Below are 57,032 nucleotides of genomic sequence, written 5' to 3' on the forward strand. Positions count from 1 at the left end.
AGATGTGTATAAGAGACAGGATTCGGCGGGGCGCAGGGGCTGGCCGACTGGCTGCGTGCTCATGACGTGGCCGCCGTCGTCGACGCCACCCACCCCTTCGCCGAGGCGATCACGGCGAACACGGCGCGGGCCGCGGCCCTGACCGGAGTGCCCGCCGCGGTGCTGCGCCGACCGGGCTGGCGGCCCGGGCCGGACGACGACTGGCATCCGGCCGCCGCGCTGCGCGACGCCGCCGACCTGCTGCCACGGCTCGGCCACCGGGTCTTCCTCACCACCGGACGTCTCGGGCTCGCCGCCTTCGCTCACCTGACGGAACTGCACTTCGTCGTACGGACCGTGGAACCGCCCGAGCCGCCGATGCCGCCGGACGCGGAACTGGTGCTGGCCCGCGGCCCGTTCACGCCGGCCGGCGAGTCGGCGCTGCTGCGTGAGCACCGGATCGACGTGCTGGTCACGAAGGACAGCGGGGGAGCGGCCACGGCGGCCAAACTCACGGCGGCCCGTGAACTCGGCCTGCCCGTCGTGGTCGTACAACGCCCCCCACTGCCGGACGGCGTGACCGTCGTACCCGACGCCCCCGGGGCCATCGCGCTGCTCGGCCTCGACTGACGGCGGGTCACAGCACCTTGCGGTGGACCAGGGCGGACAGCACCAGCGCCCCCGGCAGCAGCGGCACCCACACCGTCACCACGCGGTAGCCGATGATCGTCGCCGTGGCCAGGCCCACGGGCGCGCCGAACGCGGCCATGGTGAACACCAGCGCCGCGTCCACGGGGCCGATCCCGCCGGGCGCGGGTACGGCCCCGACCGCGGTACTCGCGATGAGCAGCGCGAAGACCACCTGCGCCCAGGACAACGGCAGCCCGAGCGAGAACCCCACCGTGGCGATCACGCTCCCCTGCAGCAGCGGAGTGGCGGCCGCCCCACCCCAGAGGGCGAGGACACGGCTGGGCCGGGTGTGCAGGATCCGTGCGTCGGTCAGGGCGGTGCGCAGGAAGCCGAGGGCAGGTGTGCGCAGCACGCGTACGGCCGCCAGCAGCGTGGCGGCCACGGCGAGCGCGACCGCCACGCCCAGGGCGACCAGGAGCAGCGTGCGGTCGTCCGGGACCAGCGCGCCGAGATGCAGCATGTCCGGGAAGGCCACCAGGAAGACGAGCAGCACCACCGTCTTCGCGACCGGTTTGACCAGCGAGTACAGGGCGAGCGACGCGGTGCCCCGGGCGAGGGATATCCCCTGGCTCTGCAGGAAGCGCAGGGTGACGGCGTGGGCGCCGATGCTGGCGGGGAGGACATGGTTGGCGGCGCCGGCAGCGAACTGGGAGGCCAGCAGCAGCCCCGGCGGGAGGCGTTCGGGGACGGCTCCCTGCCGGACCAGCGCGGCGGCCACCCAGCCCATACAGGTGAAGAACAGGGCGGCGAGCAGCCAGCCGGGGTCGGCGGAAGCCAGGCGGGCGGCGCCGTCGCGTACGGTGCGCCAGTCCACCACCGCCCATGCGCCGATCAGCAGAAGCGGGAGCAGGGCGAGCGCATGGCGGGCGAGGCGTGAGAGGCGTTCGGCGGCGGGTGAGCGGACGGGGGCGGCGGGAGCGGCGTGGGGAGCGCGGCCGCGGGCCGGAGCAGGGACACGGCGTACGTCGTCCTTTCGCATCGCGGCCCGTGGGGTGCGGGGCGGACGGATGCAGGGCGAGGCAGGTGGGGACGGCTGAAACGTGCCCGTCCGGTATGACGCTCCGGTGTCCGGCAACCGACGCGATGCCAGCGGGCAGCGCAAGAAAGACGCCGCGACGCCGGCGGGCGCGGTCCGCCGAGGTGCAGACCGCAGGCCCTAGCGGTCCTTCGGGTTGCGCCGCAACAGGTACGTGTCCATGATCCAGCCCTTGCGCTCCCGTGCCTCGGCCCGCAACCGCTCGATGCGTGGTGCCGCCTCGGCGATCGGGCCGGAGGCGAGGATCTCGTCCGGTGTACCGAGGTACGCGCCCCAGTAGATGTCGATGTCCTGGTCGGCGTACTGCCGGAAGGTCTGCCGGGCGTCCAGCATGACCACCACGTCGTCCACGCCCTGAGGGAAGCCCTCGGCGAGCCGCCGGCCCGTGGTGATCTGCACCGGCCGGGCGACCCGGTTCAGGCCCGTGCGATGACGGGCGACCAGGGCCGAGACACTGCTGATGCCCGGCACGACGTCGTACTCGAAGGCCACCGTGCCGCGCAGGAGGACCTCCTCCAGGATGCCCAGCGTGCTGTCGTACAGCGCGGGATCGCCCCACACCAGGAACGCGCCGCTCTCCTCCTCGCCCAGCTCCTCGACGATGAGCCGCTCGTAGATGTCGGCGCGGGCACTGCGCCAGTCGTCGACGGCCGGTGAGTACGCCGCGCCGCCCGCGCTGCGGTCCCGCTCCGGGTCGCGCGCCTCCACCAAGCGGTACGTCCCCTCCGGTATGTGCGTGTCGAGCAGGTCCCGGCGCAGTTGCGTGAGGTCCGACTTCACCTCGCCCTTGTCGAGGAGGAAGAACACGTCCGTGCTCCGCAGCGCCCGGACCGCCTGCAGGGTCAGCTGGTCGGGGTCGCCCGCGCCGATACCGATGACATGAATCTTTCGCACACCCAGAGTCTGCCGCACACCACTGACAGTGGGTGCACCGCCCGGACGATCACGAGCCCCGTAGGCGCGGCGCCCACTCCCCGGCATCCACCGCGGCACCGCCCTCGACAGCCCCGGCCAGCTCCCGCGCCCAGCAGGCCAGCCCCGCCACATCCATGCCGTACGGCCGCTGCCGCCCGGCCCGCCCCGCCCACTCCTCGACCGCGCCCGCCCCGCGTCGCAGCAGCCGTGCACCGCCCGTCGCGTTGCCCCGGGCCGAGTGGGTGAGCCCCACGGCGAGCTGGGCGAGCCCGCGCCACAGTGTGCGTTCCTGCTCGGGCCCCGACTTCCAGGCGTCCTCGAACACCTCGTGCGCGTGGAACGGCTTCCCCTCGTCCAGCAGCGCCTGCGCCTCGGCGACGGTCTCCTCCGGCGTCCGTGCGACCCCCTCGGGCTGCCGTGCCACGCCGTCGGCGCCGTACGGCAACGGGCGTCCGAGCCCGTCCCGCGGCCGCGCGTTGCGCGCCCGGCCCTCGCTGTCCCGGTCCCGTGCCGCGACCGGCCGGCTGCCTTCCGATGTGCTGCCCATACGACGATTGTCCTGCCTCCGGTGCCCCTTCGGCGCGCCCGGGTACGTGAGGTAAAGTACTGCCCGCGCGATCACGCGGTTCACCGCGACGGAGCGCATCGGGACGTGGCGCAGCTTGGTAGCGCACTTGACTGGGGGTCAAGGGGTCGCAGGTTCAAATCCTGTCGTCCCGACGGTGCGAAGGGTCTTCGCAGGCGAGAGCCTGTGAGGGCCCTTTTCCTATGGTCGGTTCCGATCTTCGAGGTTGAGCATGCGCTCAGCAGCATCCCGATGTGGCCGCGACACGCAGTCCGGCGGTTGCAGGTATGGCGGCACTCGTGCGGTGTAATCCTGGAGCGCTTTGCCCATCACATGACGAGGTGGATATGGGACGGACCGTAGTGATCCTCGCCCTGGGGTCCCGCGGGGACGTCCAACCGTGTTTGGCGCTGGGTCGAGGACTGAACCGGCAGGGCGATGTCGTGCGGGTCATCGCCAGCCGCCGGTATCACGGCCTGATCACGCAGGCGGGCCTGGAATTCCACTCGCTCTCACTGGATCCCGCAGAGATCATCGCATCGCCCGAGGGCCAGGAACTACTGGCCGGTGGACGCAGCGCGGGAAGGTTCATCCGCGGTATCCACCGGATTCTCCAGCCGCTGATGGCGCGCATGCTCGCAGAGATCGAGACAGGCGCCCAGGGAGCCGACCTCATCCTGACTCCCGGTCTGGGTTTACTGGGCCTCCATTTGAGTCAGTACCTGGAGGCCCCGTGCGCCTTCATCCACTTCCAGCCGAGCCACCCCTGCGGGGAGTTCCCGCATCCCCTCCTTCCCGCTGCGCGCCTCCTGGGCGCCTTTGGCAATCGTCTGAGCTTCTACGCGGTCGATCTGGCCTCCTGGCTGGTATGCCGCGGGGCCGTCAACACCTGGCGGCGCGAGAAGCTCGGTCTTCCCCCCATGTCCCCCCTCGGCCCTTTTCGGCACACCCGTAGCGCCCCCGTGCTGTGTGCGTTCAGCCCCGTTGTCGTACCCCGACCGAACGACTGGGGAGCGAACGTCCATCTGAGCGGCTACTGGTTCCACGAAGAGCCGTCCTGGACCCCGTCGCCGGACCTCCTCGACTTCCTGGACAGTGGGCCGCCGCCTGTCTACGTGGGTTTCGGCAGCATGGGCACCGGTGATTGCGAGGCCACCGGCCGCATCGTGCGTGCGGCACTCAGGCGTGCCGGTCTGCGCGGCGTGCTCACGGGAGAGCCTGCGACGAGCGAGGACGATGTCCTGGTGGTCGGGGACGTCCCCCACGGCTGGCTGTTCCCGCGCATGGCGGCGGTGGTTCATCACGGAGGGGCGGGCACCACTGCCGCGGCGCTGCGGGCGGGAGTGGCCTCCTTGGTCTGCCCCTTCTTCGGAGACCAGCCTTACTGGGCCGAGCGTGTGTACCGTCTGGGCGCGGGCCCGAAGCCGCTGCCGGCTCGGCACTTGTCGGTCCCGCTCCTGACCGAACGGCTGCGCGCCGTCGCCGGGAACAACGGGTACACCGGGACTGCCCGGCGGCTGGGCCGGGCACTGAACGCCGAGGACGGCGTGGCACATGCCTGCCGGGCTCTTGAGCGGCTTGCCAGGTGACGGTCGGCGTCCGGGCGACCAGAACCATCAGCGGGGCCGTTCCAACGGCCCGTCTAGGGCCTGTCCGGCGGATCAGGTCGCAGGGAAGCAACGGCGACTGATCGGCGCAGGTGAGCGGGGTCTGGTGCGTCCAGCTGCAAGGCGGAGGAGGGAGTCGACGCGATGGGGGTCCCCCCGCTCGAGCGAAGCCGAGAGTGGGGGAGTCGGCGACCGACGACAACGCCGCAGATGGGCGTGCCAGACCCCGCGTCTGCGGCATGATCCGCCGGACAGGCCCTAGCCCGGGAGTTCGTCCATCACCGTGGGCCAGATGAGATGCAGTTCGCGTTTCCAGTAGGGCCAGGAGTGCGTCCCGGGCTTGTAGATGTGCGTCGTGACGTCCACACCTGCCGCGCGCAGTGCCCGGGCGAACCGATTCTGGCTGGGTGCGAGAATTCCTTCCGACATCGACGGGAGTACCGAGGCGGCGTCCCGGCCCTCGTCCAGCGGACCCAGGTCGCCGGTCCCGGCGGACAGGTGGATTCTCATGCCGCGGTAGGCGGTCACCATGGCGGACGGGTTGTGCGAGTTCCAGATGTCCGCATGCTCTTCCGGGTCACCCCAGGCCTTGATCAGCTCATTGTCATGGGAGGCGTTGTAGAGCCAGAGGAAGGCGCGAATCACCGGGTCATCGAGGTCGACGATTGCGCTGAAACTGGCCGCGTAGCGAAACATGCCGGGGTTTCGGCCCGCGTAGTTCAGTGCGCCGAGCCCCCCCATTGAAAGGCCGATGACTGCTCGGGCCGAATTCGCTCGGAGCTTCCGTTCCATGAGACGTGGCAGCTCGCGAGTGTGAAATGTCTCCCAACGGGGCCGGCCGAATTGCCAGTCGGAATACTGACCGTTGCGGCCGCCGTCCGGCATCACGATCAGCGCTTCGGAATCCTTCGCCAGATCCTCGACGTCCGTCTCGCGGGTCCAGGAGGTGTAGTCGTCCTCCCCGCCGTGGAGCATGTAGAGCGTGGGGTAGGTACGCGTCGGCTCGGTCCGCCAGCTCGCGGGAAGGATGACACGGACAGGCACCCTGCGACCCATGGCAGGTGATCGCACCGTCAGATCCAGAGTCCGGGCATCAATTCTCTTTACGCCCGTGATCCGGGCGTCGGTGTCCGCCGGGGTCGTGCGATCGGAGGCGGATGCGGTGGGCCCGGCAACGAACGGCAACGTGACAAGGATCAGCAATTCAAGGATGGAACAGCTGATCGGCTTTGTACGGCCGACGCTCTTCTTGACGTGACATGGCATGGGCTGGAGGACCGCCTTGGAAAGTTACCGACGAAACGAGAGCCCCCATTGCGCGGTCGCGCGAGCCGGGTTTCCCTTTATCGCGGAGGCCTCGGAGCGCATCGTTGCACGGCGTGGCGGAAAAGTTCGGCCGAATTCTGTCGATCATCGTAAGATTGACTCGTTCGGCGGCAGTTCCTGTCGCCGTCGCGGAGGATGGCACGGGCGGCTGCGAGGCGGCAGAGCCAGGACGCGTCGGCGATTGTGCAGCGCGCCGGTCGAGTCCTGCGACGACCTGCCTCTCAGCGGGCGCTTCCCCCTCCTTCGTGAGGGTGGCGCAGCGCCCAGAGGGCTACGGGAGCTCCCATGCCGACGAGCGTCGCCGCGATGCACAGCCCGGCTTGATACCCGGCCAGCGAGGCTTCGGCGCGCGAGACCTGCTGGGCCAGGCACAGGTGCCGCACGAACGTCACCACAGCGCCTACGAGCACGATGCCGAACACTCCGGACAATTCGCGTGTGGCAGCGAAGAGGCCGGCCGCGAAGCCGGACAGATGGCGGGGGGAGGACGCCAGCGCCCGCGTGGTCAGGGGGATGGCAAGCGAAGACCCCACACCGACGGCCGCCAGGCCGGGAATCAGGTCGGCCGGCCCGCCGTGCGCACTGCCCAGCGCGACCAGCAGCAGCCCCAGGGTGATCAAGAGCAGACCCGTTGCGGAGGTGCGCGCCTCGCCCCACCGCCTGGCCACGGCGGTGACGAACGGGGCTGTGAGGAACAGCGCCGAGAAGACGGGAGTGAATGCCAGGCCTGCCTGTGTGGGGCTGAGCCGTAAACCGCTCTGCAGAAACTGACAGGTGTAGAAATACACGCCGCTCACTCCCAGGCCCCACAGGAGCTGGGTGACGAGCCCGCCGCTGTAGGCGCGCTCCCTCAGCAGCTGTCCCAGGGCCGGATGACGACCGAGTCTGCCCCGGCACAATCCGACCACGCTCGCTGTGGCCGCCACCCCGCAAAGGACGACGGGTGGCCTGGTGAATCCGTGCGCGGGCCCCTGGATCAGGCAATAGACGAGGGAAGCCAGAAAAATGCAGGCCAAGATGATCTGGCGGTTCGGCACGGGAGCCGCGGTGCGCAAAACCTGGCGGTTTGGACGGCCGGAGGGACCGGGAACGGCCATGGCGCCGACAACGAAAGCGGAGACCCCCAAGGGGATGTTCATGAGGAAAATCCATTCCCACCCCAGGTGCTGCGTCACCACACCGGAGAGCACCGGCCCGAAAGCCAGCGCACAGCCCAGAGCGGCAGTTGTCGCACTGAATGAGGCCGTGCGGATCCTGGGTGGCAGGTCGTGCGCAATCAACGCCAGGGACGCCGGCAGGATGAATGCCGCGCCGATGCCCTGCAGACCCCGGAAAACGACCAACATCACCCCGGTGGTCGACAGCACACAGCACGCCGACGACACGGTGAACACGGCCACTCCGGTGAGCAGGGCCCAGCGCCTTCCTTTGCTGTCCGTCAACTGACCGGCTCCAAGGAGAGATCCGGCCAGTGCCAACGGGTATGCGGTCCCCACCCATTTGAAGTCGGTCTCCGTCAGGCCCAGTCGGGCGCGGATCTGAGGCAGGGCGACATTGACCGCGGTGTTGTCCAAAGCCGTCAGGAAAGTGCAGCACATGACGGCCGTAATGATGCTCCACAGACGCAGCCGACGCATGACTGTGAAACCTACGCCTTTCCACATTCAGGAGGTGAGCGCACGGGCTCCGACATCGGCGTGTCGACATAAGAGGACGACTGCTCCGTGTTTTGCTGCTTCCTGCCGCCTGTTTCCGGGACCGCGTCGAGCCGCGGCGCGTACAGCCCATATGGCCGTCGCGGCGGTTCTTCACACCAAGCCATTTCCGACGGGCCCGCTTCTGCACGCTGCAAAGAAGGTTCGGTGAGTCAGTGCCATCATCGGTGACAGATACACTCAGCCACCATCTCGCTCACATCACTGCTCTTGCACCGGACGAAACCGCCTTCACGTTCGTCGACTACAGCGCTCATGTCGAGGGAGCGGTCTCCTCGCTGAGCTGGCGGCAGTTGGAGGACAGGGTTCGTGCCGCTGCCACCGGACTGCGTCGGCTGGCAGCGCAGGGTGAAAGAGTCGCCATCGTCGCGCCGCAGAGTCTCGACTATGTCGTGGGCTTCCTCGGCGCCGCCTGTGCCGGAACGATCGCGGTCCCTGTGTTCTCCCCGTCGCTGCCGGGTCACGAGGAGAAGCTGGCGGCGGTCGTCAAGGATGCCGCCCCCACGGTGCTGCTGACCGTCGAATCCCAAGGCCGGATCCTCGCGGACTTCTGCGCGAGGCACGGTCTGGCCTCCGACAGCCGCATCGTCACCGAGCGGGACTTGTGCGAGCAGGCGGCGCACTCTCAAGCCGGGGTCGTCCGGCTGCGGCCCGACGACGTGGCGTACCTGCAGTACACCTCGGGCTCCACCCGTGTTCCGACCGGTGTGGAGATCACGCATGCCAATGTGTGCGCCAACGCGCGCCAGGCGCTTGAGGCCTACGACCTGCGGCGAGGCCGCAACTGCACCGTGGGGTGGCTTCCGCTCTACCACGACATGGGCCTCGTGCTGGCGATCGCACTGCCGGTCATCGGACACATCCCCTCGGTCCTCATGGATCCCCTGGCCTTCCTCCAGCAACCGGGGCGCTGGCTGCGCCTGCTGAGCCGACACCCCGGGGCCCTGACCGCCGCTCCCAATTTCGCCTACGACTACTGCGCCCGGCAGGTGGACGCCGATGAGCGTGCCGGGCTGTCGCTGGGGGCGGTTGCCGCCATGGTCGACGGCAGCGAACCCATCACACCGGACACCCTCGAACGCTTCCAGGCGGCCTTCGCCCCGGCCGGCATGCTGCGCACGATCATGAGACCGTCCTACGGGCTGGCCGAGGCGACCGTGTTCGTGTCCGCCTCTCCCGCGGGCGAGGAACCGACCGTCATCGCCGTCGACCGGGAGGCGCTCGGCCAAGGCGTGGCCCGCCCCCTGGAGATGGCCGACCAGGCAGCGGCGGTCGAACTGGTGTCATGCGGCCGGCCGACCGGTCAGGAGATCGCGATCGTCGATCCGGCCACATGTCAGCGCAGGGAAGACGGTCATATCGGCGAGATCTGGGTGCGCGGCCCCAACATCGGACGCGGTTACCGGGGCCGCCCGGAGCAGAGCGAGGCCACCTTCCGCGCGGTTCTCCACGGCGAGGAGCACGGCGGACCCTGGCTACGCACCGGAGATCTGGGCGTGTGGCACGACAAGCAGCTGTATGTGACCGGCCGGTTGAAGGATCTGGTGATCATCGACGGCACCAATCACTATCCGCATGACATCGAAGAGTCGGTCCAGGACGCCCACCCGGCCATCCGGCCTCACCACATCGCCGCCTTCGCCGTGGCCACCGGCGACGGCGAACGCCTCGTCGTCGTGGCCGAGCACCGCCGCGATGCGAGCCCCAGCGACGTCGCCGTACAGGAAGTGACGAGCGCGGTGCGGTCCGCGGTCGCCGGCAGACACGGAGTCGCCGTCCACGACTTCGTGCTGGTGCCGCCCGGCAGTGTGCCGCACACCACCAGCGGCAAGGTCGCCCGCAGCGCATGCCGGGAGCAGTACCTGGCGGGCGCCTGGAACACGGCCGCCAGAACCTGAAACGCCAGGAGTCGGCACCATCGCAAGGGGCGGGCAGGGAGAGAGCCAGATGGAACCAGACAGGGAATCGGCCGCAGCATCCGGGCAGACGCCGGCCGGCGCCGCCGAGCTACGGGCAACCCTGCGCACACTCATCACCGAGACCTGCGGTATCCCCGAGGAAGAACTCGACGACACCCGTCCCCTGGTCGACCACGGTCTCAGCTCGCGTGCCGCCGTCGGCCTGACCGGACGTCTGGAACGTGCACTGGGCCGGCCGCTGCCGGCCACGCTGCTGTGGGAGCATCCGACGGTCGAACAACTCGTGCAGCTCCTGAGTCCCCCCCAGCAGCCCGCGCCGGAGGACAGGCGGGAGAACCAGGAGCATGCCGCGCACTGCGACTCCCGCAGTACTGCGGCTTCCGCCACCGGCGGCGACTGCCGGAAACCCGCCCCGGTGGTGTGCCCCGTCGCCGTGGTCGGCATCGGCTGCCGCCTTCCCGGTGGCATCCACGGGCCCGAGGAGTTCTTCAGACGCCTCCTGGCGGGCAGCGACCTCGTCGGTCACGTCCCCGCCAGACGGTGGCGGGACTTCGCCACCGGCCCCGGCGCCGGTGCGCTCCTGGAGCGGACCACCCGCCAGGGGGCCTTCCTCGACGACGTCGAGGCCTTCGACGCGGGCCACTTCGGCATCACGCCGCGCGAAGCCGACGTCATGGACCCCCAGCAGCGCCTGCTGCTGGAAGTCGCCTGCGAAGCGCTGGACCATGCCGGACGCCCCGCTTACAGCCTCGAAGGCAGCAATACCGGAGTGTTCGTCGGCATCAGCGCGCTTGAGTACGGGCAGCTGACCACCGCAGACCCCGCGCGCCTGACCCCGTGGACCAGTACCGGGGCCGCCGGCAGCATCGCCGCCAACCGGCTGTCGTACGTGTTCGACCTGCACGGTCCGAGTCTGACCATCGACACGGCCTGCTCCTCGTCCTTGGTGGCGGTGCACCAGGCGTGCCGGAGCCTGGGCAGTGGCGAGTGCGACACCGCGCTGGCGGCGGGTGTCAACGCCCTGCTCTCACCCGTGGTCATGGCGTCGATGGGGCAGCTGGGGGCGCTCGCCGCGGACGGACGCTGCAAGCCGTTCGACGCGTCCGCGAACGGCATCGCCCGCGGTGAGGGCTGCGGTGTCGTCGTACTGAAACGACTGGTCGATGCCCAGCGCGACGGCGACCGGATCCTGGCCGTCATCAAAGGCACAGCCGTCAACTCCGACGGCCGCTCGGCGGGATTGATGGCCCCCAACCCCGCTGCTCAGGAGAGCCTGCTGCGCAGCGCGCTCAGCAACGCGCAGGTCGACGCCGCCGACATCGACTACGTCGAGACACACGGAACCGGGACACTGCTGGGAGACCCCATGGAGGCATCTTCCCTGGGGGCCGTCGTCGGCCGTGGCAGGCCGGCCGACCAGCCACTGCTCATCGGCTCCGTGAAGAGCAATCTGGGCCATCTGGAAGGCGCCGCGGGCATCGTCGGCCTGATCAAAACAGCCCTGGCACTGCATCATCGGCGCCTCCCGCACAGCCTTCACTTCCACACGCCCAACCCGCACATCGACTTCGAAGCGCTGCGCCTGCGGGTCGTGACCGCGCCCACTGCCTGGCCCGAGCGGGGCCACCCGCCCCGGGCCGGGGTGTCCGCCTTCGGCTTCGGCGGCACGAACGCACACGTCGTCCTCGAACAAGCGCCCGCGAGCCCGCCCGGCGGCAGCGTGCCCCACAGCGGCGACGGCCAGGCAGTACGCCCGCATGCGCTGGTCGTCTCAGCGCGTTCCCGGCATCGCATCGGCGACGTCGCGGCCGGTCTGGCCCGGCAGACGGTGGCCGACGACGCGCCGGCGCTGAAAGATCTCGCGCACACCCTGGCCGGTCACCGAAGGGGCCCGGTTTGTGCCGCCGTCGTCGCACGCACCCGCCAGGAGGCGGCCGACCGGCTCGCCGCGCTGGCAAGCGACCAGGAAGGCCCCGGCATCGTCGCGCCCTGCACCGACAACCCCGCTGCCCGCTCGTCCGGCACCCGCCGCCCCGTGTTCGTCTTCTCCGGCCACGGCTCGCAGTGGCAGGGCATGGGTGTGCGCCTCCTCGAAGAGAACCCCTTCTTCGCCGCCGCCGTGGACGGACTGGACCCCGTCTACCAGGAGCAGGCGGGCGTGACGCTACGGCAGATGCTCACCCGGCCGGCCCCCGGCAGCGGCTTCGAGCACCTCCAGCCTGCGCTGTTCGGGATGCAGATCGCCCTGGCCCGGACCCTGCAGTCCTACGGAGTGCACCCTGCTGCTGTCATCGGCCACTCGGTGGGAGAAGCCGGCGCCGCGGTCATCGCCGGAGGCCTCGACCTGGCCGACGGCCTGCACGTCGTCCTCAGCCGGTCGGCGCGACTGGCCACCCTCGACACCGAGGGCGCCGGTGCGATGGCCGCGGTGGAGGTGGCCGTCGAGGACCGTGCAGAGGTTCTGTCCCGCTTTCCCGGCGTGGAGATCGCCGTGGATTCCTCCCCGCGCCGATGCACCGTCACCGGCCCCGGACCCTCCGTGCGTCGGCTGGTCGACGAACTCGCCGCCGAGGGTCGTCTCGCGCGGCTTCTGGAGATCGGGGCAGCCGGCCATTCCCCCGCAGTCGACCCCCTCCTGCCCGAGGTGCGGCAGATCCTGGGAACGCTGAGCACCCGTCCGGCCGCTGTCCCCTGGTACACCACCGTGCTCGACGACCCACGAGCCGACGTGACCGCCGACGCAGCCTACTGGTGCGCCAATCTGCGCCGTCCCGTACGTCTGCACCAGGCGGTCGCAGCCGCGGCGGCCGACGGCCATGATCTCTTCCTGGAGGTTTCGCCCCATCCCATTGCCCTCATGCCCGTCAGTGAGACCCTGCAGACGGCGGCAAACGGCTCTGCGGCGGTCGCCGTGTCCACCCTGCGCAAGCAGGGCGACGAAGCCGTCGACCTGTGCACGGCACTGACGCGGCTGCACTTCGCCGGGGTGCGGGTGGCGGAGGACCAGCTGTGGCCCCGGGGCACCCGGATCCCGCTGCCCAGCCCTCTCTGGCGCCACGAACGCCACTGGTTCGGCCGCCGCGGCCCGGCAACCGGCGCCATCGGCCAGTCCCACGCCGTGCTGGGTCGCCGTACCGACGATCCCCGCTCGGGCGCCGTCCTGTGGCAGACGGACCTCGGCACGGGCGATGCGCAGGCCGCCGGACGCCGGCTGCACGGTCGGCCCGTCCTGGACCTGCCCGTGGCCGCCACACTCATGATCACGGCGGCGCAGGAGATCCACGGGCGGGACGGCATCGCAGGCCTGCGCATCGAGGAGCTCGCCGTTCACCGGTGGCTGCCGCTGTCCCGCAGCACACCCGTCACCATCACCTGGGAGCCCATGGACGCCCATGCGGCCGTCGCCGTCAACGCCCGGGCCACGGACGGCACATGGCACTGCTACGCATCGGCACGAGTGCACACCGACCTCGAACCGATCAAGGACGACATCCCGGACACCCCGCCCGCCGTCGTGACACGCTGGGCCCCTGCCACACCGGAGGAGTCGGGCCCGCCCTCGTACGAGGAGCTCCTCGCCGCCGTGCTGCACGCACCCGCCGAAACCGGCAGGGCCGCCTCCGACGTCGTCCCCGCCCTCGTGCAGAGCCTGCAGCTCGAGGACCTCACCGCAGTCGGCACGGAGTGCACCATTCAGGCCTTTCCCACCCCGCTCGCGGCCCACGAACTCGCGTCCGGCGCACCCACCCCAAGCGATGACCAGGGCCTGAGCTGGACCGTTGTGGCCGACGGGGCACAGTCGAGGATCACCGCAACAGGGGTGCAGCCGGGTCCGGCCTCGCGTTGCGACGTGCCCAAGCCCTTGGAAGCACTCACCTACGAGATCGAGTGGCAGAAGTCGCCCGTGCCGCTGCCCGGCCGGCTCGGCAGCGCCCTGCTCCTCGTCGACGAGCCCACAGCCGGGACAGGCAGCACCCTGGCCACCGCCCTCGGTGCGGCGCTGAAGGCCAGGAACGTGTCCACCACCACTGAGGCCGCTGCGGCAGCCCGCTCCGGGCAGTTGGTCGACGACTGGCTGCAGAACACCGCGCCGGAGGGTCCCAGGGCTGTCGTGCTGCTGCTGACCCGGCCGGCCGAGACCCATGACCTCCAGGCTCTGTACACCGCCACACAGACCGCCCGCCGCCTCGCCTCCCGCCCCGGCGGAGTGCAGCCGCCCCGGCTGTGGCTGGTGACCGAGCGGTCCCGCTGCGCCGCACCGGGCGAACCCGGCCGGCCGGACCTGGCCTGCCTGCGCGGTCTGGTACGCACACTCGCCATCGAGGAGCCCGCACTGCGGGCCTGCCTGGTCGACATCGACACCCAACCCGAAGCCGTCGAGAACCTCCTGCAGGAACTGCTCGGCGACAGCACCGAAGACGAAGTCGTCTGGCGAGCCGGAACCCGCCTCGTCGCCCGTCTGACCTCCGCCGACCTGTCGGGACAGCAGTACGAGGCGCCGTTCGTCCGCTGCGACGGCGCCTACGTCATCACCGGCGGCCTGACCGGTCTCGGCCTGGAAACGGCCCGCCGCCTGGCCGAACAGGGAGCAGGCCGCCTCGTCCTCAACGGCAGGCGGCCCCCCACCCCTGCAGCCGAGACGGTCATCTCCCGGCTCGGCGCCGGCGGAACCTCCATCGCCGTGGTGCAAGGAGACATCGCCGACGCCGGTGTGGCCGAGCGCCTGGTGCAGGCCGCGCTCAGCGAGGGACACACCTTGCGCGGAGTCGCCCACTGCGCGGGCGTCCTGCGCGACCGTATGATCACCGATCTCGACACCGCCGACCTCGACACCGTGCTGCGGCCCAAGGTCACCGGCGCGCTCAACCTTGAGGCCGCCCTGGCCCACCACGACATCGACTGGTGGGTGTTCTACAGCTCGGCAGCGGCTCTGCTCGGGTCACCCGGGCAGGCCGCACACGCGGTCGCCAACGCCTGGCTGGACGCGATGGCGCAGCTACGCAGGGCGGAAGGCAAGCCCGCCATGTCCATCGCCTGGGGTCCCTGGCGTGACGCCGGTGCCGTCGCCGACGATCGGGTCCTGGCTCTGGACTCCCTCACCGTGGACGAGGGACTGGATGCCCTGCAGACCCTCGTCGTCCACAACCGCACGCACACCGGCGTCCTCCATCTGGACCCCCCGCGCCTGTTGGAGGCGTTCCCCGGCTTTTCCGGCATCCCCTTCTTCGCCAACAGCCTCCGTACCGACGACCTGTCCCCGGAGGAGGACTGGAGGGGTCCCGCCGGCATCGACGCTCTCGGTGACGGCGCGGCGGACAAGGTGCGCCGGCGCCTGGCCGAACGCGCTGCCGCCATCATGGGCTTCAGCGCATCGGGCCTTGACGAAGCCGTGCCGCTGCCGCAGCTCGGCCTGGACTCGCTGATGGCCGTGCGCATCCGGAACGCGGTCCAGCAGGACTTCGCCGTCGACCTGCCCCCGGACCTCATGCTGCGCGGCGCGACCCTTCGCGACCTCGGCGACACCGTCCTGCGAGCACTCGGAATCCGACGGGAGACAGCCGACCCGGCCGTGTCACCCGCACCGCTCGACGCATCCGACGACACCACGCCCCTCGGCCCACCCGCCGTGACAATGCCGTCCACCATCCAGCCGCGCGATGCCGCCGAGCGCGTGGTGGCCGGCGCCTGGGCGGAGGTCCTGCGGCAGCCCCCCACCGACGTCCGCGCCGACTTCGTCTCGGCCGGTGGCGACCAGCGCGCGGCCGAAGACCTCGTGGACCTCATCCTCCGTCGGCTGGGCTGCGCCCAGCTGGGCCTCACCGCCCAGGCCGTGCTCGAGCAACGCACCGTCGCCGCCATCGCCGAACTGATCCGCCCGGTCGTCAACCACTCCGGCGACTGCCTGGTGAATGTCCTGCGTCCGCCTCGAGCAGGTTCCTCCAGGTCCCCGCTGTTCACCTTCCATCCGGGTGGCGGTCCCACGTCCGTCTACCAGCCCCTGACCCAACTCCTGCCGTCGGACCAGGCCGTGTACGGAATGGAACGGCTGGACGCGCTGGGCACCATGGAGGAAAAGGCCGCCCACTACATCGCCCTCATGAAGGATCTCCAGCCGCAGGGGCCCTATCGGCTCCTGGGCTGGTCCTTCGGCGGCTTCCTCGCCTACGAGACGGCGCAGCAGCTGACGGAAGCCGGGAAGACCGTCGACTTCCTCGGCCTCATCGACACCATCCTGCCCGCGTCCCGACCGGCCCTGAACGCGTCGCAGGTGCTGCTCGAACGCTTCGGCCGTTTCGTCGAATACATCGAGAAGACCTACGGCCACCACGTGCAACTTCCCTACGAGGAACTGGCGGCCACACCCGAGGACAAGCAGATCGACGTCGTCATGGGTCTGGTGGCCGACGCCGGCCTCGACATGAGCCCGGGGATCATGGAGCACCAGCGGACGTCCTACATCGACGCCCGTGTCGGTGAGCGTTACCGGCCGCGCCCCTACCCCGGCCACGTGGTGCTCTACCGCGCTCGGCAGGCCCACAGACTCATCAGCGCGCTCGACCCGCGCTATCTGAGGACGGAAGCCGACCTCGGCTGGGCGTCCTTGTGTCCGCGCCTCGAAGTGGTGCCCGTCGAGGGCGATCACCTCTCCCTCATCGACCCGCCCCATGTCGCCACGATCGCCCACCACCTCGAGCAGTCCTTCGGGGCGTGACCGCCATGCCGCCGGCGGCGCAGCCGCGGCTGCGCCCGTACGGCCCTCACGGTCGTACGAGAAGCTGGAAGTCGAACGCGTACTGAGACGCGCGGCAGGTGTGCGTCCCGTACTCGACGGCCCGGCCGGTGTCGTCGTACGCCGTGCGCTGCATGGTCAGCAGTGCGGCGCCCTCCTTCTCGTCGAGGCAGAGGGCTTCCTCGGGGCCGGCGGAGCGGGCACCGATGGTCTGGCGGACGGTGGGCCGGACAGGTTCAGGCGTACGGACAGGTGAAGGGCACGGACAAGCCCGCCTGCGTCGCCTCCGCGGTCTACCGCCCCTCCGCGCACATGAGGTGAACCGGGTTCGGGCAAGGTCATCGCATGCACCGCTCGACCACTGCCGCGACCCGTTCTGTGGCCGGCGAGTTCTGGCGTGCTCGGCGTGCGAGTCCCAGTCGGACGGTCTCGGTTTCGGTGAGCGGGGCGTAGGTGACACCGTCGAGGCGGAGGCTCTGGACCGACTCCGGGACCAGGGCGACACCGTGTCCGGCCGCGACGAAGACGACCAGGGTCGAGGTCTCGCCGACCTCGATCAGGGGTGAGGGCTCGAACCCGGCGCGAGCGCACGCGTCGAGAATCCGGTCGTGCATGGAGGAACGGCTCCGGGACGGGTGGACGACGAACGGCTCGCCGGCGAGTGCCGCCAGGGGGACCGTGCGGCGGCCGGCCAGCGGATGGCCGGTGGGCAGGACGGCAACCAGTCGTTCGGACCGGAGCGCGGTGACCTCGAAGTCGGCGCCCACCGGAGCGTCGGTCCGCAGCAACGCGAGGTCGTAGGTGCCGTCGAGCAGGCCTTCGACGAGTTCGGGGTTCAGCAGCTCACCGTGCAGTTCCAGCGCGATGTCCGGGAGCTGCGCCCGTACCGTACGGGCGATCCGCGGCAGGACGTCATACGTGGCGGTTCCGACGAACCCGATGGACACCCGGCCGGCCCGGCCGGTGGCGAGCAGGGACATCTGATCTTGGGCTCGTTCCACTTCGGCCAGGATCGACCGCGCGTACGTGACCAGATGCCGGCCGGCCTCGGTGAGTTCGACGCGCCTGGTCGACCGCGTGAACAGCGTCGTCCCGAGCTCCTTCTCCAACTGCTTGATCTGCTGGGAGAGGGCCGACTGCACCACGTGCAGACGCTCGGCGGCGCGGCTGAAGTGGCGTTCCTCGGCGAGCGCGAGGAAGTAACGGACATGCCGGAGCTCCATGAGCGCATCTTATCTGGATCAGTGATTAATTGAGCAGAACTGGACATTGGACGAGATCAGTCCTTGAATCTACGTTGAGTCCCATGGTTACCAGCTTCGTTTACGACGCGGTGCGAACGCCCTTCGGACGGTTCGGCGGTGCCCTCGCCGACGTCCGGCCCGATGACCTCGCCGCCCTCGCTGTCTCAGGAGTCCTGGCCAAGGCTCCGTCACTCGACCCCGCCCTGATCTCGGACGTGGTCTGGGGCAACGCCAACGGCGCGGGTGAGGACAACCGCAACGTCGGCCGGATGGCCGTCCTCCTGGCGGGGCTGCCGACCTCGGTGCCGGCCACGACCGTCAACCGGCTCTGCGGCTCCTCCCTCGACGCGGCGATCATCGGCTCCCGTGCCGTCGAGACCGGCGACGCCGACATCGTCCTCACCGGTGGTGTGGAGTCGATGACTCGCGCCCCGTGGGTGCTGCCCAAGCCGTCACGCGCTTACCCCGCCGGCCATGTGACCGCCGTGTCGACCACCCTGGGGTGGCGGCTGGTCAACGACCGCATGCCGAAGGAGTGGACGGTCTCGCTGGGGGAGGCGAACGAGCAACTGGCCGAGAGGTTCCCCATCCCCCGGGAACGGCAGGACGAGTTCGCCGCCCGCTCGCACAACCTCGCGGACGACGCCTGGAACTCCGGGTTCTACGACGAGCTCGTCGTGCCGGTCGTGGTGGACGGCGAGGTCCGGCTCGCTCGTGACGAGGGGATCCGGCCCGGATCCACGCCGCAGAAGCTGGCAGGCCTCAAACCGGCGTTCCGCCCCGACGGCGTCATCACGGCCGGGAACGCCTCTCCGCTGAACGACGGTGCGTCCGCCGTGCTGATCGGCTCCGAGGACGCGGCCTCGCACATCGGCCACGCGCCACTGGCGCGGATCGCCGGCCGCGGGGTGGCGGCGCTGGAGCCGCAGATGTTCGGGTTCGCGCCGGTGGAGGCGGCCGAGCGTGCACTGAGCCGGGCGGGGATCTCCTGGTCGGACGTGTCGGCGGTCGAACTCAACGAGGCCTTCGCCGTACAGTCGCTGGCCTGCGTGGATGCCTGGAAGATCGATCCGGCGATCGTGAACACGAAGGGCGGTGCGATCGCGATCGGCCACCCGCTCGGCGCCTCCGGCGGCCGCATCCTCGGCACGCTGGCCGCGCGACTGCGCGAGTCGGGGGAGCGGTGGGGTGTCGCCGCGGTCTGCATCGGTGTCGGGCAGGCGCTGGCCGTGGTCCTGGAGAATGTGGCATGAGCGTTGAGCTGTACGCGCATGCCGATGACGCCGTCGCCGGGATCGAGGACGGATCGACCGTGCTGATCGGCGGGTTCGGCATGGCCGGTATGCCGGTCGAACTGATCGACGCGCTCATCCGGCAGGGCGCGACCGATCTGACCGTGGTGTCGAACAACGCCGGCAACGGCGACACGGGGCTGGCGGCGCTGCTGGCCAAGGGACGGGTGCGCAGGATCGTGTGCTCCTTCCCCCGCCAGTCCGACTCGTGGGTCTTCGACCGGCTCTACCGCGAGGGACGGATCGAGTTGGAAGTGGTTCCGCAGGGCACCCTCGCCGAGCGGCTGCGCGCGGCCGGGGCCGGGATCGGCGCGTTCTACTCGCCCACGGGCGTCGGCACGCCGCTCGCCGAAGGCAAGGAGACCCGCGAGATAGCGGGCCGTACCTACCTCCTGGAGTACCCCATCAAGGGCGACGTCGCGCTGATCGGCGCCCACCAGGCCGACCAGATGGGCAACCTCGTCTACCGCAAGACCGCCCGCAACTTCGGGCCGGTCATGGCAACCGCTGCCACCACTGTCGTGGCACAGGTCCGCGAGATCGTCGAGGTCGGCGCGATCGACCCGGAGGCCGTCGTGACACCGAGCATCTACGTCGACCGCATCGTACGAACGGGGGTGCCGGCCGCATGAACCCGACGAACGCCTTCGTGGAGAACCTCGACCGGGGGCCGCTGACCAAGCACGAGATGGCCGCCCGAGTGGCGCGCGACATCCCGCACGGTTCCTACGTCAACCTGGGCATCGGCCAGCCGACCCTGGTCGCCGACCACCTGCCTGCGGGGTCGGGCGTGGTGCTGCACACCGAGAACGGCATGCTCAACATGGGCCCGGCAGCCCAGGAGGGGCAGGTCGACCCCGATCTCACCAACGCGGGGAAGATCCCGGTCACCGAACTCCCCGGGGCCGCCTACTTCCACCACGCCGACTCCTTCGCGATGATGCGCGGCGGACATCTCGACGTCTGCGTACTCGGCGCCTTCCAGGTGTCCGCGGCCGGCGACCTGGCCAACTGGCACACCGGCGCGGCCGACGCCATCCCGGCCGTCGGAGGCGCGATGGACCTCGCCATCGGCGCCAAGAGGGTGTTCGTGATGATGACGCTCTTCGCCAAGGACGGCACGCCGAAGCTGGTGCCTCGGTGCACCTACCCGCTCACCGGACTCGGGTGCGTCGACCGCGTCTACACCGAGTTCGCGACGTTCCGCGTCGGTCCCGGGGGCGTGACCGTGCTCGAGACCTTCGGCATCACGTACGACGATCTCGCGCAGCGTCTCGACGTTCCTCTGTCGCTGCCGGACGGCAGCTGACTGTCCCTCGTCGCCGTCGTCGCGACGGAAGCACTCGTCAGATGCTCGCCGCGTGATCGGGGACGTAGGTCTGCAGATCGCGCGGCGGGCGCTCGTAGCCGGTCGACGCAGGCCGCTCCGGCAGCTCCAGCACCGGCGGCGGCACCTCGTGGTACGGCACGGAGTCCAGCAGGTGGGCGATCATGTTCAGCCGGGCCCGGCGCTTGTCGTCGCTCTCGACGACGTGCCAGGGCGCCTCGGCGATGTCGGTGTGCACCATCATCTCGTCCTTGGCCCGCGAGTACGCCTCCCAGCGGGTGATCGACTCCAGGTCCATCGCGGACAGCTTCCAACGCCGCAGGGGATCCTCCAGCCGGCGCCGGAAGCGATCCTGCTGCTCGGCGTCGCTCACCGAGAACCAGTACTTGCGCAGCAGGATTCCGTCCTCCACCAGCATCCGCTCGAAGATCGGGCATTGCCGAAGGAAGAGCTGGTGCTCCTCCTTCGTGCAGAAGCCCATCACGTGCTCGACGCCGGCCCGGTTGTACCAGGACCGGTCGAACAGCACGATCTCCCCGGCGGCCGGCAGATGCTCGACGTACCGCTGGAAGTACCACTGGCTGCGCTCGCGCTCGGTCGGCTTGGGCAGTGCCGCGATGCGTGCGACACGCGGGTTGAGATGTTCGGCGACCCGCTTGATGGTGCCACCCTTGCCGGCCGCGTCCCTGCCCTCGAAGATCACGACCAGCCGGGCGCCCTCGGCACGTACCCACTCCTGCAGTTTCACCAGCTCGGTCTGCAGGCGCAGCAGTTCCTCTTCGTATGCCTTGCGCGGCACCTTCTCCGCCTTCTTGCCGGTCATGCCGCCTCCATCGCCCGATGACCTACGTCGATGACTTCAACGTAGTCACTGTTATCAACCCGCGAGGGCAGGTGCGGCGACGGCCTGCGGCGTACGGGCCAGGTCCGTCTCCTGGGCCGGTGAGCGCGGGGTCGAAGCGTCAGACAATGGCGTGGGGGTGCGCGGGGCTGATGAAGTGGACGGTGGTCTTTTCGGCATGCGGGACGAGCAGACCCTGCAGTTCATCTGCTGCCGTCTTGAGGTGGTGGCCGTCGCGGGTGGCGTGGAGGGTTTCGAGGACGAAGGCGACGTGGGTGGAGTCTTCGGTGACGCGGGTGCGATGGGCGTCGCGGTGGTTCCAGTGGCGGGTCAGGACGCCGGTGGTGTCCGCGTAGATGATCTCGCCGGGCCTGGGGTTCTCGGTGGTGTCGGGTTCGCCGAGCGGGGTGAACTCCTCGCTGCCGTCCGCATGGCGGATGTCGACGTCGCCGGTGACGTGAGCCAGGTCGAAGGCGCCGGCGGGCAGTCCGTTGCGGACGGAGACGGCGTTGTAGGAGTCGACGGCCGGGTTGATGCGCGGCAGCGTTCCCTTCTTCGCGAAGCGTCGGCCGAGCGCGTCGACGCTGGGGCGGATGCGGCGGGGGTTGGTGCCGAAGGACCGGTAGGCGGTGTGCCACGCCTCGATCCGGGGATCGGTCTCGTCGGCCGGCTGCCAGGTGCCGTCGCGAGCTGCTGCTCCAGGTCCTCCAGGGCGGCGGTGGTCTCGGGCCAGGGTTCACGGCCGCGCAGGCCGGTGGCGGTGACCAGGGCGATGAGGGTGTCGGGGAAGGCGTCGGCGACGGTGGGGGCGATCCGGAGGGCGGTCATGGGCGGGGGCTCCGTTTCTTGGTGGGTGCGGATGGATTGTGTGCGGTGGACGGGGTCAGGGCTTCCAGGGGCCGATGCGGTCCAGGCCGCGAAGCTGCCGGCGCATGCTGCTCCTTGCGCGGTCGGTGCTGCGGGGGTGGCGGCGGGCCGGCGTCAGGTGAGGGCGAGGAGGCTGACGGCGACGGCGGCGGTGCCCAGGCCGACGAGCTGGCCGCGGTGGATGCGTTCGGCGAGCACGCTGCGGGCGAGCAGGACGGTGCCGGCCGGGTAGAGGGCGGTGATGACGGCGACCACGGCGAGGTCGCCGCTGCGGGCGGCGAGCAGGAACAGCAGGTTCGCCACCGAGTCCAGCACGCCGGCGGTGGCTGACATCGCGTAGGCGGGCCGCTCGGGGCCGAGCCTGCGGTGCAGCACTCCGGCTGCGGTCAGGGTGACGGCGGAGGAGACTGCCCGGCCGATGATCAGCGGGCCGACACCGCTGTCGGACGGGGCCTGGTGCAGGAAGATCAGCTGGAGGGCGATCGCGGTGCCGGCGCCGAAGGCCAGCAGCAGCGCGATGCGGGAGGGACGTGCCCTTCCGGCACCGTGTCCGGCGCTGACCAGTACCACCGCCATCAGCGCGAGCGGCAGGCCCACCAGCCCGGTCAGGCCGAGGTGCTCGCCCTGCAGCAGGCCCACGCCGACCGGCAGCACGGCGGACACCAGCGCGGTCACCGGCGAGAGCACGTTCATCGGACCGATGGCCAGGGTGCGGTAGAGCAGGGCGAACGCGGCGGCCGACGCGACACCGGACGCGGCGCCCCACCCCAGGGTCTCGGCACTGAACGAGGCGCCGAGGAACGGCCACAGCAGCAGCTCGACCGCGAGAGAGGCCGGGGCAGCGATCATCACGGTGCGCAGCACATGCGCCTTGCGGGCGCCGAGGCCGCCGAGGAAGTCGGCGCATCCGTAGGCCGGCGAACTGCCCAGGGCCAGCAGCAGAGCGATCACGGTGTATCCCTTACCATTTCATTGGAACGACCAAACCGTACAACGAACCGACCGGGGGTCGTCAACCAAACGACCGGACGGTGCATTGAAGTGGTCCACTCACGAGGAGGGTGACCGGATGGCCGAGACCGAGGCAGCCCTGCGGACGCTCGCGCACAACGTCAGGGCAGCCCGCAACCGCGCCGGCCTGTCCCTGGACGAACTCGGCCGACGGGCCAAGGTCAGCAAGGGCGCCCTGGTCGCACTGGAGAAGGCGCAGGGCAACCCGAACTTCGCCACCCTGGTCCGGCTGGCCGACACCCTCGGCATCTCGGTCTCCGCCCTGATGGAGGGGCGGACCGAAGGGCGCGTCCGCGTCGTGTCCGCCGACACCGTGATGCCGCTGTGGACCGGAGAGCAGGGCAGCGAAGCCCGGCTCATGCTGACGACCTCAGGCCCGGCCCCGACCGAGGTCTGGCGCTGGAAACTGGAGCCCGGCGAGGAGTACCCCAGCCACCCCCACCAGGCCGGCGTCGTCGAAACCGTCAGCGTCACCGCCGGACGGATGACACTGATCGTCGACGGCGTCGAGCACCCGGTCGAAGCCGGACAGACCGCCACCTTCGACGGCGACGCCCCCCACACCTACCGCGGCACCGGCACCACAACCTGCCACCTGATCATGACGTCCACCTGCCACCCGGCCCCGCCTCCGCCGCTGACCCGCCCCTGCGTGCGCCCGGGGGACGTATCGCATGCAGTACGTCCTCCTTGACCTGAAGTGCGCTTCAAACTGAAGACTCCTGTTCGTGCCCGGACAAGCGGGCCGAACGGGAGGGACCACCATGAAATACCGCACCATCGGCACCGATCCGCACCACCGCCGCGAGGTCAGCGTGCTCGCGCTCGGCGCGATGCTGTTCGGCTCGCTCACGGACGAGCAGACCTCCTTCGCCGTTCTCGACCGCTATGTCGAGGCCGGCGGGAACTTCATCGACACCTCGGACAACTACGCGTTCTGGACCGACGGCAGCCAGGGCGGCCACAGCGAGGAACTGCTCGGCCGGTGGCGGCGCAGCCGAGGTATCGGCGACGAGGTCGTCATCGCCACCAAGCTCGGCGCCCGCCCGCTCGCTCCCGGCACCAGCTACACCGACAATCCGGAGGGCCTGTCGGCGAAGGTGATCCGGGAGTCGGCCGAGCGCAGCCGGGAACAGCTCGGCGTGCAGAAACTGGACCTGCTGTACGCGCACATCGACGATCACAGGGTTCCCCTCCAGGAGACCGTCGAGGGGTTCGCCGCACTGGTCGCGGAGGGCACCGTCGGTCTGCTCGGGGTCAGCAACCAGGCGATCTGGCGGGTGGAGCGGGCCCGTGCCCTGGCTGCGGCGGCCGGGTTGCCCGGCTACGAGGTGCTCCAGTACCAGCACAGCCATCTGCGGCCCCGCTTCGACATGCCCAGCGACCTCTTCCCCGACGGCAGCCTCGGCCACGCCGGTGCCGAACTCCTCGGCTATCTGCGCTCCGAGTCCGTGCTGACGCTGGTCGCCTACTCACCGCTGCTGGGCGGGGCGTACGGACGGGCGGACAAGCCGCTGCCGCCCGACTACGACCACCCGGGAACGCCGGCCCGGCTGGCCGTGCTGCGTGAGGTGGCGCGGGAGACCGGGGCGAGCGTCAACCAGGTGGTGCTGGCCTGGCAGATGGGCGCGGAGCTGCCCGTCGTTCCGCTCGCGGGGGCGTCGTCGGTGGCCCAGCTGGAGGAGAACCTCGCCGCCGTGGACCTGGAACTGTCGGCGGAGCAACGGGCCCGCCTCGACGCGGCGCACTGACGTCAGGGTCGTCCCAGCAACTGGAAGTCGAACGCGTACCGGGACGCGCGGTAGATGTGCGTCCCGTACTCGACGGCGCGGCCCGTGTCGTCGTAGGCCGTGCGTTGCATGGTCAGGAGCGCGGCGCCCTCCCGCTCCTGCAGGAGCGCGGCCTCCTCGGCGGTGGCGCAGCGGGCGCCGATGGACTGGCGGGCGCTGTGCAGGGTGATGCCGGCGGAGCGCATCATGCGGTACAGGCCGGTGGATTCGAGGGCCTCGGTGTTCAGGCGCAGCAGGTCCGTGGGCACGTAGTTGACGAGGAAGGCCACCGGCCGGCCGTGGGTGCAGCGCAGCCGCTCCAGAACGGTGACCTCGCCGCCTTCGGCGACGCCGAGGGCGGCCGCGACGTCGGGTGGGGCCGGCACGGACTCGGCCCGCAGCACGCGCGTGGTGGGGCTCTGGCCCGCCGCCTCCAGGTCGTCGTAGAGGCTGCTGAGCTTCAACGGGCGTTTGACCTGGCTGTGGACGACCTGGGTGCCGACGCCCCGACGGCGGACCAGCAGACCCTTGTCGACCAGGGACTGGATGGCCTGGCGGACCGTGGGCCGGGACAGTCCGAGACGTACGGACAGGTCGATCTCGTTGCCGAGGCGGTCGCCGGGGGCGAGCACCCCGCGCTCGATGGCCGCCTCCAACTGCTGTGCAAGCTGGTGATAGAGGGGTACGGGGCTGGTGCGGTCGAGCGTGAAGCGTACGGCGGCGAGTCCGGAGTCAGTGCTGGGCATGGCATCCCTCCCGCAGCCCACCGTAGCACTTTGTACTTACATTCTGACCTGTTTGTGAAATGATGTCTTAACAAAGTATTGACAGTGGTGGCGCCAAGGGAGTTGGATCCGGTCCCAACACAGCCTTTCCCCCGGTCGCACAGTGAGGTGCAGGAAAGATGGACCGCTCTCGCAGAATCATCCCCGCCCTGGCCGTGGCAGCGGCGGCGGCCCTGGTGCTCGCCGGCTGCTCCAGCGGCTCCGGCGGCAAGAAGGCCGAGGAGGGAGCGGACGGTGCCTCGGCAGGCAAGGCCACCACGCCCCGGATGACGGTCGCGCTCGTCACCCACCAGGCGCCCGGCGACACCTTCTGGGACATCGTGCGCAAGGGCGCCGAGGCCGCCGCCGCCAAGGACAACATCAAGCTCGTCTACTCCCCCGACCCCAACGCCGGCAACCAGGCCAACCTGGTGCAGAACGCGATCGACCAGAAGGTCGACGGCATCGCCGTCACCCTCGCCAAGCCGGACGCCCTCAAGGGCGTCATCGGCAAGGCGGAGGCGGCCGGCATACCCGTGGTCGGGCTCAACTCCGGGGTGAGCGACTGGAAGGACCTCGGTCTGCTGGAGTTCTTCGGCCAGGACGAGACCGTGGCCGGTGAGGCGCTGGGCAAGCGGCTCAACGAGGTCGGCGCGAAGAAGGCCGTCTGTGTCATCCAGGAGCAGGGCAACATCGGCCTCACCCAGCGCTGCGACGGGGTGAAGAAGACGTTCTCGGGCACCACGGACACCCTGAACGTCAACGGCACCGACATGCCGTCCGTGAAGTCGACGATCACCGCCAAGCTGAAGCAGGACAGCTCCTTCGACTACGTCGTCACGCTCGGCGCCCCCTTCGCGCTCGCCGCGGTGCAGTCGGTGTCCGAGGCGGGCAGCAAGGCCAAGGTCGCCACCTTCGACCTCAACAAGGAGCTCACCAGCGCCATCGAGAGCGGCGACATCCAGTTCGCCGTCGACCAGCAGCCCTACCTCCAGGGCTACCTCGCGGTCGACTCCCTGTGGCTCTTCAAGAACAACGGCAACTACAGCGGCGGCGGTGAGCAGCCGGTGCTGACCGGCCCGGCGTTCGTCGACAAGTCCAACGTCGAGCGGATCGCCGGGTTCGCCGCGAAGGGCACCCGGTGATGAGCATGGCCCAGCAGGCTGGGCCGGCGGTGACCACCCCGCCGGCCCCCGGCCCCGGGCAGTCCGACGGGCGGACCCGGCAGCGTCCCCTGGCGCTGCGGCTGCTCGCCCGGCCCGAGGTTGGTGTCTTCCTCGGCGCCGTCGCGGTGTTCGTCTTCTTCCTGATCGCCGCCCCGCCGGTACGGGACGGCAGCTCGATGGCCACGGTCCTCTACCAGTCGTCGACCATCGGCATCATGACCCTGCCGGTGGCGCTGCTGATGATCGGCGGCGAGTTCGACCTGTCGGCCGGTGTCGCCGTGATCACCTCGGCGCTGACCGCGAGCATGCTCAGCTACCAGCTGACCCTGAACATCTGGATGGGCGTGATCGTCGCGCTCGTGGTGTCGCTCGGCATCGGTGCGTTCAACGGCTGGATGCTGGTGAAAACGGGGTTGCCGAGCTTCCTGGTCACGCTGGGCACCTTCCTGATCCTGCAGGGCGTGAACCTCGCGGTCACCAAGCTGGTCACCGACAACGTCGCGACCGACGACATCAGCAACATGGACGGCTTCGACCAGGCCCGGGCGATCTTCGCCTCGTCCTTCGACGTCGGCGGCGTCCAGGTGAAGATCACCGTCGTGTGGTGGCTGGTCTTCGCGGCCCTGGCCACCTGGGTGCTGCTGCGTACCAAGTACGGCAACTGGATCTTCGCCGTCGGCGGCAACCAGGACAGCGCCCGCGCGGTCGGTGTCCCGGTGACCTTCACCAAGATCACGCTGTTCATGCTGGTCGGTTTCGGTGCCTGGTTCGTCGGCATGCACCAGCTGTTCTCCTTCAACACCGTGCAGTCCGGCGAGGGCGTCGGCCAGGAGCTGATCTTCATCGCCGCGGCGGTGATCGGCGGCTGTCTGCTCACCGGAGGTTACGGCTCCGCGATCGGCCCGGTCTTCGGCGCCTTCATGTTCGGCATGGTGAACCAGGGCATCGTCTACGCCGGATGGAACCCCGACTGGTTCAAGGCGTTCCTCGGTGTGATGCTGCTCGGGGCCGTCCTCATCAATCTGTGGGTCCGTCGCACGGCGACCCGGAGGTGACGCAATGACCAACGCCAACGGAACCGGCACCCACGCAGCCGCCCTGAAGGACACCGTCCCCGAGCAGGACCGGCCGATCGTCGAACTGCGCGGCGCCGGGAAGTCCTACGGCAACATCCGCGCCCTGCACGGCGTCGACCTCGCCGTCCACCCGGGCAAGGTGACCTGCGTCCTCGGCGACAACGGCGCCGGCAAGTCCACCCTGATCAAGATCATCTCGGGTCTGCACCAGCACACCGAGGGCGAGTTCCTCGTCGACGGCGAACCGGTCCGCTTCACCACCCCGCGCGAGGCCCTCGACCGGGGCATCGCCACCGTCTACCAGGACCTGGCGACCGTGCCGCTGATGCCCGTGTGGCGCAACTTCTTCCTCGGCTCCGAGATGACCAAGGGTCCCTGGCCGATCCGCCGCCTCGACATCGACCGGATGAAGAAGACCGCCGACGAGGAACTGCGCAACATGGGCATCGTCCTCGACGACCTGGAACAGCCCGTCGGCACGCTCTCCGGCGGCCAGCGCCAGTGCGTGGCCATCGCCCGCGCCGTCTACTTCGGCGCCCGCGTCCTCATCCTGGACGAGCCCACCGCCGCCCTGGGCGTCAAGCAGTCCGGCGTGGTCCTGAAGTACATCGCCGCCGCCCGCGACCGCGGACTCGGCGTCATCTTCATCACCCACAACCCCCACCACGCCTACATGGTCGGCGACCACTTCAGCGTCCTGCGCCTCGGCACCCTGGAGCTGAGCGCCGACCGCAGCGAGGTCAGCCTCGAGGAACTGACCAACCACATGGCCGGCGGCACCGAACTCGCCGCCCTCAAGCACGAACTGGCCCAGGTCCGCGGCGTCGACGTCGAGGAGCTTCCGGAAGAGGAAGACCTCACCGCGCCCGCGAAGGCATCACCCGCTTCTCCCGAAGGGACCTCCTGACATGGCAACCGCCCCTTCCCTCGACCGTATCCGGGTGGGTTCGGCGCCGGACTCCTGGGGCGTCTGGTTCCCCGACGACCCTCAACAGGTGCCCTGGGAACGCTTCCTGGACGAGGTCGCCGAGGCGGGCTACTCCTGGATCGAGCTGGGCCCGTACGGCTATCTGCCGACCGACCCGGCCCGGCTCACCGACGAGGTCGACAAGCGCGGCCTGAAGGTGTCGGCGGGCACGGTCTTCACCGGCCTGCACCGCGGGCCGTCCGTCTGGGAGTCCACCTGGGAGCACGTCAGCCAGGTCGCCGCGCTCACCCGGGCCATGGGCGCCCGGCACCTCGTGGTCATCCCGTCGTTCTGGCGCGACGACAAGACCGCCGAGATCCTGGAGCCGCCGGAGCTCACGGCCGAGCAGTGGGCCCATCTGACCAAGGGCATGGAACGCCTCGGCCACGAGGTCAAGGAGACCTACGGCCTCGACATCGTCGTCCACCCGCACGCCGACACCCACATCGACACCGAGGCGCACGTCGAGCGCTTCCTCGACTCCACCGACTCCGAGCTGGTCAACCTCTGCCTGGACACCGGGCACTACGCCTACTGCGGCGGCGACAGCGTCAAGCTGATCGAGACGTACGGCGAACGCATCGGCTACCTGCACCTCAAGCAGGTCGACCCGGAGATCCTCGCCGACGTCGTCGCGGGCGGGGTGCCGTTCGGGCCGGCCGTGCAGCGCGGGGTGATGTGCGAACCCCCGTCCGGTGTACCGGAGTTGGAGCCGGTGCTGGCTGCGGCGCAGGGGCTCGGCGTCGAGCTGTTCGCGATCGTCGAGCAGGACATGTACCCCTGCGAGCCGGACAAGCCCCTGCCGATCGCGGTCCGCACCCGGAAGTTCCTGCGCTCCTGCGGCGCCTGACCACGTCGATCTCGGGTCCCTTGCGGCGAGCGCGTCACCCGTCCTCGGGACGCGCCCGCCCGCGTACCAGCAGCACACCCCCCGCGACCGCGAGGACGGACCCCGCCGCGGCCGCACCGATCGGCACGGTCCGCCCGACCGCACGCAGCCGCACACCGTCCTCCTCGGCCTTGCCGACCGCGAACTCCTGCGTGGCTGCCGTGTGGCTCAGCTTCGGCACGTCCAGGAGCACCACGGCGTCCTTCTTTCCGCCCGGTGCGCGCAGGGTCTGGCGGGGGCCCAACCGGGCGGAGAGGACACGGCCGGTGGCCTGGTCGACGACCAGCTTGATGCCGTGGTTGGAGTACCACTCCTCGGCGAACACCTGTGCCGCCTCGGGCCGGCCGACCAGGGCCCCCGGAACCTGACGGGTACCGATCTTTGTCGGCGGAACGGTGCCCGTGAAGACGTACCCCTGGTAGCCGCGGACCTTCTCGGTGCCCCGGTAGGAGAGGGTGACGGCCCCGCCGAGCTGGCTGTCCCACCAGCGGTACGGGCGTTTCTGCACGTCGAAGGGGAACTTCAGGTAGGCCTCGCCCTCGTGGTACGGCTGCTCCTGGCAGCAGTGCGCCGGCCGGTTGGTCCGGCGGTCGGTGACCCAGCGGGCGGTGGAGAAGTCCAGCGCGTCATGCGGATCGGCGGCCGGCAGGGACTTGTCCGTGTCGACCGTGGTGACCACGTCCCACACCGCCCGGCCGCTGCGTTCGCTGTCACCGACGTCGCCGCGCACCCGCTGGGTGACCGTGATCCGCTTCTCGCGCAGCGTCTCGGCCTCGTCGACGTCGAAGTAGCTGCCCGTGCCGGTGTAGACCGCGGTCACATCGATGTCGACCGGGTTCACCGCCGCGCGCGGCTTGACGTACCACGCGAGCATGGGCGCGAGGACCAGCAGGAAGACACCCAGGCCCAGCAGGAGCAGGGCGAGGGGGGAGGAGCTACGGCGCATCCGGCACTCCAGGGCTTGGCTGCCCGGAGACCGTAGGTGCTTGCCGTACGGCGCGTCTACGCATGCGCGTGACAAAAACGCCGCCCGGGGTGCAGGTCAGCGGCTCGCGGCGAGGGCCGCCAGCACGGCGTGGGTGAGGCGGGTGACGTAGGCGTCGTCGGTGGGGCCGCCGACCGCCAGCACCCTGAAGTACAGCGGGGCGCCGAAGAGGTCGACGGCCAGGCCCATGTCGATGTCCGCCGGCAGCTCACCGCGGTCCACCGCCTGCCGCAGGAGGGTCGCCACCGCGGCACGCCGGGGCGCGAGGACCGCCTCGTGCAGGGCGTCGCGCAGGGACGGGTTGCGGGCCGACTCGGCGACGAGGTCCGGGACGATCCGGCCGACCAGGGGATGGCGCAGGTCGGCCATCGTGTCGCGGACGAAGCGCTCGACGTCGGCGGGCAGTGAACCGGAGTCGGCCGTCGCCGGCAGGTGGGCGGCGGCGGCCTCGGAGACCAGCTCCACCACCATGGCCTCCTTGGTGGGCCAGCGGCGGTAGAGGGCGGCCTTGCCGACGCGGGCCCGGCGGGTGACGGCCTCCATCGACATCCGGGCGTACCCCGTCTCGGCCAGCTCCTCGAACATCGCCCGCCGGATCGTCTCCGTCACCGACTCCCGGAGCGTCGCGGAGCCGGTGGGCCTGCGGGGGTCCAGTGCGCTTCTGCTGGTCGAGTCCACTGCGGGAGGTTAACACCGGACGGAACGGTTGCGTTCCGTTCCGGGCGGGTGTACGTTCCCGGCCAGACGGAACGGACCTGTTCCGTTCCGCCGAGCTCTGTTCGGAGCATGGGGGTCTGTTCGGGGCAAAGGGGGCCCGGATGAAGTTCCTCTTCGACCGGCACGACGAACGGCCGGTCCGGGCATGACCGTGGAGGCCCACACCGAGCCCGCCGCGTCCGACGGCACCGGGCCCCGCGCCCGGACCGTCCTCGTCCTGCTGGCCCTGTTCATCGTGATCAACGCCGCCGACAAGGCCGTCCTCGGGCTGACCGCGGGGCCCATCAAGGACGATCTCGGGCTCACCGCCACCGAGTTCGGCACCATCGCCAGCAGCTTCTATCTGCTCTTCAGCCTCTCCGCCGTCTCGGTCGGCTTCCTGGGCGACCGCATCCACCCCCGGCCCCTGCTCGCCGTGCTCGCCCTCGTGTGGGCGGCGGCTCAGCTGCCGATCCTCCTCCCCGCCGCCGGATTCGGCGCGCTCGTCGCCACCCGGGTGGTGCTCGGGGCGGGTGAGGGGGCTATCCGCTCGCCAACTACACCGCGTTCACCTGGTTCCCGGAGAAACGGCGCGCCCTTCCCTCGGCCGTCGTCGTCGCCGGCGGCGCGGGCGGCACCGTGCTGGCCGCGCCGCTGGTCATCCTGGTCAGCGACACCCTCGGCTGGCGGGCCGTGTTCGGCCTGCTCGGGGCCGTGGGGGTGGTGTGGACGGTCGCGTGGCTGCGACTGGGTGGCGGCGGACCGTACACAGCACGGCTCGGCCCGGCAGCCACGGACGACGATCCGCCGGCCGTCGGCCGTGGCTGTGCGCCGGCGGAGGGCGATCCGCCCGCCGGCGCCGGCGGCTGTGCGCCCGCGGACGCTGATCCGCGCACCGTCACCCGCGGCTCCGCACCGCCCACCGTGCCCGCCCGACGCGCCGCCGATCTCCGGCCCGCACCACTCGCCGACGCCCCGCCATCCGCCCCCACACCACCGCCCGACTCACCACACACCCCACCCCACGCCCCGTTGACGCCCCGCCAGGAGCCCCCCGCGTCCCCTTCTGGCGCATCGTCACCACCGGTACCTGGCTCGGCGCCACCCTCTCCACCTTCGCCGTCATGTGGACGCTCGCCCTGGGCTTCGCCTGGCTGCCGCTCTATCTGGAGGAGCAGGCGGGGTTCAGTGACGCGGAGGTCGGTGCGATCGTCGGGCTGCCCGCCCTGTCGATGGCCGTCCTGGTCCTCACCGCCGGCGCCGTCGCGCACCGGCTGCTGCGGAGGGGGGTGACCGCCCGGGTCGCGCAGGGACTGCTCGGCGCGCTGCTGCCGCTGCTGGCCGGGCTCTGTCTGCTGCTCGCGACCCGGGCCGGTCCCGCCGCCCTCCTGCTGCCGCTGCTCGTGCTGGCGTTCTCCGCGGGCAACGGCCAGACCCCGCTCACCAACGCGGCCATCGCCGACATCTGCCCGCCCGCCCGGCGCAGCGCCGCCCTCGGACTGTCGTACGCCCTCGCCGCCCTCTCCAGCCTGCTCGCCCCCTACGTTACCGGCCGGATCATCGACGCCGCGCCGAACGAGACCGTTGGCTACGGCCGGGCCTTCGACCTGGCCGCCTGCCTGCTGATCGGCGGCGCCCTGCTTGCCGCGCTGCTGATCCGCCCCGACCGGGACGCCCGGACCCTGCGCCCGGCGCTCACCCGCACGAGTCCCGAGGAGTGAAACCGATGTCCCCGAAGCCTTTAGACATCGCCGTCGTCAACGGGGCCCGCACCCCGATCGGCCGGTACCAGGGCGCGCTGAGCTCGGCCCCCGCCCACCGGCTCGGCGCCCTTGTCGTCCGCGAGGCCGTCGTCCGTGCCGGGCTGCAGCTCGGCGCCGTCGACGAGGTCGTCCTCGGCTGTGTGGGCCAGGTCGGCCCCGAGGCGTTCAACGCCCGGCGTGCCACGCTGAGCGCGGGCCTGTCCGTGCGGGTCACCGCCCACAACGTCAACCGGCTGTGCGGATCCGGACTCCAGGCGGTCTGGTCGGCCGCGCAGAGCCTCGCCCTCGGCCTCGCCGATGTGATCGTGGCGGGCGGCAACGAGTCGATGACCCGTCAGCCGCGGCTCGACTACAGCGAACGCGCCCGCGACGAACTGCCCGGAGAACCGGCCGTCGACGGCACCGTCTCGCTGGTCACCGACCCCTTCGGCCACTACCCGATGGGCATGACCGGCGAGGTGGTCGCGGGCCGGTACGGCATCTCCCGGGAACGCCAGGACCGCTGGGCCGCCGAGAGCCAGCGCCGGGCGGCCGCGGCCGTGGCGGCGGGGCGGTTCGACGCGCAGATCGTGCCCGTCGCCACCCCGGACGGCATCGTCGAGCGCGACGAACACCCCCGGCCCGGCACGACGGTGGCGAAGCTCGCCGCCCTGCCACCGGTCTTCGCGCAGGACGGCACGATCACCGCGGGGAACTCCGCGGGCATCAACGACGGCGCCGCCGCCGTGCTGCTGATGCGCGCCGGCGACCTGGAGCGCGGCAGTGCCCCGCTGTGCCGACTGCTCGACGCGGTCGTCACCGCGCTGGAGCCGGAGATCATGGGTGTCGCCCCCGCCGACGCGATCCGCGCCCTGCTCCAGCGCCACGACCTCACCCTCGACGACATCGACGTGATCGAGCTCAACGAGGCGTTCGCGGCCCAGGTACTGGCCGTGATGGACACCCTCAAACTCGACCCGGACCGGGTCAACCCCAACGGCGGGGCCATCGCCCTCGGCCATCCCATCGGCGCCACCGGCACGGTGTTGCTGCTCAAGGCGGCCCACGAACTGCGCCGCACCGGCGGCCGGTTCGGTGTGATCGCCCTGTGCATCGGCGGCGGGCAGGCCATCGCCGCGCTGATCGAGAACGAGGCCCGATGAGCGCCTACGCCTGGTACCCGACACCGGAGTTCACCGAGCACGGCAACATCGCCGCCTTCTGCCGCCGGCACGGCGTCGACGGCGGCTACCGCACACTCCAGGCCCGGTCCGCGGCCGACCCCGAGTGGTTCTGGGAGCGGGCCCTGCCGGACATCGGCATCGTCTGGCATGTGCGCCCGCAGCGTATGTGCGACGAGTCGGGCGGCATCGCGTTCACCCGGTGGTTCCCGGGCGGGCGCACCAACCTCGTCGATTCCTGCCTGGAACGCCACCTCCGGCAGGGCCGCGGGCAGGCGCCCGCCCTGCGCTGGGAACGCGAGGACGGGACGCTCGGGATCCTCTCGTACGAGGAGGTCGCCGCGTACAGCGCCCGGGTGGCCGGCGGGCTGCGTGAGCTCGGGGTGGGGAGAGGGGACCGGGTGGCGTGCTGTCTGCCCCCCGGTCCCCATGCCTTCGTCCTGCTCTTCGCCTGCGCGCGGATCGGCGCGATCCTCGTGCCGCTCTTCTCCGGCTTCGGCGCCGAGGCGATCGCGCTCCGGCTCCTCGACGCCGGCGCCCGGGTGCTGGTGACCGCACGCTCCACCCTCCGGCGCGGACGCCGGTACGACCTGGAGGCGGTGGCGCGCACGGCCATGGCCGGGGCACCGAGCGTACGTCGACTCGTCGTCGTGGCCGACGGATCGGGCGGCTGGGAGCGGCTGGCCGCCGCCGAACCCGTCGGAACCGAATCCCTCTCCGCGGCCGCCCCCTTCCTCCTGCTGCACACCTCCGGCACCACCGGCCGCCCCAAGGGCGCGGTCCACACCCACGGCGGCTTCCCCGCACAGGTCGGCAGCGAGACCCGCTACAACCTCGATCTACGGGCGGGCGACGTGGTCTTCTGGGTGACCGACCCGGGCTGGATCATGTTCCCGCTCGTCGCGATCGGCGCCACCCTCGCCGGTGCCGGCGTTCTGGCGTACGAGGGCGCGATCGACCACCCGGACGTGAGCCGTCTGTGGCAGCTGCTCGACGAGCACGAGGTCACCGTCTTCGGCAGCTCGCCCAGTCTGTCCCGGATGCTGATGGCACGTGGCTCACGGCATCCGGCCGCGCCCCCCTCCGTGCGGGTCCTCGGCTCGACGGGGGAGCCGTGGACCGAGGAGGCGTGGCGCTGGTACTCCGCCGAGTTCGGCGGCAAACGCTGCCCGGTGATCAACATCTGCGGCGGCACCGAGGTCGGCGGCTCCCTGCTCGCCTCCGCGCCCACCGTGCCCCAGTCGCCGTGCGGCTTCACGGGACCGTGTCTCGGCATCGACGCGGCCATCGAGGACGAGGCCGGTGCCGAGATGGACGAGGGGCGGCTCGGAGAGCTGGTCGTACGGCGTTCGTGGCCGGGGATGACCCGGGGGCTGTGGCAGGCGCGGGAGCGGTTCGCCGACGCCTACTTCGGGCGCAGGCCGGGGCGCTGGTCCCACGGCGATCTGGTGTCGCGGTCGGGGGACGAGTGGTTCGTGCACGGCCGTCTCGACGACGTCATGAAGGTGGCCGGCAAGCGCCTCGGACCCGCCGAAGTGGAGGACGCCGTCCTCGGCGACCCGGCCGTCGCCGAGGCCGCCGCCGTCGGGGTACCGCACCCCGTCTCGGGCGAGGCCCTGTGGTGCTTCACGGTTCCCGCGCCCGGCCGGACCCTCGACGCGGCGGACGCCGAGCGGATCCGCGAGCGGGTCGCCGCCGCGCTGGGACCCGCGTTCCGGCCCGGCCGGGTCGTCGCCGTGCCCGAGCTGCCCAGGACCCGCAACGGCAAGGTGATGCGGCGCCTGGTCCGCGCCCTGGTCACCGGTGAGGAGCCCGGCGATCTGTCCACGCTCGTCAACCCGGCGAGCCTCGACGCGATCCGCACGGCCGTACCCGGCACACCCGACCACCGTCCGTGAACAGCCCCCGCCTCCAAGGGAGTTCCATGCCGACGATCGACATCCTCCTGCCCGGCTTCGCCATCGACACCGACCAGGGCTATCCCGCCTTCTGCGGGGTGTTCCTGGTCCGCGGCCCGGACGCCGCCGGACGGCCCCGCACCCTCCTCGTCGACGCCGCCCACGTCGGCCGCCGTCCCTTCCTGTGGGACGCGCTCGCCGTCCACGGCCTGACCGCCGACGACATCGACACCGTCGTCCTCACCCACGCCCACTGGGACCACGTGCAGAACATCGACCTGTTCCCGCACGCCACCCTCGTCCTCCACCCCGACGAGCGCCGCTACGCCCACACGCCGCACGCCAACGACTGGGCCACGCCCGCCTGGACCGGGCTGCTGCTGGAGCAACTGCCCGTCCGCGAGGCGGCGGACGGCGAGGAGCTCATCCCCGGCGTGTCCGTGATCGCCCTGCCCGGGCACTCACCGGGCAGCATCGGCGTCGTCGTGGAGACCGAGGCGGGCCGCGCCACCATCACCGGCGACGCCCTGCACTTCGCGTACGTCGCCCGCACCCGGCGCAACCCGCTGGTCTTCTGGGACGCCGACGCCGCCGCCCGCAGCATCGACCGGGTGCTGGCCGTGTCCGACCTGGTCTACCCGGGCCACGACCGGCCGTTCCGGCTCACCGCGAACGGCGGCATCGACTACCTGGAGTCCTTCGCGCTCACCCTCACCGGGCTGCGCCCCGACACGGAAGGCCTCGCCTTCGCCGACGGCTCCGCCCGCCCGCTGTGGGTCATGCCGGGCGTGGAGGAGCAGCGCGCGCTGTACGCGAAGAACGCCGACGACATCGAGCGGCGGATCAGCCGGGTTCCGCGCGTGGTGGGCCCTGCGCGGCAAGGAGCCGGTCCAGGGAGCGGTTGAGCCGGTCGAAGAACGGCACGGGCGCCTCGCGGGGGAAGAAGTGGCCGCCGGGGACGGTGGTGAGGCTAAAGCCGCGCGCGTACCGCGCCCAGGCCCGTACCGCCTCCGCGTCGACCAGCGGGTCGTCGGTGCCGGCGAAGGCCTCCACGTCCAGCGGCAGCCGGGCCCGTTCGTCGTCCGGGTCCGGCAGCCGCGCCCGCCGATGGCTGGCGCAGATCCGCAGATCGTCCCGTACGACCGGCAGCAGCGCCCGCAGCCAGTCCGCCCGGTCCAGGAACTGCGGGGCGAGCCCGCCGAAGTCCACCAGCAGGCGGGCCAGTTCACCGTCGTCGTACCGGTCGGGAGCCGGCAGCGTGGGCGTGCGGTGCGGCGCCGCGTACGCCCCGAGGAAGAGCGCCTCGGGACCACGGGCGCCGGCCCGCAGCCGGGCCGCCGCCAGCGCGAAGGCCAGCAGCGCGCCCATGCTGTGCCCGTACGCCGCCCAGGGCCCCTTGTCGAGCAGGGACCCGAGGTCGCGGTCGAGGGCTTCGACCACCTCGCCGGCGTCCTGGAAGCGGGGCTCGCGCAGGCGGGCCTCGCGGCCGGGCAACTGCACCGGCAGAACGTCCACTTCGGGCGGCACGCGGGCGGGCCAGGACGCGAAGAAGGAGGCTCCGCCGCCCGCGTGATGGAAGCAGAACAGCCGCAGCCGGGCATCCGCCCGGGGCTCCCGGCCGAGGCAGGACGCCGGAGCACTGGTGGTCATACGGGGGCTCCCGCCGACGTACGGGCGAGGCGGTGACGTGCCCTGAGGACCCGGGCCCGGGCGGACGCGGCCCGCCGCACGCCACCTGCCGTACCGGCCATCCGCAGCGCCTGCGCCAGCAGCCACAGCCGGGTCTCTGCCGCCCGCTCGGGTGCGCCGCCCAGTACGTCGTTCTCGACCAGCCGCAGCTGCGGCACGCTCCGCTGGAGCAACTCCGCGTCGGAGTACGGCGCGATCTCGTCGTCGCGACTCACCGCGCAGGCGACCGGGATGCGCAGCCGGGCGAGTTCGTCCTCGGCCAGGCTCCAGTCGGCGAGCGCGGCCGGGAGACGGTCCAGGGGGGTGCGGGTGACGTGGGACAGGGTCAGGTTCACCAGCTGCGGCAGCGGGGTGCCCTGCGCGGCGCGCACGAAGAAGTCCCGGACCGGTGCGCCGACGGTGGCCAGGCCCTGGACACGGTCGTCCGTCAGGGCGTGCCGCAGCGCCAGGTGCCCGCCGAAGCTGAGGCCCACGACGCAGGTGCGGGTGGTGTCGGCGGCGCGGCCGAGCAGACCGACGAGGTACCTCAGCATGCGGGTGCTGTCCGTTCCGTAGGGGAGGGCGTTCTCGCCGACGCCGGGCAGCTCCGTCACCACGACGGCGGCGCCCAGCCGGTCGGCCTCGGCCAGGACGGGCGCCCACTGCTCCTTGGTGCCGGTGATGCCGCCGACGACGAGGATCAGCGGCAGCCGTCGATGCTGCGACAGGCCGGCCGCCCAGCAGACGAAACCCGTGTCGTCGAAGGGCAGGTCGAGCCGGGTGATACCGCCGGCGCTTTTGCGCCAGCGGTCGAAGGCCGCCACACAGGCGTCCTGCGCCGCGCGCCGCTCCGGGCCGTCGACGTAGGGGAAGCGGGCCATGGCGTAGTAGCGGACGGCGTCCAGGTTCCGGCCGCGGGCCTCGGCCGCCACCGCGAGCGACGACCAGGCGTGGGTCCAGGCGCCGGGACCCTCGTCCTTGGCGTCGTCGCTCAGCTGGTGCAGCACCCGGTGCAGGACGTCCGGGGGGACGCCCTGGGCGTGCGCGTGCGGGAGGGCGAACCTGCGCAGCTCGGCCAGGGGGATCATCGGACCGCTCCTTTCTCTGCCGGGATGTCCTCCGGCTCCTTGTCCGGCAGGGGTGGGGGATCGCCGGCCGGCGGCCGGCCGCGCCCGCGGCCCGCGAGAAGCCGCGCGAGGCCGGGCGGGCAGTAGATGTCCAGCTGGGTGTCGAGGAACAGGGCGTGGAACCGCAGACAGGGTTCGGGGTCCGGCTCGGGCGTCGCGGTCATCGGCCCGCCACCGCCTCGTACAACTGCCGGAACGTGCGCGCCTGCAGCAGGTCCGCCACCGGGATCCGCCGTCCGGCGAGGCTCTCCACGACGGTCACCAGCCGCAGCAGCAGGACCGAGTCCCAGTCGGGGAAGTCGTCCAGCGGCCGGTCGAGGTCGTCGGCGTCGACGTGCAGGCCGAGTTCCTCCTCGAGGAGGATGCGGAACTCCGTGGGGTCGGCGAGTGCCGTGGTCATCGCTTGTCTCCGTGTCCGTCGGTTGCCGCGTCGAAGGGTCCGAACGCCGCGTCCAGCCGCAGATGGGCGGGGGCCGGGGCGACGGTCGCGAGGTCGTGCCGGAAGTGGACGGCGTCCGGGTCGTCCCCGTCGCCGCCCAGGACGGCGAAGCCGTGGTCGGCGTAGAAGGAGGCGAAGGCGGAGTTGCGCGGCGAGGGCAGGTAACGGCCCGTCACGGCGCGCGCCCCGGTGGACCGGGCGAAGTCCAGCACCGCCGCCACGCAGGCGCTCTCGATGCCCCGGGAGAACACCCGGCAGCTCAGCACGAAGTTGTCGATGCGCAGCAACTCGCCCTCGCGCCGCAGGAACAGCGCACCGATCAGCCCGTGGTCGCCGAACCGGTCACGGGCCCGGACCGCGATCACATGCCGGCCGGGGTGCGCCGTCCAGTCGGCGACCTGCGGCACCTGGAGGCGCTCGGTGGCCAGGTGGAACTGGTTGGTGCGCAGGGTGAGCTGGGAGACCCGGGCGAGCTCGGACTCGTCCGGCGGGCGCAGGATCACCTCGATACCGAGCCCTTCGAGGTAGTCCTGGTAGGAGCCGACGTCCTCGCGGAACTCCTGCCGCAGCGCCTCGGTGCGGTAGCGGCCCGCCCGCTCCAGATCGGCCTCGGTCAGCTCGAACAGGTCGAACCAGCCGTCCGCCAGCAGCGCCGACGGATGCAGGGCCGGCTCCTCGTCGACCGGGACCACGGCCACGTCGGGCAGCCGCTCCGCGACCAGCCCGCACTCGAAGAGACTGTCGTCGACGAAGACGAAGCTGTCCAGGCCGAGACCGAGCCGGTCGGCGATGTCCCGCACATTGTCGTGCTTGGCCTTCCAGTTGGCGTTGACGCGCACGAAGTCGTCCTCGCGCAGCACCATGGCCGGGTGCCCCTTGAGCACCTCGCGCACCAGATCGTCGTCGTTCTTGCTGCTGACGGCGAGCAGCACGCCCTGCGAGCCGAGCTGGCGCACCGTGCGCTGGAAGTCCTGGAACGCCTCGCCGCGCAGCCCCGCGCCGAGCTCGATGCCCTGCGGCCCGGCTTCGCCGAGCACCCCGCCCCACAGCGTCCCGTCCAGGTCGAGCACCAGCACCTTGCGGGTGCGGCCGAGGCGGGCCCGTACCACGTGGGCGGCCTCCCGGGCGTAGGCGGCCAGCAGCGGGTCGGACAGCCGGGCCCGGGCGTACTGCGCGGTGCGCGGCTCGCAGGCGGGCACTCCCTCGCCGACCGGCGGATCGAGGTCGACGGTGACCACGGAGGGATGCTGGTCGGCGAGCGACAGCAGCCCCCGGTTGAACTCCCGCCACACCGCGCCGAGCCGGGCCCGGGAACGCAGGTCGACCAGTTGGTGGGTGAACCGGCGCAGCAGCGGCACCGTGTTGAGGACGAGCAGCCCGCGCCCCGCCTCCTGATGGGCGCGCACGGCACCCGCGAGCAGCGACAGCTTCGCCCGCGCCGCAGCCTCGACGTCCTCCGCCCGCCACGGCACGGTGACGTCGTCGAAGACGGTGTACGCGTCGAGCAGGCAGAGCGTGAGCTGCGGCAGCGCCTCGTCCGAGGGGCGCATCAGGTCCTGTACGTACGCCCCGTAGGGCGCGACCTTCGGCTCCAACAGCAGCCCGTGCCGGGCCAGTTCGGCGGTGAGCGGCGCGACCACCGGGGCCACCGTCGAATGCCCTGTGACGGCGACGGACACCACCGGCACGTCGGGTGCGTGCCGCCGTACCTCCGTCGGGTCGAGCCGGGACAGCAGCTGCCCGGCGGCCGGGAGGTCGGCCTGCGGCATGCGGGACAGCAGGTCCGGGACGGCCCGGTACTCGGCGGCGAGCTTGCCCGACCGGTGCAGGATGCGCAGGGTGCGCAGCGCCCCGGGGTCGTGCCAGGCGCCGGGACCGACGGTGCTCTCCATGGGTGTCCCGGTCTGCGTCATGACCGCTCCAGGGCGATACCCGACTTGATCCACTTGCTGGACTCGACCGCGACCGCGACGGCCCGCCCGGGCCCCTCCCACTGCCGCAGCAACTCGGCGAGCTGGAGGAACGGCAGGGCGTTGCCGTTGTTGCCGACGTGGCGCACCACGTTGATCCGGCGGGCGTCCGGGGCGGGCATCTCGGCGGAGATGCGATCGCTCATCCGGCCGGACAGCTGCGGGGGCAGCAGGAAGTCCACATCGTCGGCGGCCCAGCCCAGGTCCTCCAGGAGCTCCCAGAACATCTGCTGGGCCAGCGCGGGCACCGTCTCCTCGATCGCCTTGTAGTCCTCGGAGACGGCGGTGCGGTCGCTGTGCCGGTCGCCGAGCCCGAACCAGTCGATGACCTGGCCGGGCTCCCGGCCCAGGCCCACCAGCCGGTTGAGCACCTGGCGGATCTCGATGCCGTCACCACCGACGGGCTCGGCGCTGAGCACGGCCGCGCCGGCCCCGTCGCCGAACAGCACGTAGTTCACGAGCTCGGCGGAGGTGCGGCTGCCCGGGTCGAAGTCGGTCTCCAGGTGCTTGGCGCACACGTCGCCGCCGATCACCAGCACGGTGCGGCAGCGCCCGGCGAGCAGCAGGGTGCGGGCCACGTCCAGGGCCTGCACGGCTCCCGCGCAGCCGGACTGGAGCTGGTAGGTGGGGACGTTGTCGATGCCGAGCCGGTCCGCCACCAGGTTCACGGTGGCCGGCATCAGCTGGTCGGGGGTGGCGGTGCCCATCACGACGCAGTCGATGTCGTAGGGCTCGAGTGCGGCCTCGGCCAGCGCCCGGTCGGCGGCGGTCGCCGCGATGTCGGCGAGGGTGTGCCGGACCTGCCCGGTCGCCAGGTCGACGGCGAAGTGCCGGCCGGTGTTGCCGATGAACAGGTCGGCCCAGCTCTCGTCGACGCCGACGAGCTTGGCCAGGGTCGTGTTGTCCACCGGGTCGCCGGGCAGGCAGGTGCCGACCGAGGCCAGGTAGACGGTGGGGGCGGTCATCGGGGGGTTCCTTCCGGGGCTGCGGGTACGGGGGCGTCGGTGAGGTGCAGGGACCGCAGGTAGCGGACGAGGTCGCCCACGGTGCGCAGACTGGCGAGCAGGTCCTCGACCGGCAGCTCGCCGAGTCGCGGCAGCGCGTTCTCGATGCGTGCCTTCAGCTCCATGACGCGGATCGAGTCGAAGCCCAGGTCCTCGTGCAGCCGGGAGTGGTCGTGCACATGACCCGGGTCGTGCCCGCCGACCCGGCACACCAGACGGCGCGTCAGTTCGGCGAGGGAGTCCGGCAGGTCCTCCGCCGGGGCCGGCGGGCACGGTGCACCGCGGGCCGCGCCACTCGGCACCGCGGTGGTGTCCGCGCCAGAGGGGACGTGCGGCGCGGACAGTTCGGGAAGGCCGGGTGCGGTGCCGGCGCGCCAGGCCCGGAACGAGTCGTCGAACACATACGGCGGCAGCCGGCGCGGCACCCGGTCCGCCTCGTCGTACAGCACGTCCCACTGAGGGGCGAGCCCGGCGCACCACAGCTCGCCCAGCAGCTGCTGCGGCCGGTGGCCCGGCGCGTGCTCTCCGGGGTGCGCGGTGTGCAGGCTCGCCGGATGCCCGCCGTCCGTCGTCAGCCGGGCCAGCAGCGGGGTGAGTACGGAGCGCGGTCCGATCTCCACCACGTGGGTGACCCCGCCGGCCAGCAGGGCACCGGCGGCCTGAGCGAACCGCACCGGCGCGGTGATCTGCCGGGCCCAGTAGTCGGCGTCCATGGTCTCCTCGCCGGTCAGCTCACGGCCGTACACCGTCGAGAACACCGGGAGCAGCGGGCGCCGGGCGGGCACGTCCCGGCACTCCGCGCGGAACTCCTCCACCACCGGCTGCATCAGCGGCGAGTGGAAGGCGTGGGAGACGGTGAGCCGCCGCGCGGCCACCTTCCGCTCGGTCAACTCACGCTCGACCTCGGCCAGTTCGTCGAGGTCCCCGGCGATCACCGTGGCGTGCGGGCCGTTGACGGCGGCCAGACCGAGGCGCTGCCGCCCCACCAGCAGCGCCTCGGCCTCCGCGGCGTCCAGGCCCACCGCGAGCATCCCGCCGTCCTCGGGCAGCGCCTCCATCAGCGCCCCGCGCCGGGCCACCAGCCGCGCAGCGTCCGGTACGTCCAGCGCCCCGGCCACGCAGGCGGCGGCGAACTCGCCGATGCTGTGCCCGATGACGTACGACGGCCTGATCCCGGTCTCGGCGAGGGTCGCCGCCATCGCGTACCCCACCGCGAACAGCGCCGGCTGGGCGAAGCGCGCCCGGTGCAGTTCGGGATCGCCGTCGAGCACCAGGTCGCGCACCGACCGTCCGGTGTGCGGGGCGAGCTCCTTGTCGATGTCGTCGAGGTGGCGTGCGTACGCGGGGCACGACCGGTACCAGGACGCGGTCATACGAGGGTGCTGGGCGCCCTGACCGGTGAAGGCGAACGCCACCGACCCCACCGACCGCCGCCCCGGGTCCACCCGCGGCGCCTCCTCGGCGCGCTCCGCAGCCGCGCGTAACTCCGCCACCAACGTGGGCAGATCGCCGGCCGCCACGGCCGCCCGGTGCGGCAGCCGGGACTTGACGCGGTTGCTGGTCCAGCACAGCTGCGCCAGCTGGTTCTCCGGACGGCGGGCCAGGGCGTCGGCCTGCGCCAGCAGATTGGCGCGCAGCCGCTCGGGGGTCCGGGCGGAGACGGTGAACACCCCCGGCGCGCCGGGCCGGCCGCGGTGGACCGCGCGGGGCGCGGACGCCAGCACCGCGTGCGCGTTGCTCCCGCCCATGCCGAAGCTGCTGACCGCGGCGTGCACGGTGCCCGACGGCAGCCGCAGCGGCGACTTCAGCAGGGTCAGCCTGCGGCCGGGCAGGTCCAGCTTCGGGTTCTCCTCGTGGGCGAACCGGCTCGGCGGCACCGTGCGGTGGTGCAGGGCGAGGACGGCCTTGATCAGCCCGGCGATCCCGGCCGCGCCCTCCGCGTGCCCGAAGTTGCTCTTGACCGAGCCCAGCGCGACACTGCCGCCGCTGCGTCCGCCGGTCAGCTCGCCGAGGGCCTGCGCCTCGATGAAGTCGCCGAGCAGGGTGCCGGTGCCGTGCGCCTCGACGAACCGGATGTCGTCGGCGGTCACGCCGGCCCGCTGCCACACCGACTCGATCAGCCGTTGCTGCGCCCAGCGGTTGGGCGCGGTGATGCCGTTGCTGCGCCCGTCCTGGTTGGTGCCGGTCTCCTTCAGCACCGCGTACACCGGCTGACGGTCCGCCAGCGCGTCGCTCAGCCGGCGCAGCACCAGCACGGCCACGCCCTCGGCCCGTCCGATGCCGTCGGCCAGGGCGCTGAACGGCTTGCAGCGGCCGTCGGGCGCCGAGAGGCCGGCCTGGGCGTAGAAGATGTTGATGACCGGCGTCATGATCAGGTTGGTGCCGGCCGCCAGCGCGTAGTCCGACTCGCCCGAGCGCAGCGCGCTCATCGCGAGGTGCACGGCGACGAGGGACGAGGAGCAGGCCGTGTCCACGGCGAGGCTCGGGCCCTTGAGGTCGAGGTGGTACGAGACGCGGTTGGCGCCCATGAAGTAGCCGTTGCCGGAGCCGTAGCGGGCGGTGATCCGGTCGTAGTCGGCGAGTTGCAGATACGCCCACTCGTTCGCCATCACCCCGACGAACACACCGGTGTCGGTCCCGGCCAGGTCCTGCGGCGCGACGGCGGCGTCCTCCAGGGCCCGCCAGGAGCTCTGCAGCAGCAGCCGCTGCTGCGGGTCCATGGCCTGTGCCTCCCGCGGGGCGATCCCGAAGAAGCCGGGGTCGAAGGCGTCGGGGTCCTGGATGAAGCCGCCGCGCACGGTGTTGGTCCGGCCGGGCACCCGCTTCTCCGACGTGCTGCCGGGGGAGGACGGCACGGCGGCGTGATAGCGGTCGGCGTCCCAGCGCTGCTCGGGGACCCGGCCGGTGCCGTCCCGGCCGTCCATGAGCAGCGACCAGTATTCCTGGGCGTCGCGGGCACCGGGGAAACGGCAGTCGAGGCCGACGACGGCGATGGGCTCGCGTACGGAGGTCACTGCGGTCGTTTCCGTCATCGCGTGTCCTTGGCGGCCAGCTGCTCGGCCAGGTGGTCGCCGATCGCGTGCACCGTCGGGAAGTCGTACGCGATCGTCGGGGAGACGGCGATCCGGAACCGCTCCTCGATCTCGCCGCAGATGCTGATCGCCGCGACCGAGTCGATGCCGTAGTCGGCGAGCGGGGTGTCCGGGTCGATCTCGTCGGGGGACCTGTGCAGATGGAAGGCGACGCGTTCGGCCAGCCACACTTCCAGGCCGGGCGCGTGGTCCGGGTGCAGGGGGTGTTCCACAGGGGCGGTACGGGTGTCGTGGGCAATGCTCATGGCGTACGTCTCTCTCCGGATCGCGGGGTCAGGGACGAGGGGACGCGGCCGCCGGCTCGGGCGTCACGTCGGTCGCGGGAAGCAGGTCGGCGACCGGGCGCTGCAGGCGCTGGTGCAGCACCGGCAGCGCACCGTCGAGGAAGAGCTGCCGCATGAGCGTGCGCTGTGTCTTGCCGCTGGTGGTCTTGCGGATCACCCCCTGTTGCACCAGCACCACGCTCACGCCGGCCAGCTGGAACCGCCGGCTGAGCAACGCCTGGACGGCCGCGGCCAGTTGGGGCAGGTCGTCCTCGGCGGCGGCACGGGCACGCAGCTCCTGCACCACGACCACGTGCGAACGGCCGTCGGCCCGGCCGGTCACGGTGAACACGGCGCCGCCGCCGCGCCGGAACGCCTCACCCGAGTCCTGGATCGCCTGCTCGATGTCCTGCGGGTAGAGGTTGCGGCCGTGCTGGATGAGCATCTCCTTGATGCGGCCGGTGACGTAGAGCTCCCCGTCGAGCAGGGCGCCGAGGTCGCCGGTGCGGAAGTACCCGCTGCGGCCGTCCGCCGTCTCGGCCCGGAAGGTCTGCGCGGTCAGTTCGGGCCGGTTCCAGTAGCCGGCGGCCACCGACGGGCCGCGCAGCCAGATCTCGCCGACCCGCCCGTCGGGCAGCACCTCCAGGCTCACCGGGTCCACGATCAGCGCCTCGGTGTCCGTCGGCCGGCCGCAGCCCACGAGGATGCGGCCCGCCCGGTCGCTGCGCGCGGGCCGCAGCTCGTCCCGCTCCAACGCATGGGCGTCGACGGTGAGTTCCAGGTGCGGCGCCTCGGTGTCGCCGCTGGAGACCAGCAGGGTGTTCTCGGCCAGCCCGTAGGAGGGCAGCACGACCTCGGGGCGCAGCCCGTGCCCGGCGAAGCGCTGCACGAACGCGCGCAGGGTCCCGGCACGCACCGGCTCGGCCCCGTTCAGCGCCACCCGCAGGGTGGAGAGGTCGAGGCCGGCGGACTGCTCCTCGGTGACCCGGCGGACGCACAGGTCGTAGCCGAAGTCGGGGGAGGCGGTGCCCTCCACCCGGTAGTCATGGATCATGCGCAGCCAGCGGTGGGGCTGTTTGATGAAGGAGACCGGCGACATCTGCACGCTGGTCCCGCCGACCCACAGCGGCTGCAGCGTCATGCCGATCAGCCCCATGTCGTGGTAGAGCGGTAGCCAGCTGCCGGTCACCACGCCGTCCGGGGTGCGCATGGCCGTGCGGATGGCCTCCTCGTTGGCGGCGAGATTGGCGTGCGTGACCATGACGCCCTTGGGCTCGCTGGTGGAGCCGGAGCTGTACTGCAGGAAGGCCACGTCGGTGTCGCGCACCGCGGGCGGGACCCACAGGCCGGCGTCCACGCCCGCGTCGTCCTGCGCGCCGGTCGACAGGCACACCACGTCCGGGATTCCGGTGGCGGTCAGCCAGGCGCCGATGGCCTGCCGGTACTCGGGGAGCGTCAGCACGGCCCCCACCTCGGCGTCCCGCAGGATGCTGCTGACCCGGGCCAGCCGTTCGCCGGGCTCGTCGGGCAGCGGCGCCGGGATCGCCGTACGCCCGGCGTAGAAGCAGCCGATGAACGCCGTGACGAAGTCCAGGGTCGGCGGGTAGAGCAGCAGGACCGGACGCGTCGGATCGCCCTTGGCGGCCTCGCGCAGCCGGGTGGCCACCACGCGGGCCCGCCGGTCCAGTTCGGCGTAGCCGATCTCCTCCGGCCGCATGTCCGGGCCGTCCTCGTGCAGGTACACGAACGCGGTGCGTTCGGGGTGACGGTGCACGCCGTCGCGTACGGCGTCCGTCAGCGTTCGGTGCTGAAGCTGGTGCGGCACTGGCTGTCCTTTCGCGGTCGGTGACCGGTGCGGGATGAGACCTCCGGGCGGCACCGGGTGCCATCCGTGCGGCCAGGCTTTAGGCGCCGTGAAAAGGCGACGTAAAGCGAAAATTGGTGCGCACGTCATGGCTGCGGGGTTGGGCGGACGGCAGGCCCACCGGCCGGTACAACGGTGTGTGTACGGAAGGGCACGATCCGTGCCGGCATGCGGTGCCTGCGGAGAGGAGTTCGTCATGGCGCCCATCGGACTGACACCGGGGAACGATGCGTCGGGTGCGGTGCAGGAGACTGCGCTGAGGGACGGGTTCGTGGTCTGCCACGGCCGGTTGGGCGACTGGGCGCGGGCGGCCGCAGGGCCGTCCGCGCCCGGCCTGCTCGGCGCCGACTGGCCCCGCTATCTGGCGACGCGGGAACCCGCCGCACGGGCGCGGCTGTTGGGTTCCCGGCTGTTGCTGCGCCGCGCGGTGGCCGCCGTGTCCGGCGTGGCACCGGACCGGGTCCGGCTGGGGCGCGACGGGTGGGGCCGGCCGGTGGTGCACGAGCCCGCGGGGCTGGACGCGGGCATCAGCCACACGGCCGGGGTGCTGGTGGTCGGAGTGGCCCTGGGCCGCCGGATCGGCGTGGACGTGGAGGCCCGGCAGCGCCCGCTGCTGGCGCCCGGGCTCGCCGAGCGGTTCTGCCACGCGGAGGAGCTTGCGGAGCTGCGCGAACTGCCCTCCGGTGAGCGCAACGCCCGGCTCGTGCGCCTGTGGACGCTGAAGGAGGCGTACGCGAAGGCGCTCGGCGTGGGCCTCGCGTACGACTTCAGGCTGCTGCGTCCGCGGCCCGAACCCCACGGCGAGGGCTGGGTTCTGGGCCGGATCTCGGCCGAGTGGCGGCTGCGCTGCGACGGTGTCGAGCGGTTCCTCGTCGCCAGTGCGCTGGGGCCGCAGAGGCAAGCGCAGCAAACGAGTCAATGATGAGCGCAGCAATTGAGTCAATGCTGTATCGATACACCATTGACTCGATTGACCGTCAGGTCTAGCGTCGAACTCACAGCTGGGAAAGGGCAGTCGGCTCACCATCCCACGGAGGTCCGATGCGCAAGCCGCCCCACGTCCGACAGCCGGCGGCCGCACCGGTGCGCACTCCCCGCGGCGGTCGTCAGCGTGACCCCGCCGCCGACCGGGCGATCCTGGACAGCACACTGAGCCTGCTCGGCGAGGGATGCAGCTTCGGCGACCTGTCCATGGACCTGGTCGCCCAGCGGGCCGGCGTCGCCCGCGCGACCATCTACCGCCGCTGGCGCAACAAGGAAGAGCTGGTGCTGGCCGCGCTGGGCACCCTCGACCTGCCCGTGCCGCAGCTGGACGGACTGACCCTGCGGGACAAGCTGGTGACGCTCGTCGACCAGCTGCGCCACCGCGGCCAGGACACCCAGCTGCACCGGCTGATCGGCAGCCTCCTCGGTGAGGCGGTACGCCGCCCGCACCTGGTCGAACGGTTCGAGGACACCGTCGTCGCGGCGCGGCGCGAGGCCCTGGTCGAGGCCCTGCGGGAGGGCATCGACAGCGGCGAACTGCGCGCCGGCCTCGACCTGGACGACGCCGTCGAGATCCTCACCGGACCGATGGCCGCCCGCCTGATCCTGCGGCAACGCCCCGTGGAATCCGCGGCGTTCGCCGAGTCGATCGTCGACACGTTCCTGAACGGAACCCGCGCGAACCGTGCCGGGCCGGGACCCGGCACGGCACCGGAGCACCTGCCGCCACCGTAAGGAGCCGCTGCCATGAAGTTCCTCTTCGACGACCCAGCCTTCGACTACCAGGCCCTGCGCACCGCTGGTTACGCCGACTACGGCGGTGCGCAGCTCGGCGAGGTCGTCTCGGTCGCCGCCCGGATCCCCGACGGCGACACCGAGGCGTGGCGCAGGGAGTGGGCCCAGCTCGCCGAACGCGTGCACCGCCTGGGCACCACGGCCCTCGACGAGGGCCGCTGCGTCGATGCCCGTGCCGCACTGCTGCGGGCGCACAACTACTACCGCACCGCCGAGTTCTTCCAGCGCGACGACCCACAGGACACGGAGGCCCTGCGGTTGATGCGGCTGTCCCGGGCGACCTTCGCCGACGCCGCCGAACTCATGGAGCGGCCACCGCAGTTCGTCCGCATCCCCTACGAGGACACCTCGCTGCCCGGCTACCTCTACCGAGGGGAGGAAACCGGCGAGCCCCGGCCCATGGTCGTCCATCACGGCGGCATCGACTCCACGCTCGAGGAGGGCTGGTTCTTCGTCGCCGCGGCCGCCCTTGCCCGCGGCTACGACTGCCTGTGCTTCGAAGGCCCGGGGCAGGGTTCCGTGCTGCGCGAGCAGGGGCTGGTCTTCCGGCCGGACTGGGAGCAGGTGGTCACCCCGGTCGTGGACTACGCGCAGGACCTGCCCGGTGTGGACCCCGACCGCGTGGTGCTGGTCGGCACCAGCCTCGGGGGGCTGCTCGCCGTGCGGGCCGCAGCGTTCGAGCACCGGCTGGCCGGATGCGTCGCCCATGATGCCGTCTGGCAGCTGGGCGACGTCGTGGCGTTGCCTCCGTTCGTCCTGGAGTGGGTCGAGCAGGGCTGCGACGACTTCGCCGACCCGGTGATGTGGGGCATCGCCGCCCAGCAGACCTTCACCCGCTGGCTGCTGCGGCAGGCGCTGTGGACCTTCGGCGCGGACACCCCGTCCCAACTGCTGCGTACGCTGCCCGCGTTCGGCCTGTCCGAGGTGATCGGACAGGTGCGGTGCCCGGTGCTCGTCCTGGACGCGGAGGAGGACATGTTCTTCGCCGGTCTCGAGCACGCGAAGAAGGTGTACACGGGCCTGAACTCGCCCAAGACGCTGTACGTCTTCACCGCGGACGAGGGCGGCGGGGCGCACTGCCACTCCGGCGCCATGCGCCTCTACCACGAACAGCTGTTCACCTGGCTGGGCCAGACCCTCGGGGAGGGCCGGCCGGTAGCGGCGTGACCGGTACGCGAAGCCACCAGCCCGGCCCGCTCCCCGCGGGCCGGGCTGTTTGATTGAACGGTGACTCATTTGTTTACGGCCAGGGAGTGTCAGAACCGGGCCAGTTCTGCTCGGATTAATAAGTGTGTAACGGGTAGGGCCTGGTATCGGTGGGCGAGCTGGCATAGGCTTCCCGAGAAAGAAGATACTTTCGAGTAACAGGCGTCCCAGGACCTCGGGACGGACGGGGGAGCCGGTTTTAGTTGAATGCGTTCCGCGCATTCGGGGGGTTGCCGTGTCCCTGTTCTCTGCACAAGCCGACCATCCACTGCGCTACGAGCTGCTCGGGCGGCTGCGGGTCACCCGCGGCGGCGTCGATCTGACGCCCGATGCGCCCAAACTCACCAAACTACTCACCCTGCTCCTGGTCAGGGCAGGTGAGGCGGTGCCCGGAGAGAAACTCGTGGCGGAACTGTGGGAGCAGGGTCCGCCGCGCTGTGCCTTCGCGAGCCTGCGCGTGTACGTCTCGCAGTTGCGGAAAATCCTTTGCGGCCCTCGGGGCACGTCCCCGATCGTCACGACGTCGTCCGGATACATTCTCGACCTGAGTGAGGCCATGACCGATTTCCAGGAATTCGAGCAGCTCTACACCCGTGGCCGGGAACGGTACTCGGCGGCCGATTTCCGACCGGCCGGCGAACTTCTCCGCCGGGCCCTGTCCCTGTGGCGCGGTCCGGTCCTGGAGGGAGTGCCGAGCTCCCTGGCGATCGAATCCTTCAGGGCCGTCCAGGAAGAGAAACGGCTGAACTGCACCGAACTCGCCGTCGACGCCGCTCTCGCGGTCGGCCGCCATCACGAAGTGATCGAGGAACTCAAGGGCCTCCTCGTCCAGCATCCCCTGCGGGAGCCGTTCTACCGCCAGCTGATGGCCGCGCTGTACCGGGCGGGCCGGCAGGGCGACGCCCTCGGCGTCTACCACCACGCCCGCAGGGTGCTCAGAGAGGAACTGGGCGTCGAACCGGGACCACCGCTGCGGCTCGCCCTGGAGGCCATCCTCCGGGCCGACCCGTCACGGCTGGAGGCCACCGGGGTGATACCCGCGGCGCGCTGAGGGAGTGCCTGAGACCCACGATCGTGGCCCGAGCCCGTCATCCGGGTGCGCTCAGAAGGCGCGGCCGGGTCCAATGTGCGAGATTGCGGACTGAGGGAGGCCGGGGGCGAGTCGCTGTCCCTCACATGTGCTGCTCGGGTACCCCGCCCCGGCCTCCCTCGCGACGTCCATACGATCCGGGGGTTGACCTCCATGGCCCTGCACGAGACCAGCCGCCCCCTCGACGACGTGTACGCGCTGCCCATCAGCGAGCGGGCGCTGCCGAAGTACCGCATGCCCGACGCCGTGGCCGACGCCCGCGCGGTACGGGCCCTCATCCACGCCGAACTGGACCTGGACGGCAACGCCGCGCAGAACCTCGCGACCTTCTGCACCACCTGGGCGGAGCCGGAGGTGCACGACCTGATGGACGAGTGCCTCGGCAAGAACATGGCCGACAAGGACGAGTACCCGCAGACCGCCGAGATCGAGAGCCGCTGCGTCCATATGCTCGCCGACCTGTGGAACGCCCCGGACGGCACCACCACCCTCGGCTGCTCCACCACCGGCTCCAGCGAGGCCGGCATGCTCGGCGGACTGGCACTGAAATGGCGCTGGCGCGAGCGCCGACGGGCCGAGGGCAGGCCCGCCGACCGGCCCAACCTGGTCGCCGGGCCGGTCCAGGTGTGCTGGGAGAAGTTCGCCCGCTACTTCGACGTCGAACTGCGCCAGATCCCCCTGGAGGCGGGCGCGTTGGGACTGCGCGCCCACCAACTGCGCGAGTACGTCGACGAGAACACCATCGGTGTGGTGGCGATCCTCGGCGTCACCTACACCTGCGTCTACGAGCCGGTCGCCGAGATCGCCGCCGAACTCGACCGCATCCAGGCCGAGACCGGCCTCGACATTCCCGTGCACGTGGACGCCGCCAGTGGCGGCTTCGTCGCCCCCTTCCTCCACCCCGGCCTGGTGTGGGACTTCCGGCTGCCCAGGGTCGCCTCCATCAACGTCTCCGGCCACAAGTACGGCATGGCCCCGCTCGGAGTGGGCTGGGTGGTGTGGCGGTCACCCGACCTGCTCCCCGAGGACCTGATCTTCCGCGTCTCCTACCTCGGCGGCGACATGCCCACCTTCGCCCTGAACTTCTCCCGCCCCGGCGGCGAGGTCGTCGCCCAGTACTACAACCTGCTGCGCCTGGGCCGCGAGGGCTACACCAAGATCCACGGCGCCTGCGCCGCCACCGCCCGGATGCTGGCCGAGCAGGTCGCCGGCATGGGCCCCTTCACCGTCCTCTACGACGGCCAGGAAGCCCTCCCGGCCGTCACCTGGACCCTCACCGACCCCGATCAGGTGCCCTACACGCTGTACGACCTCAGCGACCAGCTGCGCCGTCGAGGCTGGCAGGTCCCCGCCTACCCGCTGGCCGCCGGCCGCGAGGACACCGTCGTCCAGCGCGTCCTGGTCCGGCACGGCACTGGGTACGACAAGATCGCACTGCTGGCGGACGACCTGCGCACCGCCGTCGGCCGTCTGTCGAACGGGCCGACGGCCCACGCGGCGGACCAGCCGTGCTTCCACCACTGAGTCAGACGGTGCGGACCTCCTCGATGCGCACCGGCCGGTGCTCCTTCAGGGAGAGCGTGCACGCCTCCGCGATCCACCCCGCCTCCAGCGCGTCCACGACCGTGCACGGCGAGGGGCGGGTACCCGACACCACCTCGGTGAACGCGGCGAGTTCGGCTCGGTAGGCGGCGGTGAAGCGGTCCATGAAGAAGTCGTGCGGAGTGCCCGCCGGGAAGGTCACGCCCGGCTCGACCGACCGCAGCGGCAGCTTGTTCTCCAGCCCGACGGCGATGGAGTCGTCGAAGCCGTGCAGCTCCATCCGCACGTCGTGCCCCCGGCCGTTGTGACGGCTGTTGGACACCACGGCGATCGTGCCGTCGTCCAGGGTGAGGACCGCGCCGGTGGTGTCGGCGTCCCCCGCCTCCCGGATGTAGTCGGCACCCCGGTTGCCGCCGACGGCGTACACCTCGCTCACCTCACGGCCCGTCACCCAGCGGATGATGTCGAAGTCGTGCACGGAACAGTCGCGGAAGATGCCCCCGGAGGCGGCGACGTACGCGGCCGGCGGTGGCGCCGGGTCCAGCGTCGTCGACCGTACGGTGTGCAGCGTGCCCAGCTCACCGGCCTGCACGGCGGCCCGGGCGGCGACGAACCCGGCGTCGAAGCGCCGGTTGTAGCCGATCTGCACGGGCACGTCACTGCCCTCGACGGCCTTGAGGACCTCGACGCCCTCGGTCATGGTCTTGGCGACGGGCTTCTCGCAGAAGACGGGGACACCGGCCTCGACCCCGGCCAGGATCAGGGCGGGGTGGGCGTCCGTCGCCGCCGCGACGACGATGCCGTCCACACCGGCGGCCAGCAGGGCCTCGGGCGAGTCCGCGACCTCGGCCCCGAACCGCTCCGCCGCGGCCTTGGCGGCGTCCGCGAACGGGTCGGTGACGACGAGCGACTCGACGACGTCGAGTCCGGAGAGGGTCTCGGCATGGAAGGCGCCGATACGGCCGAGGCCGAGGATTCCGATGCGCATGAGCTTCGCTGCTCCTTGTGTGTGGTTGCTGTCCGTGGCAGAGGCTCCGCCCCGGACCCCGATCGCCCTTCGGGCTCGTCCTCAATCGCCGGACGGGCTCAATTTCTTCAGTCCAGGCCGCCCAGTACGTTCTGGTCCCAGTCGATCACCGAACCGGTCACCACGCCGGAACGGTCCGACAGCAGGAAGACCACGAAGCCGGCGATCTCGTCCGGCTGGCCCAGCTTGCCCATCGGCAGCCGGGCGGCGGCCTGCTCGCGCCAGTCGTCCCCGGCGCCGTGGAAGGTCTTCTGCGTCGCGTCCTCACCCTCGGTCGCGGTCCAGCCGATGTTCAGGCCGTTGATCCGGATCCGGTCCCAGCGGTGGGCATGCGCGGCGTTGCGGGTCAGCCCGATGAGGCCGGCCTTGGCGGCGACGTACGGCGCGAGGAACGGCTGTCCGCCGTGTGCCGACGACGTGATGATGTTGACGATCGTGCCGGGTGCCTGGCGCGCCACCATGTCGGCGACGGCGGCCTGCATGGTGAAGAACGGTGCTTTGAGGTTGATGGCGATGTGCGCGTCGAACAGCTCGGGCGTGGTGTCCAGCAGCGTGCCCCGGGAGGTCAGCCCGGCCGAGTTGACCAGGCAGTCGATCCGGCCGTAGGCGGCCACGACCTGTGCGACGGACGCTTTAGCCTGCTCGGGATCGGCCAGGTCGGCTTGTACGAACATGGCCTTGCCGCCGGCCGCGACCAGCTCCTCCACCAACGCCTCACCGGGCTCGGCACGCCGGCCGGAGACGGCCACGACCGCCCCCTCCCGGACCGCGGCCCGCGCGATCGCGGCGCCGACGCCCTGACTGCCGCCGCCCACCAGGACGACCTTGTCGGCGAGAAGTCCCATGGTTTTGAGGTCCTTTCAGCTCGTGCGCCGTTCGGCGACGGCCCGCAGCTCGTCGCGCAGCGCCTCGGGTGTCCACGCCTCGCGCAGCGCCCGCCGTACGACGTCCGCCTGGGAGGGCGGGGCGAGCCCGTCGACCGGCGGGTCGCTGTCGAGGTTGGTGGGGAAGGGGTAGCCCTCGGCGCTCGCCGCGATCACGTTCTCCAGCCACCGCTCGCCCTCGGCCCTGCGCTTGAGCAGCACCGGGAAGACGGCGTTCACGATCGCCGCACGGTCCACGGTTTCCATCGCGCGCCCGAACGCGGAGGACACCTGGAGGAGGTTGGCCATCCGCCGCACGTCCGCGGAGCGGTTGGTGCCGGCGGCGTGGAACAGCGCGGGGTTGAAGAAGACGGCGTCGCCCTTGGCGAGCGGGAGCTGGACGTGACGGTCCTCGAAGTACGCCTGGAACTCGGGGAGTCGCCAGGCGAGATAGCCCGGCGCGTACGTCTGCGAGTACGGCAGGTACATCGTCGGGCCGGTCTCGACCGGCATGTCGCAGTGCGCGACCGCGCCCTGGAGGGTGAGCGCGGGGGAGAGCCGGTGGACGTGCGCCGGGTACGCCGCTGCCGTCTCGTCGGAGAGGAAGCCCAGGTGGTAGTCACGGTGTGCGGTCTGGGCCGCGCCGCCCGGGTTGACCACGTTGACCTGCGAGGTGATCTGGTAGCCGGGGCCGAGCCAGGCCGCCGAGACGAGGGCCAGGACATCGTTGGCGTAGTAGTCGGCGAACGTCTCGGGGTCGAACAGCGCCGCCTTCTCCAGCGCGTTCCACACCCGGTCGTTGGCGCCCGGCCTGGCGAAGTGGTCACCGGCGGTCGCGCCCGAGGCATGCTGCTCGGCGATCAGGGCGTCGAAGACGTCCGTGATCCCGTCGACGATCGCCGGATCCGGGAACGCCCCCCGGAAGACCACGATGCCCGGGCCCTCGGCGAGCGCGCGCACCAGCTCGGCCTGGAGGTCCCGGCGGCTCCCCGGCAGCCGGTCACTCTCGTACACCAGGACGTTCCGCTCCACGGACGCGGCGCAGGGGTAGTCGGCGACATCGGTCTTCCGCTCGACCAGCGCGCGGAAGGCGTCGAGATCGCAGTCCCGCTCGGACAGCCAGGAGGTGAAGGACATCCTCGTCCTTTCGGTGACAGGGGCCACACAGCGCTGTCATTCTTGTCAGTACAAACCCATCGAACAACCAGCAGCGAGCCATCAAAAAACCCTCAAGGAGCCGACCGTATGGGCCACCCCTTCCCGATCCGGGAGATCGCCCGGCAGGCGGGCCTCAGCGAGGCGACCGTCGACCGGGTCCTCAACGGGCGGGGCGGGGTGCGCGAGAGCACCGCCCGTGAGGTCCGGCAGGCCATCGCCGACCTGGACCGGCAGCGCACCCAGGTCCGGCTCGTCGGCCGCACCTTCATGGTGGACATCGTGATGCAGGCGCCGGAGCGGTTCACCACCGCCGTACGCGCCGCCCTGGAGGCCGAACTGCCGTCCCTGCACCCGGCGGTGCTGCGCTCCCGCTTCCACTTCCGGGAGACCGGCCCGGTGGGTGAGCTGGTCGCGACGCTGGACCGCATCGCCCGGCGCGGCTCGCAGGGCGTGATCCTCAAGGCGCCCGACGTCCCCGAGGTCACCGCCGCCGTCGGCCGGCTGGTGGCCGCCGGCATACCGGTCGTCACCCTGGCCACCGATCTGCCCGCCAGTGCACGCCTCGGCTATGTCGGCATCGACAACCGGGCGGCGGGCGCGACAGCCGCGTACCTCATGGGGCAGTGGCTCGGCGACCGGCCCGCCCATGTGCTCACCAGTCTCAGCAGCGGCTTCTTCCGCAACGAGGAGGAGCGCGAGATGGGCTTCCGCGCCGCCATGCGCGCCCGGCACCCCGCCCGCAC

At 71.4% G+C, this 57,032-nt stretch carries 44 protein-coding genes, 1 tRNA gene and 5 pseudogenes (1 of these 50 running past the window's edge); 25 read left to right on the forward strand and 25 right to left on the reverse strand.

The window, feature by feature from the left end:
- Positions 1-18: 18 nt before the first annotated feature.
- Positions 19-609, forward strand: a pseudogene (locus StrepF001_RS39005) (cobalt-precorrin-6A reductase); the annotation flags it as partial.
- A 7-nt stretch (positions 610-616) separates the two neighbouring features.
- On the opposite strand, the gene StrepF001_RS39010 reads toward StrepF001_RS39005, so the two are convergent.
- The 3 genes from StrepF001_RS39010 to StrepF001_RS39020 form a co-directional block, all read right to left on the reverse strand.
- Entirely contained in the window at positions 617-1,648 is a 1,032-nt protein-coding gene (locus tag StrepF001_RS39010; RefSeq protein WP_129802891.1) for a lysylphosphatidylglycerol synthase transmembrane domain-containing protein, read from the reverse strand.
- A 177-nt stretch (positions 1,649-1,825) separates the two neighbouring features.
- On the reverse strand, positions 1,826-2,599 hold the full coding sequence (gene cobF, locus StrepF001_RS39015) for a precorrin-6A synthase (deacetylating) (protein WP_206307079.1): 774 nt from the start codon (positions 2,597-2,599) through the stop codon (positions 1,826-1,828).
- 49 nt (positions 2,600-2,648) lie between these two features.
- Complete coding sequence (locus tag StrepF001_RS39020; RefSeq protein ID WP_129802893.1) at positions 2,649-3,167, reverse strand: DUF309 domain-containing protein; 519 nt, start codon at positions 3,165-3,167, stop codon at positions 2,649-2,651.
- A gap of 99 nt (positions 3,168-3,266) precedes the next feature.
- Between StrepF001_RS39020 and StrepF001_RS39025 the strand changes: the two genes are divergently transcribed.
- Together StrepF001_RS39025 and StrepF001_RS39030 are read left to right on the forward strand one after the other, a co-directional pair.
- Positions 3,267-3,340: transfer RNA gene (locus StrepF001_RS39025), tRNA-Pro, on the forward strand.
- A 192-nt stretch (positions 3,341-3,532) separates the two neighbouring features.
- Entirely contained in the window at positions 3,533-4,774 is a 1,242-nt protein-coding gene (locus tag StrepF001_RS39030; protein ID WP_129802930.1) for a glycosyltransferase, read from the forward strand.
- Between the two features lie 276 nt (positions 4,775-5,050).
- Here StrepF001_RS39030 and StrepF001_RS39035 read toward each other — a convergent pair whose 3' ends face one another.
- A complete protein-coding gene (locus StrepF001_RS39035; protein WP_129802894.1) occupies positions 5,051-6,058 on the reverse strand; it encodes an alpha/beta hydrolase family protein in 1,008 nt (335 codons plus the stop codon).
- A gap of 281 nt (positions 6,059-6,339) precedes the next feature.
- Entirely contained in the window at positions 6,340-7,755 is a 1,416-nt protein-coding gene (locus tag StrepF001_RS39040) for an MFS transporter (protein WP_165396508.1), read from the reverse strand.
- Positions 7,756-8,000: 245 nt separating this feature from the next.
- Between StrepF001_RS39040 and StrepF001_RS39045 the strand changes: the two genes are divergently transcribed.
- Together StrepF001_RS39045 and StrepF001_RS39050 are read left to right on the forward strand one after the other, a co-directional pair.
- Entirely contained in the window at positions 8,001-9,731 is a 1,731-nt protein-coding gene (locus StrepF001_RS39045) for a fatty acyl-AMP ligase (RefSeq protein WP_206307081.1), read from the forward strand.
- A 49-nt stretch (positions 9,732-9,780) separates the two neighbouring features.
- Positions 9,781-16,464, forward strand: a complete 6,684-nt coding sequence (locus StrepF001_RS39050; protein WP_129802896.1) for a type I polyketide synthase — start codon at positions 9,781-9,783, stop codon at positions 16,462-16,464.
- Between the two features lie 46 nt (positions 16,465-16,510).
- Here StrepF001_RS39050 and StrepF001_RS39055 read toward each other — a convergent pair.
- Both StrepF001_RS39055 and StrepF001_RS39060 read right to left on the reverse strand, forming a co-directional pair.
- Positions 16,511-16,705 (reverse strand): annotated as a pseudogene (locus tag StrepF001_RS39055) (UTRA domain-containing protein); the annotation flags it as partial.
- 115 nt (positions 16,706-16,820) lie between these two features.
- Entirely contained in the window at positions 16,821-17,705 is an 885-nt protein-coding gene (locus StrepF001_RS39060) for a LysR family transcriptional regulator (protein ID WP_129802897.1), read from the reverse strand.
- 83 nt (positions 17,706-17,788) lie between these two features.
- Here StrepF001_RS39060 and StrepF001_RS39065 point away from each other — a divergent pair, with 83 nt between their 5' ends.
- Genes StrepF001_RS39065 through StrepF001_RS39075 form a run of 3 tightly spaced genes read left to right on the forward strand, consistent with a single transcriptional unit; the run spans position 17,789 to position 20,327 of the window.
- The gene (locus tag StrepF001_RS39065) at positions 17,789-18,979 is read left to right on the forward strand and encodes a thiolase family protein (protein WP_129802898.1); all 1,191 of its coding nucleotides are present in this window, start codon (positions 17,789-17,791) and stop codon (positions 18,977-18,979) included.
- Positions 18,976-19,650 (forward strand): 3-oxoacid CoA-transferase subunit A, encoded by a 675-nt coding sequence (locus StrepF001_RS39070; RefSeq protein WP_129802899.1) that lies wholly within the window; start codon positions 18,976-18,978, stop codon positions 19,648-19,650. Before StrepF001_RS39065 ends, StrepF001_RS39070 begins: the two co-directional genes overlap by 4 nt.
- Positions 19,647-20,327 carry a 3-oxoacid CoA-transferase subunit B gene (locus StrepF001_RS39075; RefSeq protein ID WP_129802900.1) on the forward strand — a complete coding sequence of 227 codons (681 nt, stop codon included), beginning with the start codon at positions 19,647-19,649 and terminating at the stop codon, positions 20,325-20,327. Before StrepF001_RS39070 ends, StrepF001_RS39075 begins: the two co-directional genes overlap by 4 nt.
- 37 nt (positions 20,328-20,364) lie before the next feature.
- Here the strand turns inward: StrepF001_RS39075 and ppk2 are convergent, their stop codons facing one another.
- From ppk2 to StrepF001_RS39090, 3 genes and pseudogenes are all read right to left on the reverse strand, one after another.
- A complete protein-coding gene (gene ppk2 / locus StrepF001_RS39080; protein ID WP_129802901.1) occupies positions 20,365-21,168 on the reverse strand; it encodes a polyphosphate kinase 2 in 804 nt (267 codons plus the stop codon).
- Between the two features lie 139 nt (positions 21,169-21,307).
- Positions 21,308-22,014 (reverse strand): annotated as a pseudogene (locus StrepF001_RS39085) (phenylalanine--tRNA ligase beta subunit-related protein).
- 153 nt (positions 22,015-22,167) lie between these two features.
- Complete coding sequence (locus StrepF001_RS39090) at positions 22,168-23,004, reverse strand: DMT family transporter (protein ID WP_129802902.1); 837 nt, start codon at positions 23,002-23,004, stop codon at positions 22,168-22,170.
- Positions 23,005-23,122: 118 nt separating this feature from the next.
- Between StrepF001_RS39090 and StrepF001_RS39095 the strand changes: the two are divergent.
- Together StrepF001_RS39095 and StrepF001_RS39100 are read left to right on the forward strand one after the other, a co-directional pair.
- Positions 23,123-23,763: pseudogene (locus StrepF001_RS39095) on the forward strand (XRE family transcriptional regulator).
- 65 nt (positions 23,764-23,828) lie between these two features.
- Complete coding sequence (locus tag StrepF001_RS39100; protein ID WP_129802904.1) at positions 23,829-24,815, forward strand: aldo/keto reductase; 987 nt, start codon at positions 23,829-23,831, stop codon at positions 24,813-24,815.
- A gap of 2 nt (positions 24,816-24,817) precedes the next feature.
- Here StrepF001_RS39100 and StrepF001_RS39105 read toward each other — a convergent pair whose 3' ends face one another.
- Positions 24,818-25,579: a GntR family transcriptional regulator gene (locus tag StrepF001_RS39105; protein ID WP_129802905.1), complete on the reverse strand. Its 762-nt coding sequence runs from the start codon at positions 25,577-25,579 to the stop codon at positions 24,818-24,820.
- Between the two features lie 158 nt (positions 25,580-25,737).
- Here StrepF001_RS39105 and StrepF001_RS39110 point away from each other — a divergent pair, with 158 nt between their 5' ends.
- From StrepF001_RS39110 to StrepF001_RS39125, 4 genes are read left to right on the forward strand one after another with little or no spacing between them, the layout of a single operon-like run.
- Positions 25,738-26,742 (forward strand): sugar ABC transporter substrate-binding protein, encoded by a 1,005-nt coding sequence (locus StrepF001_RS39110; protein ID WP_129802906.1) that lies wholly within the window; start codon positions 25,738-25,740, stop codon positions 26,740-26,742.
- Positions 26,742-27,818 carry an ABC transporter permease gene (locus tag StrepF001_RS39115; RefSeq protein ID WP_165396509.1) on the forward strand — a complete coding sequence of 359 codons (1,077 nt, stop codon included), beginning with the start codon at positions 26,742-26,744 and terminating at the stop codon, positions 27,816-27,818. The genes StrepF001_RS39110 and StrepF001_RS39115 overlap by 1 nt, the downstream gene beginning before the upstream one ends.
- A gap of 4 nt (positions 27,819-27,822) precedes the next feature.
- Positions 27,823-28,746: an ATP-binding cassette domain-containing protein gene (locus StrepF001_RS39120; protein ID WP_129802908.1), complete on the forward strand. Its 924-nt coding sequence runs from the start codon at positions 27,823-27,825 to the stop codon at positions 28,744-28,746.
- A 1-nt stretch (position 28,747) separates the two neighbouring features.
- Positions 28,748-29,656 carry a sugar phosphate isomerase/epimerase gene (locus StrepF001_RS39125; RefSeq protein ID WP_129802909.1) on the forward strand — a complete coding sequence of 303 codons (909 nt, stop codon included), beginning with the start codon at positions 28,748-28,750 and terminating at the stop codon, positions 29,654-29,656.
- 34 nt (positions 29,657-29,690) lie between these two features.
- On the opposite strand, the gene StrepF001_RS39130 is transcribed toward StrepF001_RS39125, so the two are convergent.
- Both StrepF001_RS39130 and StrepF001_RS39135 read right to left on the reverse strand, forming a co-directional pair.
- Complete coding sequence (locus StrepF001_RS39130; protein ID WP_129802910.1) at positions 29,691-30,641, reverse strand: DUF3068 domain-containing protein; 951 nt, start codon at positions 30,639-30,641, stop codon at positions 29,691-29,693.
- A gap of 96 nt (positions 30,642-30,737) precedes the next feature.
- A complete protein-coding gene (locus StrepF001_RS39135; protein WP_240797877.1) occupies positions 30,738-31,358 on the reverse strand; it encodes a TetR/AcrR family transcriptional regulator in 621 nt (206 codons plus the stop codon).
- 184 nt (positions 31,359-31,542) lie between these two features.
- On the opposite strand from StrepF001_RS39135, the pseudogene StrepF001_RS48775 reads away from it, so the two are divergent.
- From StrepF001_RS48775 to StrepF001_RS39160, 5 genes and pseudogenes are all read left to right on the forward strand, one after another.
- Positions 31,543-32,063: pseudogene (locus StrepF001_RS48775) on the forward strand (MFS transporter); the annotation flags it as partial.
- 437 nt (positions 32,064-32,500) lie between these two features.
- A complete protein-coding gene (locus StrepF001_RS39145; RefSeq protein WP_346656992.1) occupies positions 32,501-33,097 on the forward strand; it encodes an MFS transporter in 597 nt (198 codons plus the stop codon).
- 5 nt (positions 33,098-33,102) lie between these two features.
- Positions 33,103-34,281 (forward strand): thiolase family protein, encoded by a 1,179-nt coding sequence (locus tag StrepF001_RS39150; protein WP_129802911.1) that lies wholly within the window; start codon positions 33,103-33,105, stop codon positions 34,279-34,281.
- A complete protein-coding gene (locus StrepF001_RS39155) occupies positions 34,278-36,197 on the forward strand; it encodes an AMP-binding protein (RefSeq protein ID WP_129802912.1) in 1,920 nt (639 codons plus the stop codon). Before StrepF001_RS39150 ends, StrepF001_RS39155 begins: the two co-directional genes overlap by 4 nt.
- Positions 36,198-36,223: 26 nt before the next feature.
- Positions 36,224-37,102, forward strand: coding sequence for an MBL fold metallo-hydrolase (locus tag StrepF001_RS39160; protein ID WP_129802913.1), 879 nt, complete (start codon positions 36,224-36,226; stop codon positions 37,100-37,102).
- Here StrepF001_RS39160 and StrepF001_RS39165 read toward each other — a convergent pair.
- The 9 genes from StrepF001_RS39165 to StrepF001_RS39205 are packed head-to-tail and all read right to left on the reverse strand — an operon-like array spanning position 37,041 to position 47,585.
- Complete coding sequence (locus tag StrepF001_RS39165) at positions 37,041-37,847, reverse strand: alpha/beta fold hydrolase (RefSeq protein WP_129802914.1); 807 nt, start codon at positions 37,845-37,847, stop codon at positions 37,041-37,043. The two genes, StrepF001_RS39160 and StrepF001_RS39165, sit on opposite strands and share 62 nt — an antisense overlap.
- On the reverse strand, positions 37,844-38,953 hold the full coding sequence (locus StrepF001_RS39170; protein WP_129802915.1) for an alpha/beta fold hydrolase: 1,110 nt from the start codon (positions 38,951-38,953) through the stop codon (positions 37,844-37,846). The genes StrepF001_RS39165 and StrepF001_RS39170 overlap by 4 nt, the downstream gene beginning before the upstream one ends.
- Entirely contained in the window at positions 38,950-39,156 is a 207-nt protein-coding gene (locus tag StrepF001_RS39175; RefSeq protein WP_129802916.1) for a hypothetical protein, read from the reverse strand. Before StrepF001_RS39175 ends, StrepF001_RS39170 begins: the two co-directional genes overlap by 4 nt.
- Positions 39,153-39,392, reverse strand: a complete 240-nt coding sequence (locus StrepF001_RS39180) for a phosphopantetheine-binding protein (RefSeq protein WP_129802917.1) — start codon at positions 39,390-39,392, stop codon at positions 39,153-39,155. Before StrepF001_RS39180 ends, StrepF001_RS39175 begins: the two co-directional genes overlap by 4 nt.
- Positions 39,389-41,344 (reverse strand): HAD-IIIC family phosphatase, encoded by a 1,956-nt coding sequence (locus tag StrepF001_RS39185; RefSeq protein WP_276322874.1) that lies wholly within the window; start codon positions 41,342-41,344, stop codon positions 39,389-39,391. Before StrepF001_RS39185 ends, StrepF001_RS39180 begins: the two co-directional genes overlap by 4 nt.
- Complete coding sequence (locus StrepF001_RS39190; protein WP_129802918.1) at positions 41,341-42,366, reverse strand: 3-oxoacyl-ACP synthase III family protein; 1,026 nt, start codon at positions 42,364-42,366, stop codon at positions 41,341-41,343. Before StrepF001_RS39190 ends, StrepF001_RS39185 begins: the two co-directional genes overlap by 4 nt.
- Entirely contained in the window at positions 42,363-45,437 is a 3,075-nt protein-coding gene (locus StrepF001_RS39195) for a type I polyketide synthase (protein WP_129802919.1), read from the reverse strand. The genes StrepF001_RS39190 and StrepF001_RS39195 overlap by 4 nt, the downstream gene beginning before the upstream one ends.
- On the reverse strand, positions 45,434-45,742 hold the full coding sequence (locus tag StrepF001_RS39200) for an acyl carrier protein (protein ID WP_129802920.1): 309 nt from the start codon (positions 45,740-45,742) through the stop codon (positions 45,434-45,436). Before StrepF001_RS39200 ends, StrepF001_RS39195 begins: the two co-directional genes overlap by 4 nt.
- Before the next feature lie 28 nt (positions 45,743-45,770).
- Entirely contained in the window at positions 45,771-47,585 is a 1,815-nt protein-coding gene (locus StrepF001_RS39205; protein WP_165396510.1) for a fatty acyl-AMP ligase, read from the reverse strand.
- 235 nt (positions 47,586-47,820) lie between these two features.
- On the opposite strand from StrepF001_RS39205, the gene StrepF001_RS39210 reads away from it, so the two are divergent.
- The 5 genes from StrepF001_RS39210 (at position 47,821) to StrepF001_RS39230 (ending at position 53,223) form a co-directional block, all read left to right on the forward strand.
- Positions 47,821-48,546, forward strand: a complete 726-nt coding sequence (locus tag StrepF001_RS39210; protein ID WP_165396511.1) for a 4'-phosphopantetheinyl transferase superfamily protein — start codon at positions 47,821-47,823, stop codon at positions 48,544-48,546.
- A 119-nt stretch (positions 48,547-48,665) separates the two neighbouring features.
- On the forward strand, positions 48,666-49,343 hold the full coding sequence (locus StrepF001_RS39215) for a TetR/AcrR family transcriptional regulator (protein ID WP_129802923.1): 678 nt from the start codon (positions 48,666-48,668) through the stop codon (positions 49,341-49,343).
- 12 nt (positions 49,344-49,355) lie between these two features.
- Positions 49,356-50,570 (forward strand): alpha/beta fold hydrolase, encoded by a 1,215-nt coding sequence (locus StrepF001_RS39220; RefSeq protein WP_129802924.1) that lies wholly within the window; start codon positions 49,356-49,358, stop codon positions 50,568-50,570.
- Between the two features lie 274 nt (positions 50,571-50,844).
- Positions 50,845-51,660, forward strand: a complete 816-nt coding sequence (locus StrepF001_RS39225; RefSeq protein WP_129802925.1) for an AfsR/SARP family transcriptional regulator — start codon at positions 50,845-50,847, stop codon at positions 51,658-51,660.
- A 192-nt stretch (positions 51,661-51,852) separates the two neighbouring features.
- Positions 51,853-53,223, forward strand: a complete 1,371-nt coding sequence (locus StrepF001_RS39230; RefSeq protein ID WP_129802934.1) for a glutamate decarboxylase — start codon at positions 51,853-51,855, stop codon at positions 53,221-53,223.
- A gap of 1 nt (position 53,224) precedes the next feature.
- Here StrepF001_RS39230 and StrepF001_RS39235 read toward each other — a convergent pair whose 3' ends face one another.
- The 3 genes from StrepF001_RS39235 to StrepF001_RS39245 all read right to left on the reverse strand — a co-directional run bounded on the left by StrepF001_RS39235 (position 53,225) and on the right by StrepF001_RS39245 (position 56,268).
- On the reverse strand, positions 53,225-54,229 hold the full coding sequence (locus tag StrepF001_RS39235) for a Gfo/Idh/MocA family oxidoreductase (RefSeq protein ID WP_129802926.1): 1,005 nt from the start codon (positions 54,227-54,229) through the stop codon (positions 53,225-53,227).
- A gap of 107 nt (positions 54,230-54,336) precedes the next feature.
- A complete protein-coding gene (locus StrepF001_RS39240) occupies positions 54,337-55,113 on the reverse strand; it encodes an SDR family oxidoreductase (protein WP_129802927.1) in 777 nt (258 codons plus the stop codon).
- Positions 55,114-55,128: 15 nt separating this feature from the next.
- On the reverse strand, positions 55,129-56,268 hold the full coding sequence (locus StrepF001_RS39245; protein ID WP_129802928.1) for a phytanoyl-CoA dioxygenase family protein: 1,140 nt from the start codon (positions 56,266-56,268) through the stop codon (positions 55,129-55,131).
- Between the two features lie 108 nt (positions 56,269-56,376).
- Here StrepF001_RS39245 and StrepF001_RS39250 point away from each other — a divergent pair, with 108 nt between their 5' ends.
- On the forward strand, positions 56,377-57,032 hold the 5' portion of the coding sequence (locus tag StrepF001_RS39250; protein ID WP_129802929.1) for a LacI family DNA-binding transcriptional regulator. The gene runs 379 nt beyond the window's last position; the window shows 656 of its 1,035 coding nt (coding positions 1-656); it begins with the start codon at positions 56,377-56,379; its stop codon lies beyond the right edge, outside the window.

Source organism: Streptomyces sp. F001 (assembly GCF_004187715.1).
In the GTDB taxonomy this organism is placed as follows: Bacteria; Actinomycetota; Actinomycetes; order Streptomycetales; family Streptomycetaceae; genus Streptomyces; species Streptomyces flavusporus.

What these genes read in the sequence shown, in the direction of transcription:
- StrepF001_RS39010 (WP_129802891.1), bottom strand. Translation starts at nt 1,648, where the DNA reads ATGCGAAAGGACGACGTACGCCGTGTCCCTGCTCCGGCCCGCGGCCGC.
- StrepF001_RS39020 (WP_129802893.1), bottom strand. Translation starts at nt 3,167, where the DNA reads ATGGGCAGCACATCGGAAGGCAGCCGGCCGGTCGCGGCACGGGACCGG.
- StrepF001_RS39030 (WP_129802930.1), top strand. Translation starts at nt 3,533, where the DNA reads ATGGGACGGACCGTAGTGATCCTCGCCCTGGGGTCCCGCGGGGACGTC.
- StrepF001_RS39035 (WP_129802894.1), bottom strand. Translation starts at nt 6,058, where the DNA reads ATGCCATGTCACGTCAAGAAGAGCGTCGGCCGTACAAAGCCGATCAGC.
- StrepF001_RS39040 (WP_165396508.1), bottom strand. Translation starts at nt 7,755, where the DNA reads ATGCGTCGGCTGCGTCTGTGGAGCATCATTACGGCCGTCATGTGCTGC.
- StrepF001_RS39050 (WP_129802896.1), top strand. Translation starts at nt 9,781, where the DNA reads ATGGAACCAGACAGGGAATCGGCCGCAGCATCCGGGCAGACGCCGGCC.
- StrepF001_RS39060 (WP_129802897.1), bottom strand. Translation starts at nt 17,705, where the DNA reads ATGGAGCTCCGGCATGTCCGTTACTTCCTCGCGCTCGCCGAGGAACGC.
- StrepF001_RS39065 (WP_129802898.1), top strand. Translation starts at nt 17,789, where the DNA reads ATGGTTACCAGCTTCGTTTACGACGCGGTGCGAACGCCCTTCGGACGG.
- StrepF001_RS39070 (WP_129802899.1), top strand. Translation starts at nt 18,976, where the DNA reads ATGAGCGTTGAGCTGTACGCGCATGCCGATGACGCCGTCGCCGGGATC.
- StrepF001_RS39075 (WP_129802900.1), top strand. Translation starts at nt 19,647, where the DNA reads ATGAACCCGACGAACGCCTTCGTGGAGAACCTCGACCGGGGGCCGCTG.
- ppk2 (WP_129802901.1), bottom strand. Translation starts at nt 21,168, where the DNA reads ATGACCGGCAAGAAGGCGGAGAAGGTGCCGCGCAAGGCATACGAAGAG.
- StrepF001_RS39100 (WP_129802904.1), top strand. Translation starts at nt 23,829, where the DNA reads ATGAAATACCGCACCATCGGCACCGATCCGCACCACCGCCGCGAGGTC.
- StrepF001_RS39105 (WP_129802905.1), bottom strand. Translation starts at nt 25,579, where the DNA reads ATGCCCAGCACTGACTCCGGACTCGCCGCCGTACGCTTCACGCTCGAC.
- StrepF001_RS39110 (WP_129802906.1), top strand. Translation starts at nt 25,738, where the DNA reads ATGGACCGCTCTCGCAGAATCATCCCCGCCCTGGCCGTGGCAGCGGCG.
- StrepF001_RS39115 (WP_165396509.1), top strand. Translation starts at nt 26,742, where the DNA reads ATGAGCATGGCCCAGCAGGCTGGGCCGGCGGTGACCACCCCGCCGGCC.
- StrepF001_RS39120 (WP_129802908.1), top strand. Translation starts at nt 27,823, where the DNA reads ATGACCAACGCCAACGGAACCGGCACCCACGCAGCCGCCCTGAAGGAC.
- StrepF001_RS39125 (WP_129802909.1), top strand. Translation starts at nt 28,748, where the DNA reads ATGGCAACCGCCCCTTCCCTCGACCGTATCCGGGTGGGTTCGGCGCCG.
- StrepF001_RS39130 (WP_129802910.1), bottom strand. Translation starts at nt 30,641, where the DNA reads ATGCGCCGTAGCTCCTCCCCCCTCGCCCTGCTCCTGCTGGGCCTGGGT.
- StrepF001_RS39145 (WP_346656992.1), top strand. Translation starts at nt 32,501, where the DNA reads ATGTGGACGCTCGCCCTGGGCTTCGCCTGGCTGCCGCTCTATCTGGAG.
- StrepF001_RS39150 (WP_129802911.1), top strand. Translation starts at nt 33,103, where the DNA reads ATGTCCCCGAAGCCTTTAGACATCGCCGTCGTCAACGGGGCCCGCACC.
- StrepF001_RS39155 (WP_129802912.1), top strand. Translation starts at nt 34,278, where the DNA reads ATGAGCGCCTACGCCTGGTACCCGACACCGGAGTTCACCGAGCACGGC.
- StrepF001_RS39160 (WP_129802913.1), top strand. Translation starts at nt 36,224, where the DNA reads ATGCCGACGATCGACATCCTCCTGCCCGGCTTCGCCATCGACACCGAC.
- StrepF001_RS39165 (WP_129802914.1), bottom strand. Translation starts at nt 37,847, where the DNA reads ATGACCACCAGTGCTCCGGCGTCCTGCCTCGGCCGGGAGCCCCGGGCG.
- StrepF001_RS39170 (WP_129802915.1), bottom strand. Translation starts at nt 38,953, where the DNA reads ATGATCCCCCTGGCCGAGCTGCGCAGGTTCGCCCTCCCGCACGCGCAC.
- StrepF001_RS39175 (WP_129802916.1), bottom strand. Translation starts at nt 39,156, where the DNA reads ATGACCGCGACGCCCGAGCCGGACCCCGAACCCTGTCTGCGGTTCCAC.
- StrepF001_RS39180 (WP_129802917.1), bottom strand. Translation starts at nt 39,392, where the DNA reads ATGACCACGGCACTCGCCGACCCCACGGAGTTCCGCATCCTCCTCGAG.
- StrepF001_RS39185 (WP_276322874.1), bottom strand. Translation starts at nt 41,344, where the DNA reads ATGACGCAGACCGGGACACCCATGGAGAGCACCGTCGGTCCCGGCGCC.
- StrepF001_RS39190 (WP_129802918.1), bottom strand. Translation starts at nt 42,366, where the DNA reads ATGACCGCCCCCACCGTCTACCTGGCCTCGGTCGGCACCTGCCTGCCC.
- StrepF001_RS39195 (WP_129802919.1), bottom strand. Translation starts at nt 45,437, where the DNA reads ATGACGGAAACGACCGCAGTGACCTCCGTACGCGAGCCCATCGCCGTC.
- StrepF001_RS39200 (WP_129802920.1), bottom strand. Translation starts at nt 45,742, where the DNA reads ATGAGCATTGCCCACGACACCCGTACCGCCCCTGTGGAACACCCCCTG.
- StrepF001_RS39210 (WP_165396511.1), top strand. Translation starts at nt 47,821, where the DNA reads ATGGCGCCCATCGGACTGACACCGGGGAACGATGCGTCGGGTGCGGTG.
- StrepF001_RS39215 (WP_129802923.1), top strand. Translation starts at nt 48,666, where the DNA reads ATGCGCAAGCCGCCCCACGTCCGACAGCCGGCGGCCGCACCGGTGCGC.
- StrepF001_RS39220 (WP_129802924.1), top strand. Translation starts at nt 49,356, where the DNA reads ATGAAGTTCCTCTTCGACGACCCAGCCTTCGACTACCAGGCCCTGCGC.
- StrepF001_RS39230 (WP_129802934.1), top strand. Translation starts at nt 51,853, where the DNA reads ATGGCCCTGCACGAGACCAGCCGCCCCCTCGACGACGTGTACGCGCTG.
- StrepF001_RS39235 (WP_129802926.1), bottom strand. Translation starts at nt 54,229, where the DNA reads ATGCGCATCGGAATCCTCGGCCTCGGCCGTATCGGCGCCTTCCATGCC.
- StrepF001_RS39240 (WP_129802927.1), bottom strand. Translation starts at nt 55,113, where the DNA reads ATGGGACTTCTCGCCGACAAGGTCGTCCTGGTGGGCGGCGGCAGTCAG.
- StrepF001_RS39245 (WP_129802928.1), bottom strand. Translation starts at nt 56,268, where the DNA reads ATGTCCTTCACCTCCTGGCTGTCCGAGCGGGACTGCGATCTCGACGCC.